General features: G+C 33.3%; 49 protein-coding genes, 36 tRNA genes, 1 other RNA gene and 1 other annotated feature (1 of these 87 cut by a window edge). Of the genes, 76 read left to right on the forward strand and 10 right to left on the reverse strand.

The annotated features are described in order from the left end of the window. The 8 genes from hydF to FYJ71_RS08295 all read left to right on the forward strand — a co-directional run. Positions 1-1,040, forward strand: partial view of a [FeFe] hydrogenase H-cluster maturation GTPase HydF gene (gene hydF, locus FYJ71_RS08260; protein ID WP_154538427.1) — the 3' portion only. Its footprint begins 166 nt before the window's first position; only the last 1,040 of its 1,206 coding nucleotides appear in the window; its start codon lies beyond the left edge, outside the window; it ends in the stop codon at positions 1,038-1,040. 136 nt (positions 1,041-1,176) lie between these two features. Further along, the gene (gene hcp / locus FYJ71_RS08265) at positions 1,177-2,820 is read left to right on the forward strand and encodes a hydroxylamine reductase (RefSeq protein WP_154538428.1); all 1,644 of its coding nucleotides are present in this window, start codon (positions 1,177-1,179) and stop codon (positions 2,818-2,820) included. A gap of 400 nt (positions 2,821-3,220) precedes the next feature. Next, positions 3,221-4,090: an ATP-binding cassette domain-containing protein gene (locus tag FYJ71_RS08270; protein WP_154538429.1), complete on the forward strand. Its 870-nt coding sequence runs from the start codon at positions 3,221-3,223 to the stop codon at positions 4,088-4,090. Continuing rightward, positions 4,080-5,261 carry a hypothetical protein gene (locus tag FYJ71_RS08275; protein ID WP_154538430.1) on the forward strand — a complete coding sequence of 394 codons (1,182 nt, stop codon included), beginning with the start codon at positions 4,080-4,082 and terminating at the stop codon, positions 5,259-5,261. Before FYJ71_RS08270 ends, FYJ71_RS08275 begins: the two co-directional genes overlap by 11 nt. A 172-nt stretch (positions 5,262-5,433) precedes the next feature. Beyond that, positions 5,434-6,252 carry a mechanosensitive ion channel family protein gene (locus FYJ71_RS08280; RefSeq protein WP_154538431.1) on the forward strand — a complete coding sequence of 273 codons (819 nt, stop codon included), beginning with the start codon at positions 5,434-5,436 and terminating at the stop codon, positions 6,250-6,252. A gap of 75 nt (positions 6,253-6,327) precedes the next feature. Beyond that, positions 6,328-6,579 (forward strand): glutaredoxin domain-containing protein, encoded by a 252-nt coding sequence (locus tag FYJ71_RS08285; RefSeq protein ID WP_154538432.1) that lies wholly within the window; start codon positions 6,328-6,330, stop codon positions 6,577-6,579. A gap of 17 nt (positions 6,580-6,596) precedes the next feature. After that, positions 6,597-6,908 (forward strand): DUF1904 family protein, encoded by a 312-nt coding sequence (locus FYJ71_RS08290; protein ID WP_154538433.1) that lies wholly within the window; start codon positions 6,597-6,599, stop codon positions 6,906-6,908. 65 nt (positions 6,909-6,973) lie between these two features. Then, complete coding sequence (locus FYJ71_RS08295) at positions 6,974-8,080, forward strand: cation diffusion facilitator family transporter (RefSeq protein WP_154538434.1); 1,107 nt, start codon at positions 6,974-6,976, stop codon at positions 8,078-8,080. Between the two features lie 10 nt (positions 8,081-8,090). On the opposite strand, the gene FYJ71_RS08300 is transcribed toward FYJ71_RS08295, so the two are convergent. Continuing rightward, the gene (locus FYJ71_RS08300; protein ID WP_154538435.1) at positions 8,091-8,600 is read right to left on the reverse strand and encodes a methylated-DNA--[protein]-cysteine S-methyltransferase; all 510 of its coding nucleotides are present in this window, start codon (positions 8,598-8,600) and stop codon (positions 8,091-8,093) included. Between the two features lie 266 nt (positions 8,601-8,866). On the opposite strand from FYJ71_RS08300, the gene pssD reads away from it, so the two are divergent. The 21 genes from pssD (at position 8,867) to FYJ71_RS08405 (ending at position 28,958) form a co-directional block, all read left to right on the forward strand. Continuing rightward, entirely contained in the window at positions 8,867-9,331 is a 465-nt protein-coding gene (gene pssD / locus FYJ71_RS08305; RefSeq protein ID WP_154538485.1) for a PssD/Cps14F family polysaccharide biosynthesis glycosyltransferase, read from the forward strand. Between the two features lie 18 nt (positions 9,332-9,349). Continuing rightward, positions 9,350-9,838 (forward strand): PssE/Cps14G family polysaccharide biosynthesis glycosyltransferase, encoded by a 489-nt coding sequence (gene pssE / locus FYJ71_RS08310; RefSeq protein ID WP_154538436.1) that lies wholly within the window; start codon positions 9,350-9,352, stop codon positions 9,836-9,838. 98 nt (positions 9,839-9,936) lie between these two features. Further along, positions 9,937-11,013, forward strand: a complete 1,077-nt coding sequence (locus FYJ71_RS08315) for a glycosyltransferase family 4 protein (RefSeq protein ID WP_154538437.1) — start codon at positions 9,937-9,939, stop codon at positions 11,011-11,013. A gap of 50 nt (positions 11,014-11,063) precedes the next feature. Then, a complete protein-coding gene (locus tag FYJ71_RS08320; protein ID WP_154538438.1) occupies positions 11,064-12,551 on the forward strand; it encodes a flippase in 1,488 nt (495 codons plus the stop codon). 12 nt (positions 12,552-12,563) lie between these two features. After that, positions 12,564-14,483 (forward strand): glycosyltransferase family 32 protein, encoded by a 1,920-nt coding sequence (locus FYJ71_RS08325; RefSeq protein ID WP_154538439.1) that lies wholly within the window; start codon positions 12,564-12,566, stop codon positions 14,481-14,483. A gap of 21 nt (positions 14,484-14,504) precedes the next feature. After that, positions 14,505-15,581, forward strand: a complete 1,077-nt coding sequence (locus FYJ71_RS08330; RefSeq protein WP_154538440.1) for a glycosyltransferase family 2 protein — start codon at positions 14,505-14,507, stop codon at positions 15,579-15,581. A gap of 66 nt (positions 15,582-15,647) precedes the next feature. Next, positions 15,648-16,337: a YveK family protein gene (locus FYJ71_RS08335; protein ID WP_154538441.1), complete on the forward strand. Its 690-nt coding sequence runs from the start codon at positions 15,648-15,650 to the stop codon at positions 16,335-16,337. A 1-nt stretch (position 16,338) separates the two neighbouring features. Next, positions 16,339-17,013 (forward strand): CpsD/CapB family tyrosine-protein kinase, encoded by a 675-nt coding sequence (locus FYJ71_RS08340; protein ID WP_154538442.1) that lies wholly within the window; start codon positions 16,339-16,341, stop codon positions 17,011-17,013. Between the two features lie 24 nt (positions 17,014-17,037). Next, entirely contained in the window at positions 17,038-17,862 is an 825-nt protein-coding gene (locus FYJ71_RS08345; protein WP_154538443.1) for a tyrosine-protein phosphatase, read from the forward strand. Between the two features lie 87 nt (positions 17,863-17,949). Next, complete coding sequence (locus FYJ71_RS08350; protein ID WP_154538444.1) at positions 17,950-19,365, forward strand: sugar transferase; 1,416 nt, start codon at positions 17,950-17,952, stop codon at positions 19,363-19,365. A gap of 40 nt (positions 19,366-19,405) precedes the next feature. Continuing rightward, positions 19,406-20,542 (forward strand): LCP family protein, encoded by a 1,137-nt coding sequence (locus FYJ71_RS08355; RefSeq protein WP_154538445.1) that lies wholly within the window; start codon positions 19,406-19,408, stop codon positions 20,540-20,542. A 128-nt stretch (positions 20,543-20,670) separates the two neighbouring features. Then, the gene (locus FYJ71_RS08360) at positions 20,671-21,372 is read left to right on the forward strand and encodes an ABC transporter ATP-binding protein (RefSeq protein WP_154538446.1); all 702 of its coding nucleotides are present in this window, start codon (positions 20,671-20,673) and stop codon (positions 21,370-21,372) included. Between the two features lie 195 nt (positions 21,373-21,567). After that, positions 21,568-21,775: a binding site (T-box leader), on the forward strand. Between the two features lie 60 nt (positions 21,776-21,835). Then, complete coding sequence (serS, locus tag FYJ71_RS08365; RefSeq protein WP_154538447.1) at positions 21,836-23,116, forward strand: serine--tRNA ligase; 1,281 nt, start codon at positions 21,836-21,838, stop codon at positions 23,114-23,116. Between the two features lie 181 nt (positions 23,117-23,297). Further along, complete coding sequence (locus FYJ71_RS08370) at positions 23,298-23,777, forward strand: nucleoside deaminase (RefSeq protein WP_154538448.1); 480 nt, start codon at positions 23,298-23,300, stop codon at positions 23,775-23,777. Between the two features lie 121 nt (positions 23,778-23,898). Further along, positions 23,899-23,986: transfer RNA gene (locus FYJ71_RS08375), tRNA-Ser, on the forward strand. 96 nt (positions 23,987-24,082) lie between these two features. Further along, a complete protein-coding gene (locus FYJ71_RS08380; protein WP_154538449.1) occupies positions 24,083-25,417 on the forward strand; it encodes a Na+/H+ antiporter NhaC family protein in 1,335 nt (444 codons plus the stop codon). Between the two features lie 214 nt (positions 25,418-25,631). Next, positions 25,632-25,896: signal recognition particle sRNA large type (ffs, locus tag FYJ71_RS08385), an RNA gene on the forward strand. A gap of 62 nt (positions 25,897-25,958) precedes the next feature. Next, a complete protein-coding gene (gene dnaX, locus FYJ71_RS08390) occupies positions 25,959-27,698 on the forward strand; it encodes a DNA polymerase III subunit gamma/tau (RefSeq protein ID WP_154538450.1) in 1,740 nt (579 codons plus the stop codon). Positions 27,699-27,767: 69 nt separating this feature from the next. Next, entirely contained in the window at positions 27,768-28,112 is a 345-nt protein-coding gene (locus FYJ71_RS08395) for a YbaB/EbfC family nucleoid-associated protein (RefSeq protein WP_091994344.1), read from the forward strand. 21 nt (positions 28,113-28,133) lie between these two features. Further along, entirely contained in the window at positions 28,134-28,733 is a 600-nt protein-coding gene (gene recR, locus FYJ71_RS08400) for a recombination mediator RecR (RefSeq protein ID WP_154538451.1), read from the forward strand. 36 nt (positions 28,734-28,769) lie between these two features. Beyond that, the gene (locus tag FYJ71_RS08405; protein ID WP_091994341.1) at positions 28,770-28,958 is read left to right on the forward strand and encodes a hypothetical protein; all 189 of its coding nucleotides are present in this window, start codon (positions 28,770-28,772) and stop codon (positions 28,956-28,958) included. Between the two features lie 133 nt (positions 28,959-29,091). Here FYJ71_RS08405 and FYJ71_RS08410 read toward each other — a convergent pair whose 3' ends face one another. After that, the gene (locus tag FYJ71_RS08410) at positions 29,092-30,369 is read right to left on the reverse strand and encodes an MGDG synthase family glycosyltransferase (RefSeq protein ID WP_154538452.1); all 1,278 of its coding nucleotides are present in this window, start codon (positions 30,367-30,369) and stop codon (positions 29,092-29,094) included. A gap of 206 nt (positions 30,370-30,575) precedes the next feature. On the opposite strand from FYJ71_RS08410, the gene FYJ71_RS08415 reads away from it, so the two are divergent. The 38 genes from FYJ71_RS08415 (at position 30,576) to FYJ71_RS08600 (ending at position 39,421) form a co-directional block, all read left to right on the forward strand. Continuing rightward, the gene (locus FYJ71_RS08415; RefSeq protein WP_154538453.1) at positions 30,576-31,217 is read left to right on the forward strand and encodes a TetR/AcrR family transcriptional regulator; all 642 of its coding nucleotides are present in this window, start codon (positions 30,576-30,578) and stop codon (positions 31,215-31,217) included. A 15-nt stretch (positions 31,218-31,232) separates the two neighbouring features. Continuing rightward, the gene (locus FYJ71_RS08420; protein WP_154538454.1) at positions 31,233-31,949 is read left to right on the forward strand and encodes an ABC transporter ATP-binding protein; all 717 of its coding nucleotides are present in this window, start codon (positions 31,233-31,235) and stop codon (positions 31,947-31,949) included. A 13-nt stretch (positions 31,950-31,962) separates the two neighbouring features. Beyond that, the gene (locus FYJ71_RS08425) at positions 31,963-34,290 is read left to right on the forward strand and encodes an ABC transporter permease (RefSeq protein WP_154538455.1); all 2,328 of its coding nucleotides are present in this window, start codon (positions 31,963-31,965) and stop codon (positions 34,288-34,290) included. A gap of 109 nt (positions 34,291-34,399) precedes the next feature. Continuing rightward, a tRNA-Gly gene (locus FYJ71_RS08430) sits at positions 34,400-34,473 on the forward strand. A gap of 4 nt (positions 34,474-34,477) precedes the next feature. Beyond that, positions 34,478-34,553 (forward strand) — tRNA-Val (locus FYJ71_RS08435). An 8-nt stretch (positions 34,554-34,561) separates the two neighbouring features. Then, positions 34,562-34,638, forward strand: a tRNA-Asp gene (locus tag FYJ71_RS08440). Between the two features lie 273 nt (positions 34,639-34,911). After that, positions 34,912-34,986, forward strand: a tRNA-Thr gene (locus tag FYJ71_RS08445). A gap of 4 nt (positions 34,987-34,990) precedes the next feature. Beyond that, positions 34,991-35,075: transfer RNA gene (locus FYJ71_RS08450), tRNA-Tyr, on the forward strand. Between the two features lie 16 nt (positions 35,076-35,091). After that, positions 35,092-35,175 (forward strand) — tRNA-Leu (locus FYJ71_RS08455). A gap of 19 nt (positions 35,176-35,194) precedes the next feature. After that, positions 35,195-35,269 (forward strand) — tRNA-Gly (locus FYJ71_RS08460). 6 nt (positions 35,270-35,275) lie between these two features. Continuing rightward, positions 35,276-35,352: transfer RNA gene (locus FYJ71_RS08465), tRNA-Arg, on the forward strand. Between the two features lie 7 nt (positions 35,353-35,359). Beyond that, positions 35,360-35,434, forward strand: a tRNA-Gln gene (locus FYJ71_RS08470). Between the two features lie 8 nt (positions 35,435-35,442). Then, positions 35,443-35,518: transfer RNA gene (locus FYJ71_RS08475), tRNA-Lys, on the forward strand. Positions 35,519-35,527: 9 nt separating this feature from the next. After that, positions 35,528-35,604, forward strand: a tRNA-Met gene (locus tag FYJ71_RS08480). A gap of 5 nt (positions 35,605-35,609) precedes the next feature. Continuing rightward, a tRNA-Ile gene (locus FYJ71_RS08485) sits at positions 35,610-35,686 on the forward strand. Between the two features lie 31 nt (positions 35,687-35,717). Further along, positions 35,718-35,794, forward strand: a tRNA-Pro gene (locus FYJ71_RS08490). Between the two features lie 9 nt (positions 35,795-35,803). Then, positions 35,804-35,880 (forward strand) — tRNA-His (locus FYJ71_RS08495). Positions 35,881-35,885: 5 nt separating this feature from the next. After that, positions 35,886-35,959: transfer RNA gene (locus tag FYJ71_RS08500), tRNA-Cys, on the forward strand. A 5-nt stretch (positions 35,960-35,964) separates the two neighbouring features. Then, a tRNA-Asn gene (locus FYJ71_RS08505) sits at positions 35,965-36,039 on the forward strand. Between the two features lie 9 nt (positions 36,040-36,048). Continuing rightward, positions 36,049-36,138: transfer RNA gene (locus FYJ71_RS08510), tRNA-Leu, on the forward strand. Positions 36,139-36,148: 10 nt separating this feature from the next. After that, positions 36,149-36,224, forward strand: a tRNA-Met gene (locus tag FYJ71_RS08515). A 12-nt stretch (positions 36,225-36,236) separates the two neighbouring features. Beyond that, positions 36,237-36,308: transfer RNA gene (locus FYJ71_RS08520), tRNA-Glu, on the forward strand. A 10-nt stretch (positions 36,309-36,318) separates the two neighbouring features. After that, positions 36,319-36,392 (forward strand) — tRNA-Gly (locus tag FYJ71_RS08525). Between the two features lie 4 nt (positions 36,393-36,396). Further along, positions 36,397-36,472 (forward strand) — tRNA-Val (locus tag FYJ71_RS08530). Between the two features lie 9 nt (positions 36,473-36,481). Beyond that, positions 36,482-36,558: transfer RNA gene (locus FYJ71_RS08535), tRNA-Asp, on the forward strand. 297 nt (positions 36,559-36,855) lie between these two features. After that, the gene (locus tag FYJ71_RS08540; protein ID WP_154538456.1) at positions 36,856-37,005 is read left to right on the forward strand and encodes a hypothetical protein; all 150 of its coding nucleotides are present in this window, start codon (positions 36,856-36,858) and stop codon (positions 37,003-37,005) included. Beyond that, positions 36,969-37,043: transfer RNA gene (locus FYJ71_RS08545), tRNA-Thr, on the forward strand. Before FYJ71_RS08540 ends, FYJ71_RS08545 begins: the two co-directional genes overlap by 37 nt. Before the next feature lie 4 nt (positions 37,044-37,047). Beyond that, positions 37,048-37,132, forward strand: a tRNA-Tyr gene (locus tag FYJ71_RS08550). A 16-nt stretch (positions 37,133-37,148) separates the two neighbouring features. Further along, a tRNA-Leu gene (locus FYJ71_RS08555) sits at positions 37,149-37,232 on the forward strand. Between the two features lie 34 nt (positions 37,233-37,266). Next, positions 37,267-37,340: transfer RNA gene (locus FYJ71_RS08560), tRNA-Arg, on the forward strand. Positions 37,341-37,346: 6 nt separating this feature from the next. Then, positions 37,347-37,422 (forward strand) — tRNA-Gln (locus tag FYJ71_RS08565). A gap of 32 nt (positions 37,423-37,454) precedes the next feature. Next, positions 37,455-37,543: transfer RNA gene (locus tag FYJ71_RS08570), tRNA-Ser, on the forward strand. An 8-nt stretch (positions 37,544-37,551) separates the two neighbouring features. Further along, positions 37,552-37,627 (forward strand) — tRNA-Phe (locus FYJ71_RS08575). Between the two features lie 4 nt (positions 37,628-37,631). Further along, positions 37,632-37,708 (forward strand) — tRNA-Met (locus tag FYJ71_RS08580). A 4-nt stretch (positions 37,709-37,712) separates the two neighbouring features. After that, positions 37,713-37,785, forward strand: a tRNA-Lys gene (locus FYJ71_RS08585). 9 nt (positions 37,786-37,794) lie between these two features. Then, positions 37,795-37,865, forward strand: a tRNA-Cys gene (locus FYJ71_RS08590). 104 nt (positions 37,866-37,969) lie between these two features. Continuing rightward, positions 37,970-38,043 (forward strand) — tRNA-Arg (locus FYJ71_RS08595). Positions 38,044-38,098: 55 nt separating this feature from the next. Beyond that, entirely contained in the window at positions 38,099-39,421 is a 1,323-nt protein-coding gene (locus tag FYJ71_RS08600; protein ID WP_154538457.1) for a metallophosphoesterase, read from the forward strand. A gap of 135 nt (positions 39,422-39,556) precedes the next feature. Here the strand turns inward: FYJ71_RS08600 and FYJ71_RS08605 are convergent. Together FYJ71_RS08605 and FYJ71_RS08610 are read right to left on the reverse strand one after the other, a co-directional pair. Then, positions 39,557-39,630 (reverse strand) — tRNA-Arg (locus FYJ71_RS08605). 740 nt (positions 39,631-40,370) lie between these two features. Continuing rightward, complete coding sequence (locus FYJ71_RS08610) at positions 40,371-41,261, reverse strand: ROK family protein (protein ID WP_154538458.1); 891 nt, start codon at positions 41,259-41,261, stop codon at positions 40,371-40,373. A gap of 292 nt (positions 41,262-41,553) precedes the next feature. Here FYJ71_RS08610 and FYJ71_RS08615 point away from each other — a divergent pair, with 292 nt between their 5' ends. The 9 genes from FYJ71_RS08615 (at position 41,554) to FYJ71_RS08655 (ending at position 52,386) form a co-directional block, all read left to right on the forward strand. Next, on the forward strand, positions 41,554-42,570 hold the full coding sequence (locus FYJ71_RS08615) for a LacI family DNA-binding transcriptional regulator (protein ID WP_154538459.1): 1,017 nt from the start codon (positions 41,554-41,556) through the stop codon (positions 42,568-42,570). Between the two features lie 45 nt (positions 42,571-42,615). Continuing rightward, a complete protein-coding gene (locus tag FYJ71_RS08620) occupies positions 42,616-43,908 on the forward strand; it encodes an ABC transporter substrate-binding protein (RefSeq protein WP_154538460.1) in 1,293 nt (430 codons plus the stop codon). Positions 43,909-44,016: 108 nt separating this feature from the next. Continuing rightward, a complete protein-coding gene (locus tag FYJ71_RS08625; protein WP_154538461.1) occupies positions 44,017-44,889 on the forward strand; it encodes a carbohydrate ABC transporter permease in 873 nt (290 codons plus the stop codon). Continuing rightward, a complete protein-coding gene (locus FYJ71_RS08630) occupies positions 44,889-45,710 on the forward strand; it encodes a carbohydrate ABC transporter permease (protein ID WP_154538462.1) in 822 nt (273 codons plus the stop codon). The genes FYJ71_RS08625 and FYJ71_RS08630 overlap by 1 nt, the downstream gene beginning before the upstream one ends. A 106-nt stretch (positions 45,711-45,816) precedes the next feature. Then, a complete protein-coding gene (locus FYJ71_RS08635; protein WP_154538463.1) occupies positions 45,817-48,093 on the forward strand; it encodes a glycoside hydrolase family 65 protein in 2,277 nt (758 codons plus the stop codon). A 15-nt stretch (positions 48,094-48,108) separates the two neighbouring features. Then, positions 48,109-49,770, forward strand: coding sequence for a glycoside hydrolase family 13 protein (locus FYJ71_RS08640; protein WP_154538464.1), 1,662 nt, complete (start codon positions 48,109-48,111; stop codon positions 49,768-49,770). A 31-nt stretch (positions 49,771-49,801) separates the two neighbouring features. Then, positions 49,802-50,443: a beta-phosphoglucomutase gene (gene pgmB, locus FYJ71_RS08645; RefSeq protein ID WP_154538465.1), complete on the forward strand. Its 642-nt coding sequence runs from the start codon at positions 49,802-49,804 to the stop codon at positions 50,441-50,443. Between the two features lie 14 nt (positions 50,444-50,457). Then, positions 50,458-51,582: an ABC transporter ATP-binding protein gene (locus FYJ71_RS08650; RefSeq protein WP_154538466.1), complete on the forward strand. Its 1,125-nt coding sequence runs from the start codon at positions 50,458-50,460 to the stop codon at positions 51,580-51,582. Positions 51,583-51,744: 162 nt separating this feature from the next. Beyond that, positions 51,745-52,386: a DUF3784 domain-containing protein gene (locus FYJ71_RS08655; protein WP_154538467.1), complete on the forward strand. Its 642-nt coding sequence runs from the start codon at positions 51,745-51,747 to the stop codon at positions 52,384-52,386. Positions 52,387-52,531: 145 nt separating this feature from the next. Here the strand turns inward: FYJ71_RS08655 and FYJ71_RS08660 are convergent, their stop codons facing one another. The 6 genes from FYJ71_RS08660 to FYJ71_RS08685 form a co-directional block, all read right to left on the reverse strand. Beyond that, positions 52,532-52,933, reverse strand: coding sequence for a hypothetical protein (locus FYJ71_RS08660; protein WP_154538468.1), 402 nt, complete (start codon positions 52,931-52,933; stop codon positions 52,532-52,534). 36 nt (positions 52,934-52,969) lie between these two features. After that, positions 52,970-53,046 (reverse strand) — tRNA-Arg (locus FYJ71_RS08665). An 80-nt stretch (positions 53,047-53,126) separates the two neighbouring features. Next, positions 53,127-55,007, reverse strand: a complete 1,881-nt coding sequence (locus tag FYJ71_RS08670) for an FtsX-like permease family protein (RefSeq protein ID WP_154538486.1) — start codon at positions 55,005-55,007, stop codon at positions 53,127-53,129. Beyond that, a complete protein-coding gene (locus FYJ71_RS08675; protein ID WP_154538469.1) occupies positions 54,994-55,749 on the reverse strand; it encodes an ABC transporter ATP-binding protein in 756 nt (251 codons plus the stop codon). Before FYJ71_RS08675 ends, FYJ71_RS08670 begins: the two co-directional genes overlap by 14 nt. A gap of 160 nt (positions 55,750-55,909) precedes the next feature. After that, positions 55,910-56,614, reverse strand: coding sequence for a sensor histidine kinase (locus FYJ71_RS08680; RefSeq protein ID WP_235899111.1), 705 nt, complete (start codon positions 56,612-56,614; stop codon positions 55,910-55,912). Between the two features lie 280 nt (positions 56,615-56,894). Further along, complete coding sequence (locus FYJ71_RS08685; protein WP_154538471.1) at positions 56,895-57,581, reverse strand: response regulator transcription factor; 687 nt, start codon at positions 57,579-57,581, stop codon at positions 56,895-56,897. Positions 57,582-57,671 lie beyond the last annotated feature (90 nt).

The following is a 57,671-nucleotide window of genomic DNA, read 5'->3' on the forward strand; positions in this document are numbered from 1 at the left end:
AAATAGGTGCCTGTGTTATCATTGATACTCCAGGATTTGATGATGTATCAATACTTGGAGAAAAAAGGATAAAATTGACAGAGAAAGCTATTAGAAAAACCGATATAGCAGTTTTGCTGATATGTGATGATGATTTTGTCGAAGAAAAAAAATGGGTAAATAAGTTCAGCGAAAATTCAATACCATTTATTATAGCTATCAATAAAGTCGACGTCTTTGACCATTCGTATATCGCCTACTTGGAGAAGAAAATAGAGGAAAATTTCGACCAAAACCCTATTGTTGTCAGTGCAAAGGATGGAGAAGGAATAGATTATTTGTATGAAAAAATAGCTTCTATAGGTGAAAATCTGGTTGAAGAAACGACTTTATGTGCACATTTGGTTTCAAAAGACGATTTGGTGTTGCTGGTTATGCCTCAAGATATTCAGGCACCGAGAGGAAGACTTATACTTCCACAGGTTCAAATGATTAGAGATTTATTGGACAATAAATGTATGGTAATATGTATAAATTCAGATCAAATCGACGAAGTAATATCCATTTTAAATAAAGAGCCTAGACTTATCATTACAGATTCTCAGGTCGTAGATAAAATTTATGAAAAAAAACCAAAAAACACAATTATTACCACATTTTCAATACTATTTTCAAGATACAAGGGAGATATCGGTACTTTTATAGAAGGTGCAAAGGCTTTGGATTTTTTGGATAGTAAATCAAAGGTTTTGATTGCAGAATCATGTACACATAAGCCTCTGGAGGAGGATATAGGTAGAATAAAAATTCCAAGACTATTGAGAAATGTAATAGATAAAGACATTGGCATAGATATTTGTTCTGGAAATGACTTTCCTGACGATATTTCGAGGTATGATCTTATAATACATTGTGGAGCGTGTATGTTTAATAGGAAGCACGTTTTGTCTAGAATTAAAATTGCAAGGGATGCAGGTGTTCCAATTACAAACTATGGTATTGCAATAGCAAAATTGACTGGAGCATCCGAGCGAATAGATTTGTCTGGTGTATTGAAATAAATTAAAAAATTCTCCACAAAAAAAATAATCGTTGTTTAAACAACATACAAAGTCCTTTATTAATAATATAATGTACTCAAGATGTTATGAAAAATAAATTATTAGTATAAAAACAAAGAAATCGGAGGTACAGTTTATGAAGGATATTACAGCAAGTATGTTTTGTTATCAATGTCAAGAAACAGCAAAGGGAACAGGATGTACAAAAGTAGGAGTATGTGGGAAGAATCCAACAGTGGCAGCTTTGCAGGATTTATTGGTATATGTGACTAAGGGCATAGCCGAAGTCGTGGTAAAAGGAAATGTAGATGTTGCAGAAATTTCCAATATAAATAAAGAGGTTATTACAAGTCTTTTTATAACAATAACTAATGCAAATTTTGATGAAGCCGCAATTGAAAATCAGATAAATAAAATGATAGGAATTAGAAATGAATTGGCAAGAAAGGTCAATATTTCAAATCCTCATGATTCTGTTACTTTTGAAGTATCTAACAGAGAAGAAATGCTTGAAAAAGCAAAAAATGTAGGAGTACTATCTACTGAAAATGAAGATGTTAGATCTTTAAGAGAATTAAATATTTATGGATTAAAGGGAATGGCAGCATATGCTGAGCACGCATTAAACATAGGCTTGGAAGATAATTCTGTGTATGAATATACATACAAGGCATTGTCAAAAACATTGGATGATTCACTTAGCGTAGATGAATTGGTTGCATTGACATTAGAAACTGGTGAGTATGGTGTTAAGGTTATGGCGCTTTTGGATAATGCCAATACATCAAAGTATGGTAATCCTGAAATTACAACAGTTAATATTGGAACAAGAAACAATCCAGCTATTTTGATTTCTGGACATGACTTGACAGATTTGGAACAACTGTTAGAACAGACAAAGGGTACTGGTGTGGATGTTTATACACATGGAGAAATGTTGCCAGCTCATTATTATCCAGCTTTTAAGAAATATGATAACTTTGTTGGAAATTATGGAAATGCTTGGTGGCAGCAAACGACTGAATTTGTTACATTTAATGGACCTATTTTATTTACAACAAACTGTATAGTTCCTCCAAAGAGTGAAGAAGTAAGAAATAGAATATTTACAACAGGTGCATCCGGTTATCCTGGATGTCAACATATTGTAGCTGATGAAGACGGAAAAAAAGATTTCTCTGCTATTATAGAGATGGCTAAGACATTGCCAGCTCCACAGGAAATCGAATCAGGAAGCATTGTTGGTGGATTTGCTCACAATCAGGTAATAGAACTGGCTGATCAAGTTGTCGATGCTGTTAAGACTGGTGCAATCAAGAAGTTCTTTGTAATGGGTGGTTGCGATGGTAGAATGAAAGGTAGAAGCTACTACACAGAATTTGCTGAAAAATTGCCAAAGGATACAGTAATATTGACTGCTGGTTGTGCAAAATATAGATATAATAAACTAAATTTAGGTGATATTAACGGTATACCGAGAGTTTTAGATGCAGGTCAGTGTAATGACTCATATTCACTAGCTGTAATAGCATTAAAGCTTAAAGAGGTATTTGGTTTAGAAGATATAAACGAATTGCCAATCGTATACAATATAGCTTGGTATGAACAAAAGGCTGTGATAGTTCTTTTAGCATTATTGTACCTGGGTGTTAAGAATATTCATCTTGGACCAACACTTCCAGGATTCCTGTCAGCTAATGTTGCAAATGTATTGGTTGAAAACTTTGGAATAGCAGGAATTGGAACAGCAGATGAAGATTTGGTTAAGTTTTTAGGATAGTATATTTGTAAATATTTTAAATATTATGTATAATAGCTGGAGATTACTCTCCAGCTATTTCTTTATATACTTTTTTGTCTTATATTAATTAACATAAAACAAAAAAGTATATAAAGAAATTGAATAAAAATTCAAAAAATGATATAATAAATGCGATATATGCATATATTGTATTAAGGGGGGAGATTATAATGTATAATGTATCAAATTATTTTGAACAATTGCAAAATTATGATTATATCAATATGTTTGGTTGTCTGTTTAATACAGAGTTTAAAAACTATTTTTATGAGTTTGGAACAGGCAAGGTCATTGAATCTTATGACGGTTCTTATTTTTTTCAGCGTTATTTAGACAGTATGTCGTGTCAATAGCATTTTTTATATAAGGAGATGTTTTTATGATTACAGGAAAAAATATTAAAATTAAATATGGAGATAGAGTAATTTTAGATGATATCGATTTTGAAATCAATAAAGGGATAAATGGTTTTTTGGGAGCAAATGGAGTAGGAAAAACAACGCTTTTTAAGTTAATTATTGGTGAATTAAAGCCGTTTTCAGGCGAGATAAAAATAGTTGGAGCTGATAGAGATATTATCATAGGATATCTTCCGCAAAATTTTAAAGGATATCCAGAAATGAGTGTAAAAGAATTTTTATACTATATTGCCGAATTAAAAATGGAATTAAAAAAAATTAAGAAAAGTGTAATAAAAAAAGAAGTGGAAGATAAAATAGAAATATTTTCGCTGAATGGACTTGAGAAAGTAAAGCTAAAAAAATTGTCAGGTGGGCAGTTAAGAAGAGTTGGGTTGGCTCAAGCAACTTTATTTGATCCATATATAATCATTTTGGATGAACCAACGACAGGCTTGGATCCTAAAGAGAGGGTAAAATTTAGAAGATATCTAACTAGCTTGTCTGAACATAGTATTGTTTTATTGTCTACTCATATCGTTTCAGACTTGCAGGATTCGTCCAATAAAATATTTATTTTAAAGGATGGAAAGATAATAATTCAAGGTGAAGAAAATGATATTTTAGATAAATATCCAATGAAAGCATATAAATATTATGCCAAAGATATTAATTCTGCAGAAGATATTGATTCAAAATTTCTTGTATCCAATATGCATAAATGTGATGCAGGCTATGAACTTAGAATTATTTCGAACAACAAGCCATTGGATGACGCAGTTGAGGATAGATTAAAATTGGAAGATATATATTATGTGAATTTTAGTGAGGATGTAGAAAATGAAATATGAAATCAAAAAAATATTTAGTAGTTCCAGTTTTTTTGTTGTGATGGTATTAATATTTATTTTGTCTATAGTTTCTCCTGTTTTGACTATAAAAAATTATGAGACTTTAGACAAAAATGGTAATCTTATTCATGGAACAGAAGCAATTAAATATGAAAAGCAGAATATGTCCAGATTTGAGGTATTGGATTCAAATTTATTAAATTCAGCATTGAACTATTTTAAAAAAAATGATAACGAAGATGTTTATTCAAATATGGAGGATAAGTACCCAGGAATACTTTCTTTATTAATAATGGCATATTCTCCACCAAAGATATTTGATAAAGATAATTTGAAAAAGATTACTAATGCAGATGATTTTTATGATAAGAGAGTAGAAGTGGTTGAGGGTCATCTTAACTTGTATTATAGTGTAAAAATGTTTGATGATTGGGAAAAAAAGGATATTTTGAAATATGCCAAAGCATTAAAAACTCCAATTAAATATGGTTTCCATGAAGGATGGATAAGGTTATTTGAAAATATACGAGCAATAACGATTGTAGTAATGATTTTGGCAATATTAATGTCTTCACAAATATTTACTTATGAATCTGAAACTGGGATGTCAGAAGTATTGCAGTCGTTCAAAGGCAAAGTCTTAAAAAAAGTAGTTAATAATAAAATAAAATCTGTATACCTTATTTTGTTTATTGTATATACTATTTTGGTTTGGGGGATATTTATAGCTTTTAATAAATATTTCTATCTGGATTATGAATTGCCAATTCAAATTTCAAGTGCGTATTTATTATCAATTCATAATTATAGCTTTTTTGAGTCTTTTGTGTACCAATATATATCTGGCTTAACATCTATACTGTCTATTTCTACTATTTCAATGATTGTAAATAGGCATTGCAAAAAGTCAATAACATCATTGGTATATAACGTACTTATAACTGCTACTCAGGTATTAGCCCCAATGATTGATAAGTTGCCATTTTTCATAAGGAAATTTGCTGGTATTCTTCCAGCCAATGGAGCTTTATTTAATTTTAATTTAATCTCTCAGCAGGTTTATAACTGGTTTGGTATACACACATTAAAAATATTTAGTATCTGCATTTTGAATGTAGTTATTATTTGTACGGGACTACTTATTTTGAATTTTACAAAAAGGAAGGCGTAATACATGAATTCTATAATTAATATTTCTTTGTCAATTTGATATAACTTTATTTGTTGATACAGAAATGTATTTTTGTTGATATCCTAAATTAATTAATTGTAGATAGTTTTACATTTATTAATAAAGTGTTGTATAATAGTACCTATACATTGAAGTTTTAATGGAGGTGTTTATGGAAGAATCAATAGAAAAGCAGACGAGTATAATGAACAAGTATATGGGTGTATTTGTAGATAAAATACCATCGATAATCGTCGCCATTATTACGATAATTATAGGTATAATAATTGCAAAAATTGTAAAAAAAATATTGAATAAGGCTCTATCAAAATACAAAAGTAGCACTGGTTTGGTAGGGTTTATGATAAACTTTGTACAATTTATAATAATTATATTTGCGTTTATGCAAGCATTGGGCGGTCTTGGTGTGAATACTACTTCTTTGGCGGCTATGCTGGGAGCGGCTGGATTCAGTATAGGTTTGGCATTTAAGGAAGTGCTGTCAAACTTTGGCTCTAGCATGATTATTCTGTTTTTTAAGCCGTTTGATGTTGGAGATTATATAAAGTGTGAAGAAAATGAGGGAACTGTGGAAAGTATACAAATTTTTTCCACTACATTAAAGACTGTTGATAATAAACATATTATTTTGCCGAATTTCCAATTGACTACAAATCCAGTCATAAATTACACTTCTCAAAATGTAAGAAGGATTGATTTCGTCTTTTATGTAGATTATAATACAGAAATAAAAGACTTGTATTCCATAGCAAATAGTATTTTCGAGTATGAAAAGAGGATATTGAGCAGTCCGGAGCCATTAATCGGTGTTGATTCTATGAATAATAATATGATAAAATTTATTGCAAAGCCTTGGGTCAAAACAGACGATTATTGGAATACTTACTACAGTCTTATGGAAAAATTCAAAAAAGAATTTGACAACAATGGAATAAAAATGGCAAATGTAAATATTATGACACAGTTATAGGATTAAAAAGTAAATACTAAGCAGTATGCTCGTATAAAAGTATTTTTGCTTTTTAGTTGAACAGGAGGTTTAATTATGAAGAAATTGTATGGAAGCTATCTTTGTCCGGATTGTCCGCCAGTTATAGAATTTTTACAAAACAATAATATTGACTTTGAATTTGTAAATATAACGGATTCTATATCAAACCTAAAGGAGTTTTTGTATCTAAGGGATAACGAAGATGCTTTTGATGATATAAAAAAGGAAAATTTTGTAGGAATACCGTGTTTGGTTGATAATGGAAAAATATATTTTCAAGACGAAATATTAAATGGTAAATTATAATAAATGGAGGGGATGATATGCCACAGTTGATTTTTAAAGGTGTAAAGAAAAATGATGTAAAGGAGATTAGCAATTCCTTGCCTTATAGGTTGGCAGAAATAAGTGATACTCCTGTTGACTATTTTACAATCGAAGTACCTGAAACAATGTATTTCTTTGACGGAAAAGAATTTGAAATGTACCCACTGATAGAGGTTATTCAGTTTGACAGAGGGGTTGAGATAGAAGAAAAAATGGCAAAAGAAATCCAAAATCATGTTAAAAAATTCGATTACAGTGAGTGTGAGGTATATTTTACACATATAGAGAAAGAAAACTATTATGAATAAATTATACACAGTATAGTGTGGTACGAAGTATTGTGAATTTTTATTTATTAGGAAGTGATTAAGGTATGAATGAAAGAACAAAGGAAATAGTAATGGTTAGCTATAAAGGTATTTTGGCTAATATTTTGCTAGTTGTATTTAAAGCTATTGTGGGTATTATTGCAAATTCAATCTCTGTTATATTGGATGCTGTAAATAATCTAAGTGATGTTTTGTCCTCTGTAATTACTATTATTGGTACTAGAATAGCAAATAGAGATGCGGATAAGAAGCATCCATTTGGTCATGGTAGAGTGGAATATATAACATCATCGTTGATTGCAATAATTGTTTTAAGTGCCGGGTTTCTGTCAATGAAGGAATCTGTGTCAAAGATTATTCACCCATCGGAGACAAAATTTTCCACTGTAACAATAGTAGTAATTATAGCGGGTATCATTACAAAGTATTTTTTGGGAAAATATTTCAAAAAAAAGGGCGATGAGCTTAAATCAGGTGCTCTTTCGGCTTCTGGTGCAGACGCATCCTTTGATGCAATTATCTCAACTGGAACTTTGGTGTCGGCAATGTTTAGTATTTTCTTCAAAATAAACATTGAGGGATTTTTGGGTGCAGTTATTTCAATTTTTATATTGAAGGCAGGATATGAGATAATGCAGGATACATTGAGCAATATCATTGGAGTAAGAATAGATGACGATTTATCAATAGAGGTTAAAAATTATGTAAATTCTTTTCCAGAGGTTATAGGTGCGTATGATTTGATCTTGCATAGCTATGGTCCGGAGGAATTGATTGGATCTATACATATAGAGGTTGATGATTTCTTGACAGCAAAAGATATTGATAGATTATCGAGAAAAATTATGGTAGGTGCATATAACAAGCTTGGGGTAATATTGACCATAGGGATATATGCCACGAATGTCAAGGATGAATATTCTAAGGCTATAAAGAACTCTGTTTATGAAGAGATATCAAAGTATAATTCCGTATTACAAATGCATGGTTTTTATGTGGAGGAAAGTGAAAAACTGGTGCACTTTGATATTATTATTGATTTTGACGAAAAAAACCAGCATGGGCTGGTTTATAGAATCACTGAAAATTTAAATAAGGTGTATCCAGATATCGAATTTGTTATCAATATCGATAGAGATTACAGTGAATAATATGAAATATTTAAATGGCTTTTTCGTGTGTTAAAAGCCATTTTTTTATGTCAATTCCACCAGCATAGCCAGTCAAATTTCCATTTTTTCCGATAACTCTATGACAAGGTATTATTATTCCTATGGGATTGTGTCCAACGGCTTGCCCAACCGCTTGAGCAGACATTGACTTAATACCTCTAATATCAGCTATACGTTTTGCTATTTCTCCATATGATATAGTTTCTCCATAAGGGATTTCACACAGTATTTTCCAAACCTCTTGTCTAAACTCTCCACCATGCGGATTAAGTTTTAGCTCACAAGCCTCAGGCTTCTCTCCTTTAAAGTACCTATCTAGCCAATTTTTTGTTTTTTTCAATATTTCATCACAGTCATTCTTTTCAATTGAATATTTAGCATTCATCAAATCTGAACCGAAATATTTTTGTTCTCTTATCCATAGTCCTATCAGAGCATTTCCGTCACTCAATAAAGTCAATTCCCCTATGGGAGATACGTATTTTGTGTAGTAGTACATAGTCTTTCTCCCTTCTTATATTTTTGCTTCAACAATATATCAAATCTATTTCTAGTATATAAAATTAATATATAATAAAAAAACAAAAAAATCAAATTTAATATTGTATTATTAGATTCATTATATTAAAATTATATAATACTTATATCAATAAATTAAAAGTTTTAAAGATTATGAAATAATCATTAATATTTTAAATTGTAAGATAGTGTATAGTATTGTTTGTTGATATAGTGTGTAGTATGTAGTAAGGATATAAATTAATGATGAGTAATAAAAAAATATGCTTTTGTTCATCATCTGGAGGGCATTTTGAACAATTAATGATGATGAGGCCACTTATGGAAAAATATGACGGCTTTATAATAACAGAGAAAATAGAAGGCAACAATGAAGATATCGGAGTTAAAACATATTATTTACCTCAAATAAATAGATTGGAAAAATTATTTTTTATAAAATTAATTTTAATATTTTTAAAATCGATATACATTTATGTCATGGAAAGACCTCAGGTTACCATAAGTACAGGTGTTTTGGCGACGATTCCGTTCTGCTTGCTCTCAAAGCTTTTTGGTACAAAAATTATTTATATAGAGTCGTTTGCAAAGATAAATACACCTACGAAAACTGGAAATTTACTATATAGATATGCAGACAGGTTTTACGTACAGTGGGAAAGTATGTTGGAAATCTATCCAAATGCTATATATAAAGGTAGGCTATATTAGTAAAGAGGTGTTTGTTAGATGATTTTTGTGATTTTAGGTACTCAAAAGCATCAATTTGATAGGTTGTTGAAACAAATTGATATATTAGTAGAAAAAAAGGTTATCCGGGATGAGGTATTTGCTCAGATAGGAAATAGTAGCTATACTCCAGTGAACTACGGCTTTAAAAGGTTTTTATCAAAATTGGAATTTGACGAGATAATAAAAAAGTTATCATTGGTACTGACACATGCTGGAACTGGAAGCATTATGACGGCTTTAAAATATGAAAAGATTGTTATAGCAGTTCCTAGACTGTCGAAATATAATGAGCATGTCGACGATCATCAAATTCAGATTATTGATCAGCTTGGTGATATGGGAGTAATAATACCGTGTCGAGAATTAGAAAATCTAGAGGAGGTATACCTTAATTCTCAAAAGGATGTATTAAAAAAATATGTGTCAAATAGAGATGAAATGATAGATGACATTGATAAATTCATTTGCGATTTGTTTTCCTTGTAGGTGTATCAGCTTTGAAAGTTTGATACTGATTGTAGGCGATTGAATGATATGGATATCAATGTCATATAAATTATAAATAGGTATTAATAGGTGGTATTTTGAAAAATAATAGAAAAAAAAGAGTGATTCAAATAGGTCCAAGCATTTACCATGCCAATGGTGGAATGTCTACTGTTATAAATGATTTGTACGATAGTGATATATTGAATGAAAAATATGAAATTGATGTTCATGCTTCCTATATAGACGGATTCATTTTTAAAAGGCTTCTCTTTTCCATAGTTTCATTTATAAAGTTTGCCTTTGAGTATAGAAAATACGATATTTTTCATATTCATTTGGCTTGCAATGGATCAACTTTCAGAAAAAGGATTTATGTGGATTTTTTGAAGAAAAGAAACAAAAAGGTTGTTCTTCATGTTCATGGTGCGGAATACAAGGTTTTTTACAATTCACTAAATCAAAAAAAGAAAAAAATAGTTGAAAATATGTTCAATAAGGTGGACAAGGTGATTGTCCTATCAGATACATGGAAGGAATACTTTGCTGGAATATTTCCATATTCCAAAATAGAAGTCGTTAACAACGGTATAAATATAGATAAATATGACGACATATATCCGAATTGTAAGAACAAGCACAGCTTTCTCTTCTTGGGAAGGCTATCAAATAGAAAGGGTGTATATGATTTGATTGATGCGATAGAAATATCGGTGAAATCAAATCCTACGATTCATTTTTTTCTTGCTGGAGATGGTGATGTTGATAAGGTAAGGAACATAGTTAAAAATAGGAATTTATCTAATAATATAACTGTCACTGGATGGATTTCAAAGGATGAAAAAATAGAATACTTGAGAAGATGTCAGACATTGGTTTTGCCTTCATATAACGAGGGTTTGCCAATGGCTATTTTGGAAGCTATGGCATCGAGAAAAATGATTATTAGTACATCTGTTGGAGCTATTCCTGAGGTTATAAAAAACGACATTAATGGAATAATTGTCGAGCCGGGAAATATAGATCAGCTAGTCAATGCTATTGTGTATGCTTCCAATAATTTTGATATTTCGAAGGAGATTGGAAATAACAATAATGTATTGGCAAAAAAAATGTATAGCAGGGAAGTAATGCATGGCAAAATAGGGCTTATTTATGAGGAGCTTGGCGATTGATTCGCTCACTTGTTATTGATAGGTAGTGAGATGTTTTTTAGGAGATTGGTATGAACAAAAAATCTATAAAAGTAAATTTTATGATGAATAGTATTCTCTCTGTGTCATCATTTATATTTCCACTAATTACTTTTCCGTATGTCTCTAGAATATTGATGCCTAGTGGAACAGGAGTGGTAAACTTCGCCAATTCTATTATTAATTATGTTTTGACATTTTCTATGCTTGGAATACCTCTTTATGGTGTCAAGGCTTGTGCAATAGATAAAATTGATAAGAAAAAGCTATCCAATACAGTTATTGAGTTGCTGATATTAAATATTATAGTGGGAACAATTAGTATGTTTGTATTGTTAGTAATGACATTTTGTATTGGCGAATTCAGAAGCAATTGGAAAATCATTGGCATCATGTCCATGATAATACCTCTTAATATCTTGGGGGTAGAGTGGTTTTATAGAGCTATGGAAGAATATTACTATATTTCTATAAGAAATATAATATTTAAGTTCATCGGAGTTATACTGATGTTCACATTTGTTCATAGCAGGGAGGACTACCTGAAATATGCAGTCACTATTGTCATTGCAGGGTCGGGATCTTATTTACTGAACTTTGTGAAATTAAAAAAATATGTGGAGTTTGGCGGATTTTCAAACTTAGATTTGAAGAGGCATATTAAGCCAGTTTTATCATTTTTTTTGCTATCAGTATCATGGATGATTTATTCCAATACAGATGTAATAATGCTTGGACTTATGAAGGGCGATGAGGCTGTTGGATATTATTCCGCGGCTTTAAGGATAAAGTCGATTATCTTGGGTATAGTATCTGCGTTAAGTGCGGTACTGATGCCTAGAGTGGTTAATTTTTTCGCTGATAAGAAGTATGATGAAGCCTATAGGATGATTAGAAAAAATTCATCCTTTGTATTATTATCATCACTTTATTTTATTGTTTATATAATTATTAATGCAAGAGAAATAATAAATCTGTTGGCTGGAGATGGGTTCCTACCAGCTATAAATGTTATACAGGTGACTATTATTTCAGTTTTATTGGTTGGATTTTCTTCTCTATTTGGAACAAATGTTTTGGTTTCAATTGGAAAGGAAAAAGTAACAGTCGTTGCATCGTTTGTGGGAATTGCAGTCAATATTTTATTGAATTTTTTATTAATACCGAAGCAAGCCGCCTTAGGTGCAGGTGTTGCAACCGTTGTTGGTGAATTTTGCATAATAATATGTGAGGTATTATGGCTTGGAAGATGCGTGCTAAAATGCTTTAATCTGAGCAATTTTGTAAAAATAATAATTTCATCGACTCTATCTACCATTGCTCTAATAGCAGTAAAGGCTGTGATGAAAAGCTATTTGCTCACAAATAATATGTTTAGCCTATTTGTTTATATAACAGCTTCAGGAGCTATTTATACAGCTATATATATTTTGACCTTGTATTTTCAAAAGGAAGAAATAGTTTGGACGAATTGTAGACAAATTGCTAATAGATTAGCCAATAGTGTAAGAAATGTGTAGAGGTGAATATTTATGATACCTAAAAAAATTCATTATGTATGGGTTGGTAAGAATGAAAAGACAGAGTTGGTACGGAGATGTATTGATTCTTGGAGAAAATATATGCCAGAATACGAAATAGTAGAATGGAATGAAGAAAATTTTGACGTCAATAGCTGTAGGTATTCAAAAGAAGCATACGATAGTGGCAAGTGGGCGTTTGTATCGGATTATATGAGATTTAAGATATTGAGCCAGTATGGTGGAATATATTTTGATACTGATGTGGAGCTTTTAAAAGCAATTCCAGAGAGTATTTTATCTAATAGAGCATTTACAGGTATGGAATTTGGAGGCAAGATAAGTCCCGGATTGGTATATGGATGTCATTCAAATGACAAGATCGCCATGTATATGTCCGACACATATGAAAGCATGGTGTTTGATTCCGACAATCCAGTTACAGTCAACTATATCATAACAGCAAAGCTTGAAACAATGGGGTTTGAAGGCAAAAATGAGCTACAGGTAATAGATGGTTTGGCTGTTTATCCAGATGAATTTTTTTGTGGGTTTGACTTGGATGTTCACGAAATATGTAAGACCCATAACACGATAAGCGTACATCATTATAGTGGCTCATGGACAAAAAATACCTTTAAGAAAAGATTGAGGTATGTGTTGAAGAAGCTTATGGGAGTTGAGAGATTTAGAAGCTTGTTATTATTAAAAAGAGGAATAAAGAATGTTTTTTTGACAACAAAAAATAGTTTGACTTCTGAGACAAATGAAAATTCATATACTGAGTTTGACAAATCTTGTCTTGAAGGAGTGAATAAAAATAGAATAACGTTATTTGATGTGGCAGTTTTTTTGATTACATTAAAGATAATAACGTCCGTAACAGTATATTTTTCATTTCCAAAAAGGTTGCAGGATATAATGATGATTATTTCGTATTTATTTATTTTTTTACATATTGTTTCAAAAAAATATAACATTAAAACGATACTTTGGATTTTTCTAGTTACTATTTTGATGTTATATAGTAGCTATAAAATGAAAAATATGTATTATTTGGCGACGTGGGGCATTTTTGTTGGAACGATAAATTACGATTTGAGGCGAGTAGTAGCTGTGATGTTTTTTACGATTCTGTCGGTTTTTATAGCCGTAAGTATTTTCTCGCTAATCGTCTATTTACTGGGATACGACAAGGATATATTGATAAATATTAGGAGAGGCGACGTAAGGTCATTTATGTTTGGCTTTGTACATTCAAATATGTTCTCTATAACGCTGTCTAGTCTGTGTCTGATGTATATTTGGATTATTAGAAATAATATCAAGCTTTACCATATGCTGGTGTTGATTTTAATTCAAATTATAGGATTTCACTTTACAAAAACTAGGACCTCGATACTAATATTTTTATTTATATCGGCATTTGTCCTATTGAAGAATATATATTCGATAAAAGTACTTGGAGTAATACGATATTTATTTATTTTGATAGGTGTTGTTCACTTGTACCTGTCTAGACAATTTGTCTATGGAAATAAATTATCACTGATAGTGGATAGCATTATTACAGGTCGATTAAAATACGCTTCCTATGCGATGAATAATTTTGGATTTACAATGCTTGGAAAATATTTAGATACAGCAATGGTGTGGGATGAAGTATGGAGGCTTAACAGCTTTACCTTTGACTCAGCCTACTCTTTTATTTTTTTTAATGCAGGAGTAATTTGGTTTATTATTATTTCTATCGCAATGATTAAGCTGATAAGTAGACTTGATAAGATTGAAATAATATTAATGATGGCATGGATTTTGTATTCAATTACAGAAACAGATACGTTGATAGCTCAATTTGGTTTTCAGCTCCTATTCTTTTGCAGAATGTTTGATTCTAAGAAAATGGATGAGAAAATTCCGAAGAGCTGTTAAGTGGTTTTGAGAGGTAGTTATATGAAAGTGATGTTCACTGTGATTTGTACGGTATATAATGCCGAAATGTATATAAAAGAATGTATTGAGAGTGTCATAAATCAGTCCTATGGAAACTTTGAATTGATTATTGTAGATGATGGCTCTACTGACAATTCATTGAGATTGTGTCGTGAATTTGAGAGAAAAGACGAGAGAATACGAATTTACAGACAAGAAAATAATGGCGTTTCCTCAGCTAGAAATCTAGGTATTGAATCATCAAATGGTGATTATATTATCTTTTTAGATTCTGATGATTTTTTGGATTTGAATTATCTTGAGAGCATATATAGAAATATTGAAAAAGATAAAAAGCTTTATGTAACCGAGTTGACGAAAGTTTTGGACGATGGTAGCAGAATTACAAACGATAAAAAATTATTTATAAAGGATTTTGAAACAGAGGAGCTAATATTTTCACTTTTATTTGGAGAAAGTAAATTTGAAGAAAAATATTATCTGGGAAAGAATATGCGAGCAATTGGTGGAAAGGTGTTTCAAAGAAATGTAATTGTAGACAATTGCATTAGATTTGATGAAGCTCTGTATATTGGCGAGGATGCAGTATTCATTCTGGAATATATTTGCAGTATAAGTAAAGAGAATATAGGTGTCATAAATTGTGAGGGCTATTTCTATAGGATAGTTGATAATTCAAGTGTGAGAAGATATAAACCAGATTTACTGGAGCAGCTAATCCTACAGAGAAAAATAATGTATCCAATTTTAAGTCGATACAATATACCTATTGCTGCATATACTATTGCAGATCTGTTTGACTTGATTTCCAACGATATTAAGGGAGTTAAGATGGGTGAAATTCAATTTAGAAATTTGCTTGATTCAGCCCTAATATGGCTAAAAAATTATGGAAACACAGGTGGTATCGAAAATGAAAATTTTGTATCCAATGATACGCTGGATACAAAGATAAGAATAATCTTGTTTTTTTGGGGAAGAGTATCTCATAGAAGCATTTGTGTTCTAGCTTATCTGATTTTGATGCTTCGTGGAATAATAAGAAGGATTAGATTCAAAAATCGGGTTGAATTTTAGCCGAAGTTTATTGGTGCATAATGGTGAATTATTAGTTAATGACTTAATGGTCAAAAGGAGATAATAATGAAATTGGAAAATGAAATATATGTGATAGATATTTTGAACGGTGTAAAAAAGCACTTAAAATTTATTATTCTATTCACAATTGTTTGTATGGGAATATCTATATTTGTAAATAAATTTGTAGTAACACCGGAGTATAATGCCATTACTACGATGATTATTGGTAAAACAAAGGGTGCTGAAAGTGATAAAAATATTGAATACAATGACTTAATGGTCAACCAGAAGCTAGTTACGACTTATAGTGAGATAATCAAATCAAAAATGATAGAAGAGCAGGTTATAAAAAACTTGAAGCTAGACCTTGAATACGAGCAGATGAAGAACATGGTAGAAGTGAATACTGTTAAAGAAACTGAAATAATACATATATCAGTCAATGATACTGACCCACAAAGAGCTATGAAGATAGCAAATGAAACTGCTGATGTGTTCAAGAAGGAAATAAAAAATATAATGAGTATAGATAATGTTATTATTTTGGAGGATGCTTCAAAGCCTAAGATGCCTGTAAATCCAAATGTTGTAAAGAATACTGCCTTAGTGGGAATAGTGGCATTTACGATATCTTGTATTTATGCAATATATAGGGAGTTGACGGACAGTACCTTTAGAAAACCAGAGGAACTGCAGGAAAGATATGGAATACCAGTTATAGGAATTATTCCAGATATGAAAAGAGGTAAGTAGTATGGCTAGGATAAAAAGAAAGAAAAATAGATATATAAGCGATCAAACTATTTTGGAAGAATCAATACGCACCCTTAGAACAAATTTATCTTTTTCTTCGGTTGATAAGGAGAATAAGGTGTTTTTGGTGACCTCATCCAAGCCAGAAGAAGGGAAATCGACTATTTCTGTGGGGTTGGCTAGGAGTATTGCTTTAAATGGAGAAAAAGTTTTGCTGATAGATTGTGACTTTAGAAATCCATCTATTAGTAAAATATCAAAGAATTATCATAAAGAGGGCTTGGTTGACTACTTGGTAAATGGCGTCGAGTTGAGAAATGTCAAGATAAAGGACGATATGGTATCGAATCTAGAGTTGATTTTGGCTGGTATAAAGCCGCCAAATCCATCTGAAATACTGGGAAGCAAGAAGTTTAAAACATTTATAGATGGTATAAAAAAGCATTACAGTTATGTGATAATAGATACTCCACCGGTTGGTGTACTAACTGATGCAGCGATTGTTTCAACAATGGTAGATGGAGTAGTGATGGTTGTATCCCAAAATAAAACGACAGATAGTGAACTGGATTTGGCTATGAAAAATTTAAAAAATGTGGGTGCAAATATAGTAGGATTTGTTTTTAATAAAGTGGATATCAAGAACATTGAAAGCTACGGATACGGCAAAGAATGATGATAAAGAGAGGAGGATAATATTGTGGAGATAGAGAAAAATAATAAGATTATAGATATACATTCTCATCTATTGCCAGGTGTTGACGATGGGGCTTCTTCGACTGACGAATCAGTGAAGATGATAGAAATGTACATAGAGAATGGATACGAGGGTGCAATATTGACTCCTCACTTTAGAGATAAATATAGAAAAAGTAAATCGGAATTAGAGCTAGCTTTCAATGAATTAAAGAATGAGATTAAACATAGAGATATAGAGTTTGAATTGTATTTGGGAAATGAAATCTATGCGGACGAATGTACTGTAAAGAATGTTAACTCAGGAAATATATGCACAATGGCTAACAGTAGATATGTTTTATTGGAATTTCCATTTCACAGCGAACCAGCATATGCAAATGAACTGATATTCGAGCTTAGAGCTAGCGGATATATTCCAATAATAGCTCATGTAGAGAGATATTCATACATTCATAGAAATGTAAAAATACCGTATGGATGGATTGAGAATGGCGCTTTGATACAGGTAAATATAGATTCGTTTTGTAGGTCTAAAAATGAACAGATATATAAAACTGCTGTTCATTTGTTAAAAAATGATATCATAGACTTTATTGCCACAGACTCACATTCATCAACGTGGAGAAGCCCAAATGTGAAAAATACGCTGGAAATGCTTTTAAAGATAAAGGGTGAAATGTGGTTTGAAGAGGTAATAGTCAACAATCCTCAAAAAATATTAAGAGATGAAGTGATTACACGTGATTTATTTGAAATGTCATTATATGACAATGGTTTAAATGGTAGAAGTTTGTTGAAAAGAATATTGAGAAAATTTGGTTTTTAAGTGTAAAAGGCTGTTGCTTTAGCTTGATGATATATTTATTATGCTTGGAAATTAAATATCAACATTTAAAATATTTGGAGTTAGAAAATGTTTGAAAGAAATGAAAATGGAATTTTGAAAAATAGTATCTATCTGTATGGAGATTTGATAGCATTGCAGATAGCTTTATATATAGCAGTGAATCTCAATGGAAGCATTGGAAGAATATCGATGACTGAAAGTTATTCAATGATATCTATAGGTATGAGTATAATTGCATTTGGAGTAGCTTTTTTTATCGAGAGTTATGTAGGAATTAGCAAGAGAGGATATTTTAGAGAGTTTGTAAGCACGACAAAGTTTACATTTCAAACTTTCTTTATACTTATATCGTTCTTTTTTATACTGAAAATCTCAGAATCTTTTTCTAGGTTTTTCGTTGGAATATGGTTTGTCACTGCTACTATATGCGTATATGCAATGCGTATGCTTGTCAAAAAGTTTTTGCGAAGGTATATCTATAGTGATAAAAAGAGAAGAAATCTACTGATTGTCGGTGATTCTGAAAATATTTTGCATAGCTATGATGTCAAAGCTGATTTTGATAATGAATATATAGTAGTTGGGATAGGCATTATGGATGATGTAGAGCTGAAGTATTGTGATGAGAGCGATGATACAAATATAATTATTGGGGAAAAAGAGATAATAAACTATTCTTTGAAAAACGAGGTTGATGAAGTTATTATCAACATTGATCGAGAATCGAATAGTGTAGCAGATTTGGTCGAAAAGCTTATATCTACAGGTATAACCGTACATTATAGTCTGGAATCAATAAAGAAAAGTTATGGAAATGTGGGTTATTCAAATATTGGTGAAACGAATTTTGTCACAATCTATTCAAATTCAATAAGTGAGAGAAATCTTTTTTTAAAGAGAATGTTGGATATTATTGGCTCGATAGTTGGCTTATTGATTACATTGATAATATCTATATTTATCGTTCCAATTATCAAAATCACGTCACCTGGACCGGTTGTATTTAAGCAAAAAAGAGTTGGCAAAAATGGAAGAATTTTTAATATATACAAATTTAGATCGATGTACGTCGACGCCGAGGAAAGAAAAAAAGATTTATTGAAGGACAATGAGATGAATGGATTTATGTTCAAAATGAAGGATGATCCAAGAATTACTCCTATTGGGAGGTTTATCAGAAAGACGAGTATAGATGAGCTACTTCAGTTTTTCAATGTATTAAAGGGAGATATGAGCCTTGTTGGAACGAGACCTCCGACATATGACGAATATTTGATGTATGATTTACACCATAAATCTAGATTGGCTATGAAGCCAGGAATTACTGGGATTTGGCAGGCCATGGGAAGAAGTGATATCACAGATTTTGAAGAGATTGTGAGATTGGATAGAAAATATATTATGGATTGGAATTTCGGATTGGATATAAAGCTGATTTTAATGACTATTGTCGTTGTATTCAGATCAAAGGGAGCAAAGTAGCTATTAATTTGTGAAGGTATTTTTTGGAAGAAGGAAATAAATGTTGTTTAAAATAAATAAAAAAAACTATGCTGACGTTTTATATCTTGTGGTATTTGCGTTGAATATTATATCGCTTATTTATATGGCGATGACCATATTAAATAATGGATTATTGGGAGAAAGATACAGAAATATGTATTTTGCAATAATGATTTTTTTAGAAATCATATTTTTAGTTTCAATTAGATGGAAAATCCCCAAAATAATATCGATGTTTTTTATGGTGGTGATAATAATATCTCATCTGGTGATTGCGAAGTATTTAAATGACAGCTTGAAATCGCTTGAGATAATGAATAGAAAATCAGAAAGTGCCATTTCTGTAAAAGACAAAGATAGTGGTGGTTCCTACAATATTTATCTGAGTGGAATTGACACAGAAGGTAACATAAGCAATGTTTCCAGATCTGATGTAAATCTTATACTAAATATAAATGCCAACAAAAAGAGCGCAGTTATAGTTAGTATACCTAGAGATTCATATGTGAGAATTTCAGGTGGTGGAAAAAATGAGTACGACAAGCTGACTCATTCTGGAATATATGGAATAGACAGCTCGATAAGCACTGTTGAAAATATAATCGATCAAGAAATAGATTATTATTTTAGAGTTAACTTTTCATCATTTGTAAAGCTGATTGATTTAATAGGTGGAATAGATGTATATAACAAAGAGGATTTTACGTCGAGACATGGAAAATACCATTTTTCAAAGGGAATCGTTCATTTGGATGGTAAGAAGGCTCTTGGATTTGCCAGAGAAAGATATTCTTTGTCCAATGGAGATTTGGATAGAGGTAGAAATCATGAGATTATCGTCGAAGCAGTATTAAAAAAATTGGTGTCGCTGAAAAGTATAGGTGATTATGGCAAAATACTGAAAGTCATGGAAGACTCTATTCAGACAAATATGCCAAAGGATAAAATGATTGAGCTATTTAACTACCAATTGAACCACGATGGTGACTGGAAATTTGAGCTTTTGGATATCAAGGGAGCTGGTAAAAGTGGATTGAAATCATTTGCGATGCCGGATTCGAAGCTGTTTATGTACGTTCTTGATGAATCAAGCTTAAAAGCAGTGCAAAATAGGTTGAAAGAAAATTATTCAAATGCAGGTATAAATCAAAATTAATATATAGTATTTCGTTATTGAATTAGTTAGAATGTAGTTATATAATAAAACTAATTTATTGAGTTGATATATTGTTCGTTTAGTTAATCAAAATTGAAAAAGAATATTAGTTTTGAGGAGGAATTTGTTTGAGTTATATTGAAATAAAGCATAGCTATAAAAGATATAAGGTTGGAGAAACCGAAATAATTGCAAACAACGATATCAGCTTTGATATTGAAAAAGGAGAGCTGGTAGTAATTCTTGGTTCGTCGGGAGCAGGAAAATCAACAGTTTTAAATATTCTTGGTGGAATGGACACAAATGATGAGGGGTCTGTTATCATAGATGGAAAGGAAATCTCGAATTATAATAAGCAACAGTTGACTCAGTACAGACGAACTGATGTGGGATTTGTTTTCCAATTTTATAACCTGATCTCTAATCTAACTGCAAAAGAAAATGTTGAACTGGCTGTAGAAATTGTGGAAAACTCAATGGATCCTGAGGAAACGCTAATTGAGGTTGGTCTAGGTCACAGAATAAATAACTTTCCGTCTCAATTATCTGGTGGAGAACAGCAGAGGGTTGCAATAGCGAGAGCCGTTGCCAAAAATCCGAAAATACTTTTGTGTGACGAGCCTACTGGTGCATTGGATTATAATACGGGAAAGCAGGTTTTGCAAATCCTTCAAGATATGAGCAGAAAAAAAGGATCGACAGTTATAATTGTAACTCACAATGCTGCGATTGCTCCAATCGCCGATAGAGTAATACATATGCACGATGCAAGGGTAAAAAGCATTGTGATTAATGAAAAACCTGCTGCGATTGCCGATATAGAGTGGTAGGGATAGAACATATAATATTAAAAATGTGTATGATTACGTAAAATCAGTTGAATAAATTAAGGGCTACATATTAATTTTAAAAATTAAGATAGAGATTTTTATGTCAGTATAAAATTTATGTTAGTATAAAATAAGTATATAATTTTTGAAATAAAAATACTTGTATTAAACTCATAATTGGTATATAATGTATTCATATTAGCGATGACGGAGCTTAGTAAGTTGATAATTGTATTTAGAGAGTGGATGTTTGGTGAAAATCCTCTGCAATTACTTCTGAATCTACTCAAGAGCTTCTAGTTTGAAATAGTACTAGACGTAATGCCTGCGTTAAAGGCTTTGAGGTGGATTATTTATTAATCAACTAGGGTGGTAACGCGGAACTACGACTTTCGTCCCTTATTTGGGATGGGAGTCTTTTTTTTATTTATTTTTAGAAATTATAATTAGAGAGGTGTTTGAAATGCTTGATGTAAAAAGAATTAGAGAAAACTTGGACGAAATTAAGGTCTTAATGGGAAGAAGAGGAGAAGGAGAATTTGATCCAAAGGATCTAGATGAAGTAATAGAGCTTGATGACAAAAGAAGAGATATACTTAAAGAAGTTGAAGTATTGAAGAATCAGTCAAATGTAGATTCTAAGAAAATACCTGAAATGATGAAAAAGGGTGAAAATATCGACCAAATAAAGGCGGAATTAAAAGAGTTATCTGATAGAATAAAGGAATTTGATGCTCAGTTAAAGGAAGTTGAAGATAAATTACAGTACAGACTTCTTAGAATACCAAATGTTCCAAATCCAGATGTTCCACAAGGGGAAACTGATGAAGACAATGTTGAAATAAGAAAATGGGGAGAACCACCAAAATTTGATTTTGAATACAAGGCTCATTGGGATATTGGAACTGATTTAGGAATGTTGGATTTTGAGAGAGCTGGAAAGATTACTGGATCAAGATTCACATTATATAAGGATAAGGGATCTAAGCTGGAAAGATCATTGATATCTTTCTTCTTGGACTATCATACTGAAAAGCATGGATATGTAGAAGTTATGCCACCATTTATGGCAAATGCTAACAGCTTTACTGGAACTGGACAGCTTCCAAAATTTGCAGAGGATATGTTTAAATTGGAAGATAAGGATTATTATTTGGTTCCTACTGCTGAGGTTCCTGTAACAAATATCTATGCCGGAGAAATATTGGGAGCTGATGACCTTACTATCAAGCATTGTGCATACACTCCTTGCTTTAGATCAGAAGCTGGTTCAGCGGGTAGAGATACTAGAGGTTTGGTTAGACAGCACCAGTTTAACAAGGTTGAATTAGTTAAGTTTACAAAGCCTGAGGATTCTTATGCAGAATTGGAAACATTGACAAATGATGCAGAGAAAATATTACAGGTTTTAGGTCTTCCATATAGAGTTGTTAAGATTTGTACAGGTGACTTGGGATTCACTGCTGCTAAAAAGTATGACTTAGAAGTTTGGATGCCAAGCTATAATAGATATGTTGAAATTTCTTCTTGCTCTAATTTTGAAGACTTCCAGGCTAGAAGAGCAAATATCAGATTTAAGAGAGATAAAAATTCAAAGACAGAATTTGTTCATACATTAAATGGATCTGGACTTGCTGTGGGTAGAACCTTCGCAGCTATTCTTGAAAACTATCAGCAGGCTGACGGAAGCGTTGTTGTTCCAGAGGCTCTAAGACCATATATGGGCTGTGATGTTATAAAGTAATAGATGAGTAGTTAAATCAGGTATATGTTATAAGTGTATTAATAGGCTTATTTGTATACCTGATTTTTTATTTTTGTATTTATTTTTATCACTGCCACTATGGTTGTTAATCATATGATATACTATTAGTGATAGCTATAAAATATTGATAGATTTTGATATTTATGAAAGAGGGTAAAAAATGTGCTTTAAAGAATTTGATGAAAAAACAAAATATTTTATGAGTGAGGCTTTACTTGAAGCACAAAAGGCATATGATAGGGGGGAAACTCCAATAGGTGCTGTTGTTGTATGTAATGGCGAAATCGTGGGTAGAGGGTATAATAAAGTCGAGACTTCAAACAATCCTCTTAATCACGCCGAAATGGTTGCGATTGAAGAGGCGTGTGATAAATTGGGGCGATGGAGATTATTTGATTGCGAGATATATGTGACGATGGAGCCATGTGTAATGTGTGCAGGGGCTATTGTGAATTCAAGAATAAAAAAAATATACATCGGTGCCAGACATTTAAAAAACCATGTGGTGGACAAGCACAATGAATTTAAAAGGGAAATTTACGATGACAATAAGGTTATTTTTGAATTTGGAATAATGGGAGAGGAGTGCTCTAATATATTGAATGAATTTTTTAAGAAAAGAAGGAGTGAAAAGAAATAACACTAATTTTATTAAGTAATGTTGATTATTGTGTCGACCGATCTTGAATATACAAAAAATATTTTAATTTTTAGTGATAATATCTTTACTATACTTCTCTAATATGGTATCATATGGAATTGGAGAGGTGTCCGAGTTGGTTTAAGGGGCTCGCCTGGAAAGCGAGTATGTGGGAAACTGCATCGAGGGTTCGAATCCCTTCTTCTCCGCTTCTTTCTGGTATGCATACCAGATTTTTTTATACCTTGATTGATGTTTTTTGTGTTTGTAAAATTTTTTATTCAGAAGAAAAGGGGGGAATTTTTATGGAAAATAGTGAAATCAAAGAGAATGTGAAATCTAGTGCAAAGGCGCTGATTCCATTTGGTGTGTTTATCGCAGTGTATTTGGTGACTGGAATTGTACTGAGTTCTCAAGGTGTTGAATTGGCTTTTTATCAATTACCATCTCCAGTTGCAGTTATTTGTGGTATAATTGTTGCATTTATATTATTCAAAGGTGGAATTGATGAAAAGTTTGATACGTTTATTAGAGGATGTGGAAATGAAAATATAGTGATAATGTGTATAATTTTCCTATTGGCTGGAGCGTTTACAACAGTTTCAAAACAGATGGGTGGAGTTGATTCCGTAGTTAATCTAGGAATGTCTGTAATACCACCTCAATTTATTACTGCTGGAATTTTTATTATTTCATCTTTTATTGCAGTTGCAACAGGTACATCTGTTGGAACAGTTGTAGCCGTTGCACCTATAGCCATAGGTTTTGCTGAGGCCGCTGGATTAAATCAGATGATGGTAATCGGAGCGACAATAGGTGGTGGAATGTTCGGTGATAACTTGTCTATTATATCAGATACGACAATTGCTGCAACTAGAACTCAAAATGTAGAAATGAAGGATAAATTTAGGGCAAATTTTGCAATAGCACTACCAGCGGCAATAGTCACTGTAGTTTTATTATTAATTTTTGGAAGACCAGAGGTTGTTCCAAAGGCTACAACTTATTCATATAGCCTTATAAAGGTTTTACCATATATTTTTGTATTAGTATCAGCGCTATGTGGAGTGAATGTATTCGTTGTTTTAACTGGTGGAATAGTATTTTCTGGCATTATCGGGATTGCAGATGGGTCTTTTACCGCACTGGTATATACTCAACAAATATTTGAAGGCTTTAAGGGTATGCTCGATATATTCTTGCTTTCAATGTTCATGGGAGGATTGGCTGCCATGGTTGAGAAGGAGGGCGGAATAAACTGGATATTACAGAAGATAAGAAAGGTAATAAGAGGAAAAAAATCAGCTCAATTGGGTATTGCTGCAATGATATCACTTACAGATATGGCGACTGCTAACAATACTGTGGCTATTTTGATAAACGGTCCAATCGCAAAGGAAATAAGCGAAGAATATGGTGTCGAACCAAAAAGAACGGCATCCTTACTGGATATTTTCTCATGTGTTTTTCAGGGAATTATTCCTTATGGTGCGCAGGTGTTATTTGCGTGTGCTAGTATAAAGGGGTTAAACAGTCCATTTGAGGTTATCAGTTTATGTTGGTATCAATATGTACTAGCCATTTTTGCGATATTGTCCATATATTTTCCTTATACGAAATACATGGGCTCAAATAAATAATATTTTGAAGATATTTTTTCAATTTTATTGAATAATACTTATTAATGTGTTATGATTAAAAGCGATTATACAAGAATTTTGTTCCATATTTGTGAATAATTAAGGTTTAGTGAACTTTTGTTTCGTATAATTCTATTAGGAAAACATGATTTCAACTTTGATTAACTAAAGATTGAAATAAAATATGTTAAAACTACATTAGGTTATAATTTTGCTGTACTAGATGGGGAGATAGCGGTGCCCTGTAACCCGCAATCCGCTTTAGCGGGGTTGAATTCCATCCCGAGGCAATTTGTCTGTGATGCAGTCCTATGCAAGTAGTGTTGATAGATGGGTCCCAAGCAATGGAAGCTCATGAATCCCGTCAGGTTCGGAAGAAAGCAGCGGTAAGTGATACCTTTCATGTGACTTGGGGATGCCTATAAGGAGCAAACTACATGGGCAACGGTTGGAGGCATTTGTCGGAGGATGGTGTGCAGTTTAAACATATAATTAGCAATCCCATGGTTAATGGGATTTTTTATTTTTTGGAGGTAATGAGATGCACAAAGCGTTGTACAGGGTGTATAGACCGATAGTATTTGAAGATATGATCGGTCAAGAGCATATAATAAAGACGTTAAAAAACCAGATAAAAGAGGGAAATCTGAATCATGCGTATTTATTCTGTGGCACTAGAGGTACGGGTAAGACTACTGCGGCAAAAATATTGTCTAGAGCTGTCAACTGTGACAATTTGGAAAATAATAATCCATGCAATCAATGCGAATCATGCGTATCAATTCTAGATAATTCCAATATTGACGTTGTAGAGATAGACGCTGCTTCAAACAATAGTGTCGATGATATCAGAGAGCTTAGAGAGACCGTAAAGTATACGCCTAGCAATTCAAAGTACAAGGTGTATATAATAGATGAAGTCCATATGTTGTCTCAGGGAGCCTTTAATGCTTTGTTGAAAACTCTTGAAGAGCCTCCATCCTATGTGATATTTATTTTGGCTACTACTGAGCCGAATAAGATACCGGCAACGATTCTTTCAAGATGCCAAAGATTTGATTTTAAGAGAGTGTCTATCAACGATTTGATGGACAGGATGAGAAATATCTGCAAAAGTGAAAATATTGAAATAGACGAGGAATCCCTTAGAATCGTCGCCAGAAATGGGCAAGGATCTGTCAGAGATTCATTGAGTATTTTGGATAAGTGTGTTTCATTTACAGATGGTGTAATCAATGCAAGTGACGTTGAAGACATTTTGGGTATTACAGATCCAATCCAGTTGATCGAGTTTGCGAGGAATATTATAGAATACAATGTCGGTGGATGTATAAAGCTAGTAGAAGAATACTATACAAACGGTAAAGACTTGAAAATTTTGACGCTTGATTTAATACAGCTGTTTAGAAATATCATGGTCGCAAAGATTTTGGGAGATGCAGAGGATTTCATAGAATTCACTGTAGAATACAAAAATATAATAATTGAATTGTCAAAGGCTGTAAGAAAAGAAGAGCTGGTTAGAGTATTGACTCTGCTTTCCGAGCTATTGGATAATTTGAGATTTACTACGAACAGCAGGATGAGTATGGAAGTGTATATGATGAAAATAGCAGCTCCTCAAACCGACTCGTCACTGGAAGCTCTTTACAGCAGGATTGAAAAATTGGAAAAATTGATAGAAGACGGCAAAATAAGTATAATTAATAATGTTATCGCTGATTTAGACACGCAAAATAATAAAACGGCTGGAGATAGACAGAAAAATTTTGCACATGGTGTAAATAAACATCAGAAAGTCGAACAAAAATCTGGCACTGACTCAGATTCTACAACAGCATCCGATAGTTCAGATGCCGGAGCATCTTCCAGTGAAAGTACCAGTGTGTTGACAGAGGATATCCTGAACAACATCAAAGAAGGCTGGATGGGACTGATGAATCAATTAAATAAGGATAATAAGAAGGTGCTGAGGGCATTTTTATTAGAAAAAGTTGATCTCATAATAAACAATGATATATTATATATCGTCGGTAGCGAAAATTTTTCATTTGTCATAGCGAGATTGAGATCTGCGGAAAACATAGATTATCTAAAAGTCGCCATAAAAAAGGTTTTTGGTATCGATGTAAATGTTGGTATAATATTAAGTAGTGAAACAGATAAAATGCTGGGTGGAAATATTTCAAATGATAGAAGCAGCGATGAATCAAATGGACAAAATAGGCTATTGGAGTTGATTGGTGATGATTTTTCAGGTGAAATAGAGTACGAGGAGTAGAAAATATAAATAATATTTTTAATATAAATTAAATATAAAAAATACAAATAACATGATGGAGGTATAAATATGGCTAAAAAAGGTGGTTTTGGTGGCGGAATGCCAGGTGGAATGAATATGAATAACTTGCTTAAGCAGGCACAAAAGATGCAGGCTGATATGCAAAAAGCTCAGGAAGAGCTAGAATTGAAGGAAGTTGAATCATCAGTTGGTGGTGGTGCAGTAGTTGTCAAGGTTAATGGAAAAAAAGAGGTTGTTGATATTCAGATAAAGGAAGAGGTAGTTGACCCAGATGATGTAGAGATGCTACAGGATTTGATTATGAGTGCGATTAATCAGGCTCTTAGAGATATTGACGAGATGCAGAAATCTCAGATGAGTAAATTTACTGGAGGAATGAACCTTCCGTTCTAATAGGAGCTAGAGGTAGAAAATATGGAAAATTATAGCGAGCCTATTGATAGGCTGATAAATGAGTTGTCAAAGCTACCAGGAGTAGGAAGAAAGACTGCTCAGCGACTGGCTTTTCACATAATCAATATGGATTCTAATGATATCAATGCATTGGCGAAAGCACTTGTCGATGTAAAAAATGAAATTAAATACTGTAAAATATGCTGTAATATTGCGGATTCAGAAATATGCTCAATATGCTCAAATGACCATAGAGATTCATCGATGATATGTGTTGTTGAAGATCCTAGAGATGTTGCAGCCATGGAGAGAACAAAGGATTACAATGGGAAATACCATGTGCTCAATGGCGTAATATCTCCAATGGATGGAGTTGGTCCAGAAATGTTAAAGATAAAGGAGTTGATTTCAAGACTGGGAACAGGAGAAGTCAAGGAAATCATTATGGCAACAAATCCAACTATAGAGGGTGAAGCCACTGCTATGTATATTTCTAGGCTTGTGAAACCAATGGGAATAAAGGTTACTAGAATAGCTCATGGACTTCCGGTTGGTGGAGATTTGGAGTATGCAGATGATGTCACTATTTCAAAAGCCATGGAGGGAAGAAGAGAAATTTAGCTATTTTGATAATTAAAATGTCGGAGGATTATTAGTATGAGTGATTTTGATGAAAATAAAGCTCTTGACTTATTGATCAAGAAGAGACATAACAATAAAAAGCCTAAGGCATCCAGCAAAACATCGAGGTATAAAAGAGTTAATGATAGTAGTCAGTTTAGAAATAATGCCAGAAATTTTCAGTATGATTATGAAGAAGATTACTATGAGCCAGAAAAAAAATAAATAAAAAGCTCACATTATTCAATTTTAAAAGAATATGTGAGCTTTTTTAATGTAATCAATGTGATAATTCTAAACTTTTAATCAAACCGTCAATTATATTAACAAATGAATTAAATTATAAATTTCATAAAAATTATTTTGTAAGAAGAGGAACGTCTTCAATTATGTCTAGCACAGACCTTCTAGAGAATGTGTTTGAGTAGTCGACCTCACAGTTTTCAAATATCTCCATAGAAAGCTTTGCTATATTTTCTGCCGAATTAAGTTTTTTGATAAGCTTGATATTGCCCTTCATTCTTTCAATTCTTTCAGGATTATCAATAAGCACCTTTATTACTGATTTGATTGAAAATTTATTTGTTGTCCTGATTGCAACACCGCAGTTAGTTAAAAAGTCAAGATTTTCTTCTTCTTGTCCAGGTATAAAGTACGGTATAATCATAGGAACTTCTTTTAGCAATGCCTCTGTTGTTGTCAATCCACCAGGCTTTGTAACCAATAAATCAATGGCAGGTAAAATATCATTCATGATATTTGTAAAACCGATTATTTTGATATTTATATCAGTATCGTACTCAGAAACTCTTGATTCAAGAGTCTTTTGAAGAGATTTATTTCTTCCTGTAATTACCAAAATCTGAAAATCTCTATCTATGGTTGCAATATCATCCAATGTACCTTTAATATTTCCTGCACCAAAGCTACCACCCATCAACAAAACAGTCTTTTTGCTTGGATCCAATCCAAGCTCTTGTAGCACGATATCTCTAGGTCTAGATTCTAGGAAGGACTTTTCGACTGGGATACCAAAGGGTTTTACTCTATTAGGCGAGATGCCGTCTTCAATCAAAAGCTCTTTCACATATTCATCTCCACATATATAGTAGTCTATCTCTTCCTGAAGATACGTGGAATGAGCTGTGTAGTCAGTCAAAACTGAAATAAGTGGCGGGAATTCGTATTTGATATCTCCACTTTTTTCAACAAATTCTTCAAATTCTGTTTCCAAATTCTCACCTCTGGCACCTTTTTTTAGTCTGCTAAGTGCGATAAGAGGGAAAGCGTGCGTACCAATTATCAAGTCCGGTTGTTCTTCCTTTATAAGTTTTTTAAACTTTCTAGCCATCAGAAGTGATATTGGGTTACTTTTATATTCGTTGAACGAAAAAAACTTTTTGTCCGACAGGCTATACGCTGTACCGTATGCCTTTGGTGTATATTTTGCGGACATTTCGTAACCCTCTGAAATAACTTTATCCATGGCTTGATTTACTAATTTAAAGCTGTCTTTGATGTAGCATTTTATATTTTCACCATTAAAGGTTCTTTTTTCCAATTCTTCGGCTATAGCTTTGGCAGCTCTATTATGCCCTCCGCCAGTAGAAGCCGTCATAATAAATACTTTTTTCAAATAAATACCCTCCTTTGTGAACTTCATTTTAATTTTTTATATATATATAAAAAATGAGATTATTAAAAGTCCTCTAGAGAAAATTATAAAGCATAATAGAAGTAATTTAAAGAGTTAATGGAGAAAAATAAATTTTTTGTAATCTTGACAGCTATATAACATTGTTATATTATTAAACTATAACAATGTTATGGGAGAGGTAAAAAATGTCTAAAAACGATTTAATAACGAGAGAAAAAATTTTGGAAATTGCGAAAGCCGAATTTCTGGACAAAGGATTCGCTAACGCCTCATTGAGGGGAATAGTGAAGGATGCTGGAGTTACAACTGGATCTTTTTATTGGTATTATAAAAGTAAATATGAGCTTTTCGATGCAATTGTGGAGTCTCATTACAATAATATAATGAATATGTACAAAAAAGGATATAGCACGTTTTTTGATATAGAAAGCAATAATAAGTCAGGAGACAGAATTTCTTCACATCTGGACAGTGTTATTTCGATTTTGGAGTATATGTACGAGTATAAGGTTGAGTTCAAAATATTAATTGATGGTTCGTCAGGTACAAGGTATGAAAATATTATACATGATATAACTGTATGCGGAATGGAAGAAATGCATAAATTTCATTTTTACCTAGAGCATATTGGTATTAGTGTCAAAAAATTATCTTCAGATACTGAACATATATTGATTAGTGGAATGTTCGCATCATTATTTGAATTGATAACTCATGACGTGCCCATCGACAATGCTAGAGTATGCGTGAAGGAGCTTTATGATTTTTATATGGCTGGCTGGATGCATATTATGGATGTTAAGTTGGATCTATCAAAAACGAAATGATAGGAGGAATATTTTATGAAAGAAGAAAATAAATCTTTTTTGAAAGTCGATAGTATTGTGAAAACATATGGAGATAATGATAATTTTAATAGAGTAATAGATGGTATATCTTTTGAGTTGGAAAAAGGTGTATTGTGTGCTTTATTGGGTCCATCTGGTTCTGGGAAATCAACACTTCTAAATGTAATAGGTGGTCTCGAAAATATTGATTCAGGAAGAGTCATTGTCGACGGCATAGATGTAACGAGTCTTTCATCAAAAAAATTAACAGAATACAGAAGAGAAAAATTGGGATTCGTGTTCCAGTTTTATAATTTGATAGGAGATTTGAATGTTAAGGAAAATATAGAGGTTGGTGCAGAGATTGTAGGGAACCCTATGGATATACATGAACTCATAAATAGCTTGGGGCTTGAAGAACACTGGAATAAGCTACCAAGTCAAATATCTGGGGGACAACAGCAAAGGTGCGCTATAGGAAGGGCGTTGGTAAAAAAACCAAAGCTTTTACTTTGCGATGAACCAACAGGAGCATTGGATTATAAGACATCAAAAGATATTTTGAGGCTTATAGAGAAAATTGTAGAAGAATATGGAACCACTGTAATAATTGCGACTCATAATGAGGAAATTACGAGGATGGCACAAAGAATCCTGAGAATAAAAGATGGCAAGGTGGTGTTGGATATAATAAATGATGATGTAAAGAAAGCCAGTGAATTAGAATGGTAGGTGTATTGATGCTATGAAAACAACTAACAAAAGGATATGGTTGGGTATTAGAAAACGACTCGGAAGAAATTTTAGCTTATTCTTGCTGCTTGTCATGATGATTTCGTCTGTTTCTGGATTTTTGGTAACTGCTGACAGTGTATTAATCAAATATGATGAAATAATGAGAGATGGAAACGTAGAGGATGGACAGTTTACAACAGCATATCCATTGGATGAAAACGTTTTAAATGAAATCGATAAGCTGAACGTGTATGTCGAAAAAATGGCGTATTTTGAAGTAAAAATGGATGGAAATAACAATCTGAGAATTTATGAAAACAGAAAGGTAATTGATAAAGCAGTTGTCACAAAGGGAAGAATCGCCACAAATGACAGTGAAATTACTTTGAATAGACTTTACGCCGAAAATAATAATATAAATATAGGTGAAAAACTGACTATACCGAGCAGTTATTTTAAGGATGGAAAGTCAAGAACTTTGTCTGTTGTAGGATTTGTAAGCACTCCAGATTACAATGCGGTTTTCTCAAAAAATACAGAGCTGATGTTTGATGCACAGTCATTTGGAATTGGGATGATAGATAAGAGTCTGATGGATAAGGCAGTTCAATCGAGCTTAGTTTATCAAAATGGATATAAATTTAATGACAAAGTGAATGATAATACATCAAAGTCAAAGCATAAAAAAATACTTGATATTGTAAGCAAAAAGAATATCCTGATGTCGTTTATGCCTAAAGACAGCAATAATGCAATTACCTTTATGATTGATGATATGGGTGGTGACAAGCCTATGATGATCGTGTTTTTCTGTATTATGCTTAGTGTTATCTCTCTTGTTTTTTGGGCAATTTCATCAAGTATAATAACTGAAGAAGCTGGAATAATAGGAACATTGATGGCAAATGGATATAGACGAAGTGAGCTGATAAAACTATATTTGTCAGGACCTGTTATAATAACGATATTTGCTGGAATAGTGGGTAATATATTAGGGTATACAGTTATGACCAAGCCTATGGAATCTATGTATTACAAAAGCTTTGAATTGCCAAATTTTGAACCTTATTTCAACATGGATGCTTTTGTTATGACAACGATAATTCCAGTTGTAATAATGCTGGCTATCAATGTGATATGCATTTCTAGAAAGATGAGGTTTTCGCCACTAGAATTTATTAGGGGAGCTTTGACAAAAAAAGGAAGGAAAAAAGCAAGGAATGTTCCATTTAAAAAATTTAAAACAAGATTTATTTCGAGGGTAATCATTAAACAAAAGGGTGACTATGCTGTGATGATGATTGGAATATTTATCAGTAGTATATTGCTATTCTACGGCTTGTCAATAAATCCTACCTTCGATAACTATACGAAAAATACTCGTGAAGGTATGGTTAGTAATTATCAATATATTTTAAAGGTACCCGTAGAATTAAACTCTGAAAAGACAAATAATGGTGCCAAACAAATGGATAATAATTTAGATTTAACCAGTAGAGGTGTAGAAAAATTGACTATATCTTCATCTCAAATATATATACCAATTAGAGGGGAAAAAGAGGATATAAGCATTATCGGAGTATCCGAAAATTCAAGATACTTTAAAAATCTTAAGGTTGCAAACAATCCCGAACATATCATCGCAAGTAAAAGCTTGTGTAAAAAAGCTGGTTTGCAAATTGGAGATAGTGTAGATGTTTGGGATAAGTTTACAGGAAAAAAGAAAATATATAAAATTGTAGGTGTATACGATTACCCATCTTCTTTATCATTATTTATGAGTAAAGATATTCTAAATAAAAACATTGACAAGGATCAGGAATATTTCAACTGTTATTTGAGTGATCACAAGCTAGACATAGACGAAAATTATGTTGCGACAATAATCGATAAATCTGTGGCAGGGGATGCGGGAAAACAATTAAAACAAATAATGGGACCTTTGATAGGTGTTTTTAGCACTGTATCAGCACTATTCTTTTTTATTATAATGTTTATGCTAACAAAGCTGATACTTGAAAAGAATAGTCTTAATATAGCTTACTTGAAAGTGTTTGGATATAGAACGAAAGAGATTAAATCTATATATCTAGGTGGAAGTACTTTTGTGCTATTACTTACAATTGCTTTGGGAATACCTCTTGAAATAAAATCACTAGAGTATATTTCTTTAATAGCTATGTCTAAGTTTAGTGGATATTTTGAAATGACAATAGACAAAAAATCTGTTATTGTGGCAATCATTGTGCCGGTTTTTGTATATATACTAATTATGGTATTGCAGATGAGAAAGATATCAAGGATGAGTTTCGCAGAAGCTTTAAAAAATAGAGAATGATATTACAGTAAAAAAATATATCAAATAAACAAAATCCTATTGACTTTTATTTATAATTTTGATATTATAATACTTGTTCAATAGGACAATGATTTTTTTAACAACTTCTGCGGGTGTAGCTCAATGGTAGAGTTCTGGCCTTCCAAGCCAGCTGTGAGGGTTCGATCCCCTTCACCCGCTCCAAAGTGGGAGTATAGCTCAGCTGGGAGAGCATCTGCCTTACAAGCAGGGGGTCACAGGTTCGAGCCCTGTTACTCCCACCAAAAAATGCGGCCTGGTAGTTCAGTTGGTTAGAATGCCAGCCTGTCACGCTGGAGGTCGAGGGTTCGAGCCCCTTCCAGGTCGCCAAAAAACTAAAAGTATTTTCGAGTAATTTGAATGAGATTTAAAAGAAAACGAAGTGGAATTGGAAGGAGCATACTTTTGTATGTGACTGAGAATTTTACGAGGAGCATTTCAAAGAACGTCAAAATACGAAAAAACAAAACTATATTTTCGAGTAGTTTGAATGAGATTTGAAAGAGAACGAAGTGGAATTGGAAGGAGCATACTTTTGTATGTGACTGAGAATTTTACGAGGAGCATTTCAAAGAACGTCAAAATACGAAGAAAATAACATATGCTGGTGTGGCTCAACGGTAGAGCAGCTGACTTGTAATCAGCAGGTTGTAGGTTCGATTCCTATCACCAGCTCCAACGTGGAGGATTTCCCGAGCGGCCAAAGGGGGCAGACTGTAAATCTGTTGTCACCGACTTCGGTGGTTCGAATCCACCATCCTCCACCAGAAATAAACTAAATATGCGGATGTGGCGGAATTGGCAGACGCACTAGACTTAGGATCTAGCGCCTTTGGCGTGGGGGTTCGACTCCCTTCATCCGCACCAGTTTATTTTAATTTAATGAGCGGGAATAGTTCAGCGGTAGAGCGCGACCTTGCCAAGGTCGAAGTCGCGAGTTCGAATCTCGTTTCCCGCTCCAAAAAATGGGTGCATAGCTCAGCTGGATAGAGCAACGCCCTTCTAAGGCGTGTGTCCGGGGTTCGAATCCCTGTGCGCTCACCATTTTTATAGGGGATTCGCCAAGCGGTAAGGCATATGACTCTGACTCATACATTCGGGGGTTCAAATCCCTCATCCCCTGCCAATTTTTATGGATCATTAGCTCAGCTGGGAGAGCACCTGACTCTTAATCAGGGTGTCCAGGGTTCGAGCCCCTGATGATCCACCAATATTTTATGGCGGTATAGCTTAGTTGGCTAGAGCGTTCGGTTCATACCCGAAAGGTCACAGGTTCAAGTCCCGTTACCGCTACCATAAGTGGACCATTAGCTCAGTTGGTTAGAGCGCCCGGCTCATAACCGGTAGGTCCGGGGTTCGAGTCCCTGATGGTCCACCATTTTAAGAATTTTAAGATAATAGTATAATCTCGAGGTGTAGCGCAGTTTGGTAGCGCACGTGGTTTGGGACCATGGGGCCGGGGGTTCGAGTCCCTCCACCTCGACCAATTTTTATGGTGGGTATAGCTTAGTTGGTTAAAGCGCCAGATTGTGGCTCTGGAGACCGAGAGTTCGAATCTCTTTATCCACCCCATATGAGGCGACATAGCCAAGTGGTAAGGCAGTGGACTGCAACTCCTTGATCTCCAGTTCGAATCTGGATGTCGCCTCCAATTATTCCAAGGTAGCTCAATGGTGGAGCAACCGGCTGTTAACCGGTAGGCTGTGGGTTCGAGCCCCACCCTTGGAGCCATGTTTTTGCGCCGAAGTGGCGGAACTGGCAGACGCACAGGACTTAAAATCCTGCGAAACTTATACTTTCGTACCGGTTCGATTCCGGTCTTCGGCACCATAGTTTATGACGCGGGGTGGAGCAGTTGGCAGCTCGTCGGGCTCATAACCCGAAGGTCGAAGGTTCAAGTCCTTCCTCCGCAACCAAATTAAATACTTGGCTCCTTGGTCAAGCGGTTAAGACACCGCCCTTTCACGGCGGTAACAGGGGTTCGATTCCCCTAGGAGTCATTTTTCACATGCGGGTGTAGCTCAATGGTAGAGTTCTGGCCTTCCAAGCCAGCTGTGAGGGTTCGATCCCCTTCACCCGCTCCAAAGTGGGAGTATAGCTCAGCTGGGAGAGCATCTGCCTTACAAGCAGGGGGTCACAGGTTCGAGCCCTGTTACTCCCACCAAAAAAATGCGGCCTGGTAGTTCAGTTGGTTAGAATGCCAGCCTGTCACGCTGGAGGTCGAGGGTTCGAGCCCCTTCCAGGTCGCCAAAAGACTAAAACAAGATTGTATTTTCGAGTAATTTGAATAGGATTTGAAAGAGAACGAAGTGGAATTGGAAGGAGCATACTTTTGTATGTGACTGAGAATTTTACGAGGAGCATTTCAAAGAACGTCAAAATACGAAAAAACAAAACTATATTTTCGAGTAGTTTGAATGAGATTTGAAAGAGAACGAAGTGGAATTGGAAGGAGCATACTTTTGTATGTGACTGAGAATTTTACGAGGAGCATTTCAAAGAACGTCAAAATACGAAAAAACAAAACTATATTTTCGAGTAGTTTGAATGAGATTTGAAAGAGAACGAAGTGGAATTGGAAGGAGCATACTTTTGTATGTGACTGAGAATTTTACGAGGAGCATTTCAAAGAACGTCAAAATACGAAGAAAATATCATGTGCTGGTGTGGCTCAACGGTAGAGCAGCTGACTTGTAATCAGCAGGTTGTAGGTTCGATTCCTATCACCAGCTCCAACGTGGAGGATTTCCCGAGCGGCCAAAGGGGGCAGACTGTAAATCTGTTGTCACCGACTTCGGTGGTTCGAATCCACCATCCTCCACCAGAAATAAACTAAATATGCGGATGTGGCGGAATTGGCAGACGCACTAGACTTAGGATCTAGCGCCTTTGGCGTGGGGGTTCGACTCCCTTCATCCGCACCAGTTTATTTTAATTTAATATAAGCAAATATATTATGGGTGCATAGCTCAGCTGGATAGAGCAACGCCCTTCTAAGGCGTGTGTCCGGGGTTCGAATCCCTGTGCGCTCATTTTGCTGGGGATTAGCCAAGTCGGTAAGGCACATGACTTTGACTCATGCATTCGTGGGTTCGAGTCCCGCATCCCCAGCCATTTTTTATTTGTTTGAAAAGTTTATTATCAGTGGAGAGGTGTCCGAGTGGTTTAAGGAGCTGGTCTTGAAAACCAGTGATGCTGAAAGGCACCGTGGGTTCGAATCCCACCCTCTCCGCCATGTAACTTGCCTAGATAGCTCAGTCGGTAGAGCAGGGGACTGAAAATCCCCGTGTCGGTGGTTCGATTCCGCCTCTAGGCACCATTTTGGCGGTATAGCTTAGTTGGCTAGAGCGTTCGGTTCATACCCGAAAGGTCACAGGTTCGAGTCCCGTTACCGCTACCAATTTGGATCATTAGCTCAGCTGGGAGAGCACCTGACTCTTAATCAGGGTGTCCAGGGTTCGAGCCCCTGATGATCCATTTTTTTATGGCGACATAGCCAAGTGGTAAGGCAGTGGACTGCAACTCCTTGATCTCCAGTTCGAATCTGGATGTCGCCTCTTATTAATTTAACAATTGAATAAATTATTTTTTTGTGTTATCATAATCAATAGACTAAGATATTTATTAATTAAAAATAGGGTAGTTATTGATTTTTTAATAAGTGCTCATAGCTCAACTGGATAGAGTACTTGACTACGAATCAAGGGGTTGTGGGTTCGAGTCCCGCTGGGCGCACTTTTAGACTTAAAGCACTTATGCTTTAGGTCTATTTTTTTAGGAGGAATAAAGTATGTATATTTTTATAATACTGCTATTGATTATAGTGATTGGTTTTTTTGTTCTCAGTAGAGATAATAGGGTGGATAGAGAAATAAAGTCAGTAGAGATAAGTGGACTAAAAAAAGGTGGAAAGATTGTTCAAATAAGCGATCTTCATTATTTATCTTCTAGACTAACAGATTATGGGGAGTCCTACAACGAAAAAATTGGAGTTGTAGATGCAAAACCTGTAAAAAATGTGGATAAAATATTAGATTCTCTAATATTGGAAGTTATAGAAATAAAGCCCGATGTACTCGTAATAAGCGGAGATATAACCTTTAATGGGGAGAGAGTTAGCCACGAGGAAGTTTCTTCAAAGCTAAATATATTGAAAGATAAAGGTATACAAGTACTGGTAATACCAGGAAACCACGATATAGATAGTCAAAGATCAAATTCATATTTTGGTGATGAAATAGAAACTGTGGAAAATATTGACTCAAATGATTTTTCGAATATATATAGTTCATTTGGTATGGGCGAAAATAAAAGAATTGTCAGTAGAGATAATCACTCGTTGAGTTATCTATATAAATTAAGCTCAAATGTAAATCTATTGCTTTTAGATACTAATTCTGGTAAAAATATCAATGAAGTATCAAATGGAACTTTAAAATGGATAGAAAGAATTCTTAAGTATACAAGCAGTAGAAATGAAATAGTAATATCTGTATCTCATCAGAATATCTTAATCCACAATAAGATGTTTGCATCGGGATATAGGATAAAAAATGCTTCAAGTATAGTAGAATTATATAAAAAATACAATGTGAGGTTAAATTTGAGTGGACACATGCATTTACAGCATATTTCTCAATATAACGGCGTATATGATATATCTATAGGCTCGATTGGACTATATCCTCATATATATGCTGTAGTCGATATAGATGATGTCAATACAATAGAGTATTTTACTGAAAAACTGTCAATTTCCAAATGGATGGAGAAGTATGGGTATAAGGATGATACACTTGTGAATTTTGATAATTTTTCCAGAGAAAAATTCAGAGAAAATGTGTTAATGCAATCTAGCAAGGTGCTTTCTGGTGAAAAGACAATCGGCAAATTCAAGAAAGAAGATATTGAAAAAATGATGGAATTTATGGTCGATTCCAGTGTCTCTTATTTTTCTGGCGAAATATATAAAAATCCTCAATTAAGAAAAGATAATCCAACCTTAAAAATGTGGCTGGAACATTTCTCGGATGAATTTCAAGTAAAGTACTTGGAAAGTATTTATACCGATGATGTCCTGAGAAACCACAATGAAATAACAATAAAGCAATAAAGAAAAGCAAATAAAGGGAAATAAAGGGAAATTAATAAAGAAATAACAAATATTAGTTGATAACGAAGTAATAATAAATTAATTACAAAAGATAAACGCCAAAACATCCTTTGAGTATGCTTTGGCGTTTTTAAGCGTTCCAGAGAGGATTCGAACCTCCGACACCTGCCTTAGGAGGGCAGTGCTCTATCCAGCTGAGCTACTAGAACAAAAACTACACTACTATATTAACATAAAATCTATAAAATATCTAGCAGATGGATTCATTTTTTAAATAAAAAATAGGATACATTTTCAGAATCCCATTTTTTTAAGACAAATAACACATAAAATTTTACCTTCTTATTTTATTAGTCGAACAACATTACCATTCTGTAAAGAAGGTTCTTTTTTAGTATTTCTTCGTGTTCTCTTTCTACAAAGTTGTTTTCAATTGTCTTATTGTTTTTCATGATTTACCTCCGTTAAATAATTTTTTATTTAACTTAATTATAACACTTATTATTAAAAGGTCAACCATTTTAATGAATGATTTTTTTAAAACAATTTTTATTAAATTTGCAAAATTAATATAGAAAAAGCTTATATTATCTTTTGATTATAAAAATTAAATTGGCTGGGTGCAAATATAAATAAATTTTTGGAAAATAAAGCTTATTGATGGTAAAAATTTTTATAAAAAAATTCAATTGAATATCAATAAATATAGTATTTGCAAGATTTATATCATTATTTAAGCAATGCTGATAAAATATATTAAACGGATGCATAAAATGTATATTCAGTGTTATTGAAATACATATAAAATAAATATAATATATATTTAACAAAAAACCTTGATTCCAATAAGCATCATATAATTAACCAACTACAATATGATAGCCTAACAGAATCAAGGTACAAATAAAATTGTCTATATATAATTAATTTTGATTTTTTATTCAAGTTATTATTCGTTTTTATTCAAGAAGTTTCTTAATGCTCCAATCATTCCTGCATCATTTTTTAGCTTTGCAAATCTTAGCTGAGTGCCATTGTATATTGCTTCAGGAAGATATTTTTTCATTGATTTCTCTAATCTTGGTCTAAAATACTCCTCTTGAGCCATTATACCTCCTCCAAGAATAACTATTCCTGGATTGAATGTAAAGCATAGATTTGAGATACCTATTGCTAAATTTTCAATCATTTCATCTACTGCTTTTATGTAAATTTCGTTTCCCTTTTCTATTTCTTCAAAAACAATTTTTCCATTAAGTGATTCCTTAGGCAATCCCAATTCTCTTTCTAGCTTTGATGTCATGGCATATGATGACGCTATATCCTCAAATCTTCCACCAGGAATCTGAGTTTTTCCAATTTCACCAGCACACATTGTATTACCTGTTATCAGCTTTCCATTTTTTATTAGGCAAGCGCCTATACCAGTTCCAACAGTAAGCATTGAAACTAATTCTACATCAGAATCACTACCAAGCCAAAGCTCTCCCAATCCGGCACAATTAACGTCATTTTCAATTTCGCAGAGTAATCCAGTTTCACCTTCGACTTTTTCTTTTATCTTCATACCAGTGAAGTTTGGTATAAGGTGCTCGTCAGCGAACAAAACGCTGCCGTTTTTTGAATCTATCATACCAGCACATGATATACCTATTCCGCTCAATGTATATTCTTTTTTTAGCTCATTGGTGATTTCTACTATTTTGCTGATTATTCCAGGTCCACCAATCTTTCTTGCCTCTGAGCTAATTGAGAATTTTTTTAGGATTGATCCGTCTTGATCAAGAATTCCGTATTTAATGCCTGTTCCGCCGATATCGAAACTAATATAATTTTTCATATGTCTAATCCCCCTCGATATTTAATTATCATTATGGCAAGTATATTACCATATTATTGAGTTAAATGCAAAGTCTAATTTTTTGATATTTCTTTTTATAACGTTAGAAGCCTTTTAAATGCTAAACTTGAAAATATTTTCAGAAAAAATTAAAAAAATATTTAAAATTATCTTGCAACCGTTTCGGAAGTATGGTATTATGAGACTACAAAGCGAAACCGGTTGAGTGAATTTTTCGAAACCGGTTGAGTTTGGGAAATTAGCGAATCTTTTTATGGAGGATATTTGAGTTATGAAGGAAGGAAGACATGTTACAATAAAAATGGTAGCTGACAAAGCCGGAGTATCAAAGTCTACCGTATCTAGAGCTATTGGAAATTATCCAGATATAAGTGATAAAACCAAGGAAAAAATTTTCAGTGTGATGAAAGAATTGAATTATTATCCAAGTGCCATTGCCAGAAGCTTGGCAAACAGGATTTCAAAAAATGTGGGCTTAGTATTGCCAGCTGATGACGATTTTTTTCTGAATCCTTTTTTTCAGGAAAGCCTGAGGATAATATCAAAAACAGCGAGTTCAAGAGGGTATGATGTGTTGATCGCATACAATGGCGACAACGAAACTCGTTCTGTTGAAAGATTGGTAAAAGCAAATAAGGTTGACGGAGTAATCATGATGAGGTCAGTAGTTCAAGATCCTACCATTGAGTATCTAAGAGATAGCAATTTTCCATTTGTATTGATTGGGAAATCTATTGATTACAGCAGTGTTCATTCTGTGGATACAGATAACGTTGACGCCTGCAAAACATTGACGAAGAAGCTGATTGATTCTGGTTGTAAAAAGATTGCATTTATAGGTGGAGACAAGAATTCCGTAGTTACAATAGATAGATTTAATGGCTATGTGAAAACGATTGAGGAAAACGGTATGAAACTCAATAAAGACTTGATTCAGGAAAACGAATTTAGCAGCATGAATGGGTATAGATCTATTGAAAAAATATTGAAAAATGATTCTAGTATCGATGGAATAGTGATAACAGATGCTTTGATTTTCAGTGGTGTTATGGATTATATCAATAATCATAAATCCTATGAAACTGGAGAATCATCAATAAAAATAAAGGTGATTGGAACTTTTGGAACAGGAAATTTTCAACAAAATCCCGACATTGAAATAATAAATGTCGATGTTGATTCAAAAATACTTGGTGAGAAAAGCTGCAATACTTTGATAGATTTACTTGAAGGAAAAGATGTCGAAATGACACAAATAGTTGATTACAAAATAAGTAATATAAATTAATAATTTGTTCTTGGTATGAACAGCAAATAATGTGGAGGTGTTTTTATGAAGTTTAAAAAGGTTTTAAGCTTGGCAGCATGTGGTGTTATAGCATCATCGTTGTTAGCTGGTTGTGGAAGTAAGTCAGGATCTGGCTCTAGCAGTAATGGCAAGCAGGTTGAAGTGGATATATTCCAGTTCAAAGTGGAATTTAAGGATCAGTTCACTAAGCTGGCTGATGAATATATGAAAGAGCATCCAGATGTTAAAATCAACATAACAACTGTTGGTGGTGGTGGCGATTACGGTGCCGCTCTTAAGTCAAAGTTCTCATCAGGAAAAGAACCGACTATATTTAATATAGGTGGACCACAGGACGTTAAGGATTGGCAGACAAAGCTAGAAGATTTGAGTTCAGAACCATTGGTTAAGGAAGCTCTTCCAACAACTCTTGATGGTGTGACTGTAGACAAGAAGGTTTATGGATTACCATTTAACCAGGAAGGCTATGGATTCATTTACAACAAGGCAGTATTTGAAAAAGCTGGTATAAAGCCAGAAGAAATAACAACTTATGCGAAGTTGATGGAAGCAGTAAAGACTCTTGATTCTAAGAAGGCAGATCTTGGTTTAGATGCAGTATTTGCTTTACCAGCAAAAGAAGACTGGGTAACAGGACTTCACTTGTCAAACATCTTTATTTCTCCAGAATTTGATGGAAGTATATTAAAGACTTTTGAAGCAAAGAATGTAGAATTTAAATATGCAAAGCAGTTTAAAGATGTATTAGATATGCAAAACAAATATTCTGTACAGCCAACAGTGAGCTTGGATTACTCTCAGCAGGTAGAAAAGCTGTTCTCAACAGGTAAGGTTGCGTTAATTCAGCAGGGTAACTGGGCATTTAATTCAATCGAACAGGTTGATCCAGAATTGGCTAAGAATATAGGTTTACTTCCAATACCAGTGGAAGGTGTAGCTGAAGGTAAGTTGGCAGTTGGTGTTCCAATGTACTGGGCTGTAAACAACAGCAAGGACGATGCTACAAAGAAAGCTGCAAAAGATTTCTTAAATTGGATGTACACATCTGAAAAAGGTAAAGAATATGTTATAAAAGAATTCAAGTTTATACCTGCATACAATGGATATGATGTTTCTAAGATATCAGATCCACTATCAAAGGATGTTTATTCTTATGCAAAAGATGGAAAGACTATAAACTGGGTATTTATGGGTTATCCATCAAGTTGGGGTCAGAAAACTCTTGGAACAGATATTCAGAAATATGTAACTGGAGAATCTAGCTTTGAAGATATAATCAAACATTCAAAAGATGTATGGGCTCAGGAAAGAAAATAGTAAAACAAAATAAAATTTGATTAATAAGGTGCTGTCTGAGTTGATTTTCAACAGGACAGCGCCTTTTGTACTTTTGTTGAGGCGGATGTCTCAATTGAGGAGGACGTTATGGGTAAAAAGTTAAAGCAAAACGGGCTATTCTTTTGGTTATTCATTGCTCCGGTTGTTGTTGCTCTATTCATGGTCGTAATAATACCATTATTCTATGGTATTTATTACTCATTTACAACATGGGATGGTATTAATCCGGCAGAATTCAATGGAATAGAAAACTATATTAAATTAATGGGAGATGAAGGTTTTAGAAATGCATTGATATTCACTACAAAGTTTGCAGTGGTATCGATTATATTGATTAATGTATTGGGGTTGGGGCTTGCCTTGTTGGTTACTCAAAAGCTTAAGGGCAGCAACGTGCTTAGAACGATATTCTTTATGCCAAATCTAATCGGTGGATTAATTCTTGGGTTTATTTGGCAGTTCATTTTTATTTCCGGTTTCGATGCATTGGGATCTGCAATCGGAGTTGAGGCTTTAAGAGGTTGGCTATCAACTACTAGAACTGGATTCTGGGGATTGGTTATTCTAACTGCTTGGCAGATGTCAGGATATATAATGATTATTTATATAGCACACCTTGAAAGTATTCCAGAGGATTTGATAGAAGCTGCCCAAATAGATGGAGCAAATATTGTTCAGAGGTTCAGACATATAATATTCCCTCTAGTTGCGCCAGCATTTACAGTAAGTATGTTTTTGACTCTTTCAAACTCATTTAAGCTGTATGACCAAAACTTGTCTTTGACAGGTGGAGCTCCGTTCAACTCAACTCAGATGGTTGCGATGAACATATACAATACTGCGTTTTTGGAAAACAAAATGGCATACGCACAGAGTAAGGCCGTTGTTTTCTTCATAATTGTAGCAGTAATTTCATTAACACAGGTTTACTACAATAAGAAGAGGGAGGTTGAAATGTAATGAATAGCACTAAAGGTAAAAAAGTAATATTAGGCTTAGTTGGAACTATTCTTGGTTTGGTATGGCTTGCACCATTTTATATGATGATTGCAAATTCATTGAAGACAAAGAAAGAAATATTTCAGTCACCTCTAAGACCGTCAGAAGGCTTTAATGTTGAAAACTATGCACAGGCAGCAGAAAATCTTAATTTTGGGCAGACCTTTGTAAACTCATTACTAATAACTGTTGTCAGTGTTGTTATAATAATAATATTCTCTTCTATGGCAGCATATGCGTTGTCTAGGGTGAAATCAAAGGTTAGTACAGTTATATTTTTCGTTTTCGTTGCTGCGATGCTAATTCCATTCCAAGCAGTAATGATTCCGTTGGTTTCTTTCTTTGGAAAGCTAGGTATGCTTAACAGACCGGGTATAGTGTTCTTGTATTTAGGCTTTGGATCGAGCTTGTCGATTTTCCTATATCATGGAACAATAAATACTCTTCCAAAATCACTTGACGAAGCGGCGATAATAGATGGGTGTAATAGATTCCAAGTATTTTGGTATATCATATTCCCAATATTGAAGCCTATAACTGTTACTGTAGCCATACTAAATACAATTTGGATATGGAATGACTATTTGCTTCCATCGTTGGTAATAAATCAACCAGGTATGGAAACAATACCATTAAAGATGTTCTTCTTCTTTGGTGAGTATACAAAACAATGGCATTTGGCGTTGGCAGGTCTTACAATAGCTATTATTCCTGTAATAATATTCTACTTTGTAGCTCAGAAGCACATTATAAAGGGAATAACTGCAGGTTCAGTGAAATAATGGTTTTGTAATTTCAAAAAGTCTTTGCCTTTGTTTTCAGAAAACGTAGAGATAGAAGTGATTATTAAAAGTATAGAAAAATATCTACACTGAGGTAGGAGGCGTTATGAAATTCAAATATGATGAATTTAAGATAATAGAAGAAAGTTTGGATATAGAAAATTTAAGACTATCTGAAAGCATTATGTCAATCGGTAATGAGTATATGGGTATGAGAGGAAACTTTGAAGAAAAATACTCTGGGGATTCTCATAGAGGTACTTATATCGGTGGAGTTTGGTTTCCGGACAAAACAAGAGTAGGATGGTGGAAAAACGGATATCCCGAATATTTCGGAAAAATGATAAATTCACCAAATTTTATCGGGATAAACGTGAAGATAAATGGAAAAGATTTAGATTTACATGAAGAATCTATAGAGTCTTTTTATAGAGAGCTGGATATGAAAAAAGGAGTTCTCGTAAGAAGCTTTGTAATCAATAGAGAAGGAAATAGACTGCAGATAGATGTAAAGAGGTTTGTAAGTATTGAAACGAAAGAAGTTTGTGCTATCAAATACGATATTAAGTCACTGAACGGAGATGTTACAGTTGAGTTTGAACCATATATTGATGCAGATGTATACAATGAAGATTCCAATTATGATGAGAAGTTTTGGAATGTGATTGATAGAAATGTTGACGACAATCAAGGCTATGTGATTTCAAAGACTGCTGAGAATGACTTCAAGGTAGACAGATTTACAGTGTGCAACTATATGACTGTCAACACTTCCTTTGAAAAAAGCTCAGAGTCAAAGGATGATTTTAGAATAGGTATTAAATACTCAGGTCATCTAAAGGAAGGCTCTAGTGTTTCTCTTGAAAAGATTGTTTCTGTAACGACTTCAAGAGATTACGAGGAATGTGATTTGGTTGAGAACGCCAAGAAAATATCTGTAGAATCAGCCCAAAAAGGGTTTGATAATCTTTTGGAGAATAATGCTAAAAAGTGGGAAGAAAGATGGAATATGTCTGATGTCGTTATAAAGAATAACACAAAGCTACAGCAGGGAATCAGATATAATATTTTCCAACTGTTTTCGACATACTATGGAAAAGATTTCAGATTGAATGTTGGACCAAAAGGGTTTACAGGCGAGAAGTATGGTGGTGCGACGTATTGGGATACTGAAGCGTATATCGTTCCAATGTATTTATCGATTGCACCTCAAGAGGTTACAAAAAATCTGTTGATATACAGATACAATCAATTGAACCAGGCTTATCACAATGCCAGACAGCAAGGTCTAGACGGGGCATTGTATCCGATGGTTACATTTACTGGTGTTGAGTGTCACAATGAATGGGAAATAACCTTTGAAGAAATCCATAGAAATGGAGCCATAGCTTATGCGATTTACAACTATGTAAATTACACTGGTGACTACAGTTACATCGATGAATATGGAATAGATGTACTAGTTGGAATAAGTAGATTTTGGGCAGATAGAGTTCATTACAACAAGAGAAAAGATTTGTACATGATGCACGGTGTTACGGGTCCAAATGAATATGAAAATAACATAAATAACAATTGGTATACTAACACGATTGCAAAGTGGACTTTAGAATATACGATTTCGATGATGAAAAAAATAAGCAGTCATCAGATGGCTGAGAAGCTTGAAAAACTGAAGGTTACCCTTGATGAGGTCAATAGATGGCAAGATATTATTGATAAAATGTATCTGCCATATGATGAAGAGTTAGACGTATTTGTTCAGCATGATACATTTTTAGATAAGGATTTAAAAAGGGTTGAAGATCTAGATCCTTCAAATCTTCCTCTAAATCAAAATTGGTCTTGGGACAAGATATTGAGATCTTGTTTTATTAAACAGGCCGATGTATTACAAGGTATATATTTATTCAACGATAGATATACAATTGAACAGAAAAAGAAAAACTATGAGTTTTATGAACCTATGACTGTTCACGAATCAAGCTTATCAGCATGTATTCACTCTATCCTGGCTTGTGAAATAGGCTTGGTGGATAAGGCTGTGGGAATGTATGAGAGAACTTCAAGACTAGACCTAGATAACTACAATAACGATACTGAGGATGGATTACATATTACGAGTATGTCTGGTAGTTGGTTGTCTATTGTTCAAGGCTTTGCTGGGATGAGGATATATGATGAAGAGTTGTCATTTAACCCTCTTGTTCCAAAGGATTGGGATGGATACAGTTTCAATATTAATTATAGAGGAAGACTAATAAACTTAGAAACTACAAAAAATGAAATTATACTAAGGTTAAAATCAGGTGATCCTATTACAATAAAAGTGTATGGTGAAGCACATGATTTAAAGGAAGCAATAAGTATAAATTTGAAGTAGAAAGGTAATTTGATAATGGAGTGGTGGAAAAAATCGGTAGTTTACCAGGTGTATCCAAGAAGCTTTAAGGATACAGATGGAGATGGAATTGGTGATATAAAAGGAGTAACTGAAAAGCTAGATTACCTAAAGGATTTGGGAATTGATGTGATATGGTTAAGTCCAGTGTTTGAATCACCACAAGACGATAATGGATATGACATAAGTGATTATAGAAAAATTTGGAGTACTTTTGGTACGAATGAAGATATGTATGAGCTGATAGAAGAGGCTCACAACAGAGATATAAAAATCGTGATGGATTTGGTTGCAAACCACAGTAGTGATGAGCATGATTGGTTTGTTGAAAGTAAAAAATCAAAGGATAATCCATATAGAGATTATTATTTCTGGAGAGATGAACCTAACAATTGGGGGTCTTTTTTCAGCGGATCAGCGTGGGAGTATGATGAAAATACTGAGCAGTATTATTTACACCTATTTACGAAGAAACAGCCCGATTTGAATTGGGAGAATCCAAAGGTTAGACAAGAGGTTTGGGATTTGATGAAATTTTGGATGGATAAGGGTGTAGATGGATGGAGATTGGACGTTATCAGTTCTATATCCAAGCATACGGATTTTCCTGATTATGATGAAAAATATGGCAAATATCCGATTGGAGATTTTCACACAAATGGACCTAGACTTCACGAATATCTTCAGGAAATGAATAGAGAAGTTCTGTCAAAATATGACTGTATGACCGTTGGTGAAGCACCGGGATCTACTCCTGAAAATGCGTTGCTATTCTGTGGAAATGACAGAAACGAATTAAATATGATTTTTACTTTCGACCATATGAGTTTGGATTTGGTGCCAAATAGCCATTTAGGAAAGTGGGAAGTAAAGGATCTAGATTTGATAGAATTAAAGGACAATCTTAACACATGGCAAAATGGTCTGCATCGTAAAGGATGGAACAGTCTATATTTCGAAAATCATGACCAGCCTAGAATAGTATCCAGATGGGGAAACGATGATAAATATAGAGTAGAAAGTGCGAAGATGTTTGCAACTATACTTCATATGATGCAGGGAACACCATATATATATCAGGGCGAAGAAATAGGTATGATTAATGCCAAGTTCGAAATAGAGGAATACGATGACGTTGAGATAAGAAATGCATACAAGGATCTTGTACTGGATAGAAAAATGGTGGAAAAAGACAAGTTTATGGAAGCTGTTTACAGAATTGGTAGAGATAATGCAAGAACTCCAATGCAATGGAGCTCTGATGATAATGCTGGATTTACGACTGGAAAGCCTTGGTTGAAATTGAATCCAAGCTACAAGGAAATCAACGTGGCTTCTGCATTAAATGATGAGAACTCGGTGTTTTATCACTATAAAGAGCTGATAAAAATAAGGCATGAAGATGACGTGGTTACCTTGGCAGATTTTAGGTTAGTGGATAGAGAGAATAAATCTGTATTTGCGTATGAGAGAAGACTTGATGATAAATCTATTCTCGTAGTGGCTAATTTTTATGAGGATGATGTAGATTTTGAATTGGCTGGAGAGTATAGGCTTGATGAATACAGTGTACTACTGTCTAACTACAAAGAATTTGAAAAAGAAGGTAATAAAATAAAATTAAAGCCTTTTGAAGCGATAGTATTGAAAAACTATTAAAAATAATATATGTTAGTTATGGAGAGAAGAAATGATTAAAGGAGTAATTTTTGATTTAGACGGAGTAATAACCGATACAGCTAAATTTCACTATATTGCATGGAAGAATTTGGCATCAGAATTAGGAATTGAAATTGATGAAAAATTCAATGAAACGTTAAAAGGCATACCAAGATTAGATTCATTAATAAAAATACTTGAATATGGTGGAGTCAGACAGAAATACTCTGATACAGATATAGATTCTCTTGCAGATAAAAAAAATGAAGAGTATAAGCTTCTTTTGGAAGAGCTGAGTAAGGATGATATCTTGCCAGGAATTGAGGAGTTTATCGACGAACTTAGATCGAATAATATTAAAATAGGATTGGCTTCAGTATCTAAAAATGCGCCGACCATACTGAAAAAATTGGAATTGATTGAAAAAATTGATTTTATTGCCGATCCTTCAAAGGTTGCAAAGGGCAAGCCTGCTCCAGATATTTTTATTGAAGCGGCTAGAGGTATCGGGTTGGAAATAGAAAATACAGTCGGAATAGAAGATGCAGAGTCTGGTGTGAAAGCAATGAGAGCTTGCAATATGAGAAGTGTGGGTATTGGCGTCGAGGCTGATTTAACTTTGAAGGGTACTTCAGAGTTAAGTTTAGAAGTTATTAGTATGTTGGATAAATAAGCGAGGTGCGAAATATGGCAAAGGTACAATTAAAGGATATATGTAAATCATACGACAACGGATTTAATGCCGTAAAGAATGTAAATATAGATATTGAGGACAAAGAATTTATAGTCTTGGTAGGTCCATCAGGTTGTGGTAAATCTACAACATTGAGAATGATCGCAGGGCTGGAAAGTATAACGAGTGGAGAGCTTAGCATCGACGGAAAGATAGTAAACGATGTAGAGCCAAAGGATAGAGATATAGCCATGGTTTTCCAAAACTATGCACTATACCCTCATATGACAGTGTATGACAATATGTCTTTTGCACTGAAATTGAGAAAGATGGATAAAGCTGAAATAGATAAGAAGGTACAAGCGGCTGCCAAAATCCTACAGCTAGAAAACTTATTGGATAGAAAACCAAAAGCACTTTCAGGTGGACAGAGACAGAGAGTTGCACTAGGAAGATCAATAGTGAGAAATCCAAAGGTATTTTTGATGGATGAACCACTTTCAAATCTAGATGCCAAGCTTAGAACTGAAATGAGAGCCCAGATATCAAAGCTTCATAAGGATTTGGGAGCGACATTTATCTATGTAACTCACGATCAGGTTGAAGCTATGACAATGGGTGATAGAATAGTCGTAATGAAAGACGGAATTGTGCAACAGATAAATCAACCAAAGGTTCTATATGATAATCCAGCAAATAAATTCGTTGCCGGATTTATAGGAAGTCCACAGATGAATTTTATTGAAGTTGATTTGATGGAGAAGGATGGACAAACTGTTGCCAAAGTAAGCGGCAAGGATGTTGAGTTCTTAGTTCCAGGAGGAAAGGCTGCATACCTAAAAGAAAAAGGCTATATAGGTAAAAAGGTAACTCTTGGAGTAAGACCAGAAGATATACATAAAGAAAAAGTATTTTTAGATATGTCACCAGAAAGCGCATTTGATGCAAAGGTAGTAATCAGAGAGCTAATGGGTTCTGAAATATTCGCATACCTAGATTTTGTAGGTAATGAGCTAATAGCTAAGTTTGATGGTAGAAATGACGTATCTCCAGGAGATGAATTACGCTTGGCACTAGATATGAATAGAGTACATTTCTTTGATATTGAAACAGAAGAAAGCATATTATTTACTAAATAGTTGTTCATACATAGGAAAAATAGAGTATAAATTCATTGTTTAGTGAGAGTATGTAAAAATATGTAGATATAAATAAGTCCCTCCTATGTTAATATAACTACCATAGGAGGGAGTATATCACTTGCAGTAGCAGCTAAAACTAAGATGGGAGTGAAAAAGTAAATGATATCTATTTTTTGCTTTATAATAGCATTGATACTTTTGATTTCAAGTTTTATACAATACAAGACTAAAAATATATCATTGGTTTCTGGATACAATAAAAGTAATACGGAAAATTTCTCGCAAGAATTAATAAATAAAATATGTAACACAACAGCTTGGGTTTTAGCTTCAAATGGATTAAGCATATTTATTTCAGCTATTTTTATGTTGATCGATGAAAGTTCTAGCGAAGGTTTATTATTCTTTTCTATGATAGCTTATCTAATAGTAACGGTTTTGATTTCGTTAATATTTAACAATAATCATAGAAAAGAAAGTGATTTATCAGAAAAATACTATGTTAATATGTATGCAAGCAATATTGTATTATACTTAGTATGTATTTTATTAAGTATAATAGCAACAAATGGGTATAAAAATATACTCGATATTAATATTATAGGTTTGGGAAATATTGAGACTTTGCATCTAAATAGATATGTATTGATTTCAATAATAGCTTTTATTGTAAGTATTGATTCTACTATAGTCAATTATATTATATCATTTAAGACACATACAGAGAGCACTATAAGAAAAATATCTATTATTTTATTAAATGTTTGCATAGTATCTATAATATGTTTTCTAATATTATAGATAACAGTTTATCATCATATTAGTTAATTAATGATTTATACTCTATTTAATTAGACAAAATTGTATATATTATACCATTTTTGTAATAATATTTTTTGCTTTACCAAAAAATAAAATTAAAAAAAACAGGTCGACATACATAGGGTTAGTCGACTTGTTTCATCATTCTCTTTAAAATATCGAGTTTCAGTTTTTTCATAGTAATATCAATATTTGCTATTACAACTACAAGTTCAATAGAGTTATCAACCTCATTCCACTTATATGAGTTTGAACATTGTATTGTATATTTTGGGAAATATTTTAAAAAGTCTTTTGTAAGATTTTCAGCATAGCCAAAGTATTCGTTCACCGAATCCTCGTCATCCCAATCAAATACTGTGTCAAGGTTGATTTTATTCATAGGCAATGACAGCTTAAAGCTCATCACATCTTCTCTTTTTGTAGCCTTTGTCAAATCAGAAATCACATGAAAATCTGATTCAGATTCTATTTTTTTTCTGATTTCATCACTGTCAATCAGGTCATCTCTAAATAGTACGTACATTTTTCTCTCCGATATATAAATAAAAAGTCAATAAAGTGGCGCGCCTAGTAGGATTTGAACCCACAACTCACAGATCCGAAGTCTGCAGCTCTATCCAGTTGAGCTATAGGCGCATAAATTATAGCAATATTATATCATAAAAAGACAAAATATTGCTATAAAATAAATAAAGAAAATAGACTACACTAATTTTTTAATCATATGATATCTTGCGATGGATGTTGGTCTGATATCTTCTCTTTATCAATATATACAAAATAACCTCTATAAAAATGTATATGCCACTACATATTACAGCCAATCCAGTGTAGGAGGTCAATGTATAGCTGTTGATTAAAATTACAAATATCAATGACACTGCGAATGAAGTTACGAAAGGCAAAATAAATATCCATCTCAACGTACTTGCCAAAATATCGTCTAATTCCTCTCTTTTTAATCCCATTTTCATCATTATGCCGTATTTTTTGACATCCTCATCTATTGAAGAATTTAGCCTAGAATAGAGAATACTCGCTATTCCAATTAAAAACGACACACATAGGATGCTACCGACATATGAAATTAATTTTCTTGTAAGATTTTCGATGTTGTATAATTCGTAGTATGAAATCAAAGTCTCTTTTTTCTGGTCAAATCCCACCTCATTTTTTAATTTATCAAAATCCTTAGTTTTGATAACCTTTTGTTTTTTCTGTTCAAAGGCATATATCTTATCTTTAACTAGGAGTTTGGAGATTTCGGGGTATTCTTTATCGGAAACGACTGTGATACTTGTAAAGTATCCCGACAAAGCTATTACTCTCTTATCTGAACCTTTTTCTTTGTCGATGTTATGATTGACCAATATATCTCGCACTTTATCAAATAAAACAGGATTGTCTTTACCGTTAACTCCAACCAAGAAATACTCATTATCTGAAAGGCTTATTTTATCTCTTTTTAGAAAATCAGAAATAGAGTTGTACATGGTGTTTGATAGAATAATATGTCTTTCTGTTCTAACTGTGCTTTTTAGCATCGAATACGATACTGTAAGTTTTTTAAAATTGTCTGTTTCCTCTAGCTTTTTTGCGATTATTTGCTCCCTTTTATCCTTATATTCTTCTGACTTATTCTCCCAATTTGCATACATATATGAGTATGGAATGACCTTTTTTGTATCCTTGTCAGCATTGATGGGTGCTCCAATAATATATATAAAAGATGTTAGAATTATACAGAATAATATTGTGGCACCAGTCATTGTTTTGATATTGGAATTTATCTTATATTTAAAGCTACTAATCTTTATCAGATTATTTTTTTTGTAAATATTTCCATTTTTTTTCAATACGAAATGGTAAACAGTGAAGATAAGATAGAAAACAAAGTAAAATATACTTATAAAAGATAATAGCTCCAGTATATAAATGAATGAAAAGTACGCCTCTATAATATGGAAATATATAGTAGGGGGCAAAATAATTATTAGTGCTACCATAGAATGTAAGAAATAATTCTTTTCGGCAATCTCCTTTTTCTTTAGTAGGTCTAACACATTTTTTTTTCTTAAAATTATTGGTGAAATTAATGATATAGCCAAGAATAATCCGCCCATCATCACAAGCGTTCGTATCAACGCTATAATCGGAAGATAAAAGCTTAGCTCCAATCCCTCTATCAAGGTTTGTGCAATCATCAAAAATAATTTTGAAAATATAATCCCCATAACTATTCCAATAGATAATGCGAATGCCGAAATTATGATATTTTCAAGAAAAATCAACCTATTAAATTGTCTTTTGCTCGTTCCTATAATATTTAGGATTGCAAATTGCCTACTTCTATTTCTCAAAAAGTTACCAACTGAATACAAAGTTAGAACAAACGAGAATATCATAGATATTATATTTGCCAAAAATAATATAATCCCTATTGAGGCGCTATCTTCCACAATTTTTAATGCTGGATGATTCGCCAATGTCGAGAATAGAAAGAATATTAGCACAGAAAATACGCAACTTAAAAAATGGTATAAATATGTCTTAAAATCTCTTTTTATATTGTTATATGCAAAGCTAAATAATGTCAATTTCATCACCTCCAAGCAAGCTCATAGTGTTTAATATTTCCCTTTGATAAGCTCTTTTGTCGCCTTTATCGATTATTTGCTGATATATGCTTCCATCCTTTATTATGTATGTTCTATCTGATGAAGCTGCTATATTTGGGTCATGAGTTACCATAATGATTGTAACCTTTAGAGAATCATTTAGCTTTTTAAAAAGTCTCATAACATCCTTTGCTGATTTGGAATCTAAATTACCAGTGGGCTCATCTGCAAGCAAAATTGACGGATTGTTTATCACGGCTCTTGCTATGGCGACTCTCTGTGACTGTCCTCCTGAAATTTCGTATGTTCTTTTATTCAGGATGTGATCTATTCCCAGAAATTTGCTAATATTTTCTAGCTTTTTGTTCATTTCTTTCAATGGTATATTGCTCAGAGTAAGAGGAAGAATAATATTTTCTCCAACGGTTAGTGTGTTAATCAAGTTAAATTGCTGAAATACAAACCCCAGCTCCGTTCTTCTAAATGCTGATAACTGATTATCGTTCATTTTGTATGGATTTTTTCCTGCTATTAAAACACTTCCACCAGAAGGTTTGTCAATGGTTGATATGGTATTAAGAAATGTGCTTTTTCCACTTCCACTAGGACCCATTATGGCTATAAATTCGCCCTCATATACCTCCATGTTAATGTCTTTTAATGCCCTGAATGACACTGTGCTCTTGTATGTTTTTTCTAAATTTGAAACCTTTAATATCATATTTTCACTCCTTATTTAGTATTAGTTTATTATAAAAGTTAGGAAAATCTATTTCCTTGTATAACTATCTCTAACTATATTCTAGCAAGTGTGGGCTAAAATAAAAATCCGTAAATATTACTCAAACTTACATTTTTGTAATGTTTACGGATTACGAAAGCTAATTATAAAATTTAATCGTTATACACGTTCCTTTGTTTACTTTGGATTTTATGTCTAAATCATGTCCGAGATAGTCGGATATTCTCTTTACTATATACAGACCTATCCCACTTGAATCAGCATTATTTCTACCATTTTTACCAACATAAAATAACTCAAAAACATTTTTTAAATCTGCATTTTCTATACCAATGCCTTCATCGATTATAGACAACTGTACTTCATTTTCTATTTTTATTGCCTTTATTGTCACCGTCTGTCCATAGTAGCTGTACTTAATAGCATTTGTAAGCAGTTGATGAATCATCAGCTTTAACCATTTGGAATCGGTGTACACATAGATACTATCATCAATATCAAGCTTTGGATAGATATGCGATGCTATAAAATAGTCTTTTAAAGAATTGATGTTATCCTTACAAATGTTGATTAATAGGATTTTTTCAGATACAAAATCACTTTTGAAATCCTCCAATCTATAGATGTCGACTATCTGATTTAAATTATATTGAATTGTGTCGAGATTTCTTTTTATCTTTTTATAGTCATCAAGTCCTCTATGATTTTCACAAATTAATTTTAACACAGACAACGGCGTTTTCATTTGATGGATAAATCTATAGATCATTATCTTTTGTAATTTTCTATCATGTTTTATTTCCGTTTCCCTATTGCCATTATTGAGTATAAATTCATTAATCATCAAATTGTAGATTTTTTCCAGTGTGCTTCTTGGCTCCCGTATCCAATAATCATCTATAATCTCACTCTTTAGAAGGAATTTATCATATACTCTAATATTTTTATAATATCTAATAGATAAATGTATAATCATCATAGAAAACACTAAGAAGCTGAAGTAAAAAATTTCTCCGATCCAGATGCCCTTTATATAAAACAAGGCTCCAAAAAAAAGCACATGAGTTAAAAGAATAGTTAAGAGAAGCGGAACATTATCTATGATAAATATTTTGAATGCTTTTTTATTTCTCATATTCCACCTTGTATCCCATACCTCTTACAGTAACTACCTTTAATTTAGAATTCAAAACCGTGAGCTTCTTTCGAACTCTACTAACAGTAACATTTAGAGTGTTTTCTTCAACAAATAGATCGCTATCCCAGATTTCTGATAGTATTTTTTCTCTATCAACCACATTTGGATAATTGTCAAATAGCACTCCTATCAGTATTGCTTCATTTTTTGCTAAATCGACTTGTTTATCTCTGCATATCAATGTAAATCTTGATTTGTTGAATGTACAATCTCCACAGTCGGACCTACTTTCGTTGTTTGCATATTCCCCGTATGTTCTTCTAAGCTGAGAGTTTATTTTTGCAAGTAGCAAGTCATAAGAAAATGGTTTTGTGATATAGTCGTCTCCTCCACTCATTATTGCTCTAACCTGATCATAATCTTCTGTTCTAGCAGATGTAAATATGATTGGCACTTTCGATATTTTTCGGATTTCACCGCACCAGTAGAATCCGTCATAATATGGTATGTTGATATCTAATAAAACTAGGTTTGGATTACAATCCTCGATAAATCCATTTACATTTTTAAAATCATCACAAATAAAAACCTCGAAATCGTATCTTGTAAGGTGCTCGCTTACAATGTTTGCTAAATCTGAATCATCTTCAATAATACATATTTTATATGTCATAATTACCTCCCATAGTTTTTAGAGATTTGTACACTCTACTTTTTTACGCTATTGTTAACAACGATTATAGCACAGTGATTCAATCAATTC

Origin of the sequence: Peptostreptococcus porci (genome assembly GCF_009695815.1) — a bacterium.
Classification (GTDB): domain Bacteria; phylum Bacillota; class Clostridia; order Peptostreptococcales; family Peptostreptococcaceae; genus Peptostreptococcus; species Peptostreptococcus porci.

Excerpts from the sequence above, each read along its gene's own strand:
- hcp (WP_154538428.1), top strand. The coding sequence starts at position 1,177 with ATGAAGGATATTACAGCAAGTATGTTTTGTTATCAATGTCAAGAAACA.
- FYJ71_RS08270 (WP_154538429.1), top strand. The coding sequence starts at position 3,221 with ATGATTACAGGAAAAAATATTAAAATTAAATATGGAGATAGAGTAATT.
- FYJ71_RS08275 (WP_154538430.1), top strand. The coding sequence starts at position 4,080 with ATGAAATATGAAATCAAAAAAATATTTAGTAGTTCCAGTTTTTTTGTT.
- FYJ71_RS08280 (WP_154538431.1), top strand. The coding sequence starts at position 5,434 with ATGGAAGAATCAATAGAAAAGCAGACGAGTATAATGAACAAGTATATG.
- FYJ71_RS08285 (WP_154538432.1), top strand. The coding sequence starts at position 6,328 with ATGAAGAAATTGTATGGAAGCTATCTTTGTCCGGATTGTCCGCCAGTT.
- FYJ71_RS08290 (WP_154538433.1), top strand. The coding sequence starts at position 6,597 with ATGCCACAGTTGATTTTTAAAGGTGTAAAGAAAAATGATGTAAAGGAG.
- FYJ71_RS08295 (WP_154538434.1), top strand. The coding sequence starts at position 6,974 with ATGAATGAAAGAACAAAGGAAATAGTAATGGTTAGCTATAAAGGTATT.
- FYJ71_RS08300 (WP_154538435.1), bottom strand. The coding sequence starts at position 8,600 with ATGTACTACTACACAAAATACGTATCTCCCATAGGGGAATTGACTTTA.
- pssD (WP_154538485.1), top strand. The coding sequence starts at position 8,867 with ATGAGTAATAAAAAAATATGCTTTTGTTCATCATCTGGAGGGCATTTT.
- pssE (WP_154538436.1), top strand. The coding sequence starts at position 9,350 with ATGATTTTTGTGATTTTAGGTACTCAAAAGCATCAATTTGATAGGTTG.
- FYJ71_RS08320 (WP_154538438.1), top strand. The coding sequence starts at position 11,064 with ATGAACAAAAAATCTATAAAAGTAAATTTTATGATGAATAGTATTCTC.
- FYJ71_RS08325 (WP_154538439.1), top strand. The coding sequence starts at position 12,564 with ATGATACCTAAAAAAATTCATTATGTATGGGTTGGTAAGAATGAAAAG.
- FYJ71_RS08330 (WP_154538440.1), top strand. The coding sequence starts at position 14,505 with ATGAAAGTGATGTTCACTGTGATTTGTACGGTATATAATGCCGAAATG.
- FYJ71_RS08335 (WP_154538441.1), top strand. The coding sequence starts at position 15,648 with ATGAAATTGGAAAATGAAATATATGTGATAGATATTTTGAACGGTGTA.
- FYJ71_RS08340 (WP_154538442.1), top strand. The coding sequence starts at position 16,339 with ATGGCTAGGATAAAAAGAAAGAAAAATAGATATATAAGCGATCAAACT.
- FYJ71_RS08350 (WP_154538444.1), top strand. The coding sequence starts at position 17,950 with ATGTTTGAAAGAAATGAAAATGGAATTTTGAAAAATAGTATCTATCTG.
- FYJ71_RS08355 (WP_154538445.1), top strand. The coding sequence starts at position 19,406 with ATGTTGTTTAAAATAAATAAAAAAAACTATGCTGACGTTTTATATCTT.
- serS (WP_154538447.1), top strand. The coding sequence starts at position 21,836 with ATGCTTGATGTAAAAAGAATTAGAGAAAACTTGGACGAAATTAAGGTC.
- FYJ71_RS08370 (WP_154538448.1), top strand. The coding sequence starts at position 23,298 with ATGTGCTTTAAAGAATTTGATGAAAAAACAAAATATTTTATGAGTGAG.
- FYJ71_RS08380 (WP_154538449.1), top strand. The coding sequence starts at position 24,083 with ATGGAAAATAGTGAAATCAAAGAGAATGTGAAATCTAGTGCAAAGGCG.
- dnaX (WP_154538450.1), top strand. The coding sequence starts at position 25,959 with ATGCACAAAGCGTTGTACAGGGTGTATAGACCGATAGTATTTGAAGAT.
- FYJ71_RS08395 (WP_091994344.1), top strand. The coding sequence starts at position 27,768 with ATGGCTAAAAAAGGTGGTTTTGGTGGCGGAATGCCAGGTGGAATGAAT.
- recR (WP_154538451.1), top strand. The coding sequence starts at position 28,134 with ATGGAAAATTATAGCGAGCCTATTGATAGGCTGATAAATGAGTTGTCA.
- FYJ71_RS08405 (WP_091994341.1), top strand. The coding sequence starts at position 28,770 with ATGAGTGATTTTGATGAAAATAAAGCTCTTGACTTATTGATCAAGAAG.
- FYJ71_RS08415 (WP_154538453.1), top strand. The coding sequence starts at position 30,576 with ATGTCTAAAAACGATTTAATAACGAGAGAAAAAATTTTGGAAATTGCG.
- FYJ71_RS08420 (WP_154538454.1), top strand. The coding sequence starts at position 31,233 with ATGAAAGAAGAAAATAAATCTTTTTTGAAAGTCGATAGTATTGTGAAA.
- FYJ71_RS08425 (WP_154538455.1), top strand. The coding sequence starts at position 31,963 with ATGAAAACAACTAACAAAAGGATATGGTTGGGTATTAGAAAACGACTC.
- FYJ71_RS08540 (WP_154538456.1), top strand. The coding sequence starts at position 36,856 with ATGAGATTTGAAAGAGAACGAAGTGGAATTGGAAGGAGCATACTTTTG.
- FYJ71_RS08600 (WP_154538457.1), top strand. The coding sequence starts at position 38,099 with ATGTATATTTTTATAATACTGCTATTGATTATAGTGATTGGTTTTTTT.
- FYJ71_RS08610 (WP_154538458.1), bottom strand. The coding sequence starts at position 41,261 with ATGAAAAATTATATTAGTTTCGATATCGGCGGAACAGGCATTAAATAC.
- FYJ71_RS08615 (WP_154538459.1), top strand. The coding sequence starts at position 41,554 with ATGAAGGAAGGAAGACATGTTACAATAAAAATGGTAGCTGACAAAGCC.
- FYJ71_RS08620 (WP_154538460.1), top strand. The coding sequence starts at position 42,616 with ATGAAGTTTAAAAAGGTTTTAAGCTTGGCAGCATGTGGTGTTATAGCA.
- FYJ71_RS08625 (WP_154538461.1), top strand. The coding sequence starts at position 44,017 with ATGGGTAAAAAGTTAAAGCAAAACGGGCTATTCTTTTGGTTATTCATT.
- FYJ71_RS08630 (WP_154538462.1), top strand. The coding sequence starts at position 44,889 with ATGAATAGCACTAAAGGTAAAAAAGTAATATTAGGCTTAGTTGGAACT.
- FYJ71_RS08635 (WP_154538463.1), top strand. The coding sequence starts at position 45,817 with ATGAAATTCAAATATGATGAATTTAAGATAATAGAAGAAAGTTTGGAT.
- FYJ71_RS08640 (WP_154538464.1), top strand. The coding sequence starts at position 48,109 with ATGGAGTGGTGGAAAAAATCGGTAGTTTACCAGGTGTATCCAAGAAGC.
- pgmB (WP_154538465.1), top strand. The coding sequence starts at position 49,802 with ATGATTAAAGGAGTAATTTTTGATTTAGACGGAGTAATAACCGATACA.
- FYJ71_RS08650 (WP_154538466.1), top strand. The coding sequence starts at position 50,458 with ATGGCAAAGGTACAATTAAAGGATATATGTAAATCATACGACAACGGA.
- FYJ71_RS08655 (WP_154538467.1), top strand. The coding sequence starts at position 51,745 with ATGATATCTATTTTTTGCTTTATAATAGCATTGATACTTTTGATTTCA.
- FYJ71_RS08660 (WP_154538468.1), bottom strand. The coding sequence starts at position 52,933 with ATGTACGTACTATTTAGAGATGACCTGATTGACAGTGATGAAATCAGA.
- FYJ71_RS08675 (WP_154538469.1), bottom strand. The coding sequence starts at position 55,749 with ATGATATTAAAGGTTTCAAATTTAGAAAAAACATACAAGAGCACAGTG.
- FYJ71_RS08680 (WP_235899111.1), bottom strand. The coding sequence starts at position 56,614 with ATGATTAATGAATTTATACTCAATAATGGCAATAGGGAAACGGAAATA.
- FYJ71_RS08685 (WP_154538471.1), bottom strand. The coding sequence starts at position 57,581 with ATGACATATAAAATATGTATTATTGAAGATGATTCAGATTTAGCAAAC.